The following is a 55,265-nucleotide window of genomic DNA, read 5'->3' as shown; positions in this document are numbered from 1 at the left end:
GCGGTCCGTCTCGACCGCCTCACCCGCCACCGGACCCCGTGCTATCTCGCCCGGCGCAGCCGCCGCCCCGTCCACAGCACCGCCCGCCGCAGGTGCGCCCGCCGGAGACACCCCCGCCGCCCCCGACCCACCGGCCTCGAGGCCGGCCGCAGGCACCGCCTCCCGATCCACCGGCGGCAGGGCCAGCGACAGCGCCGCCAGCGTCGCGGCGCTCATCAGCGTGCCATGCGCGAGACCGCGAAAAAATCCCATCGTCCGCCCTTCGCCTGCCCTGTCCGTCCAGCCGGCCTGACCGCGGCCCGTCAACCGGACCCGTCGCCTGCCCCAAGCGCTTGGCGGACCGACCCCGCGCCCCGGACGGGGGGCAGGGTTGACCCTGTGCGCCGCTTGAGAGCATCTATAGCCCACCGCAATCCGCGGGCCACCCCCCTTCGCGGGGCGGCGACGCCCCGCCCCTGCCACGAGCCCGCCATGACCGCCCCGGCCCCAGAACAGGCCCCCGAACCGGCCCCCGCACAGGCCCCATCATCGGTCCCATCATCGGCCGCGACCGTCCGCCGCCAGCCCCTCGCCCCGGCCCCCGGCCCGGACGCCCGGACGGACGGGATGGCCCCTCCGTCGATCCTCATGATCGACAACTACGACAGCTTCACCTGGAACCTCGTGCACTACCTCGGCGAGGCCGGCGCCACGGTCGAGGTCATCCGCAACGACGCCCTGACCGTGGCCGAGGCGCTGGCCCGCCGCCCCGCGGGCATCCTGATCTCGCCCGGCCCCAAGGCCCCGGCGCAGGCCGGGATCATCGTCCCGCTGATCCGCGCCGCCGCCGACGCAGGCGTGCCGGTGATGGGCGTCTGCCTTGGCCACCAGGCGATCGGCGAGGCGTTCGGCGGCCGCGTCGTCCGCGCCGCGCGGATCGTGCACGGCAAGGTCGACGCCATCAGCCACGACGGCACCGGCCTCTTCGCCGGGCTGCCCTCGCCGCTCAGGGCCACGCGCTATCACTCGCTGACGCTCGAGCCCGAAACCCTGCCCGAGGCGCTGCGCGTCACCGCGACGGCCGCCGACGGCACCATCATGGGCGTCGCGCACCGCACGCTGCCGGTCGAGGGGGTGCAGTTCCATCCCGAAAGCATCCGCTCCGAGCACGGCCACGCGATGATCGCCAACTGGCTGCGCCGCTGCGGCAACGGGGCCGGCGCGCCGCTCAAGGAGACTGCATGACCGAGACGACCGACATCCGCCCGCTGATCGGCCTCGCCGCGTCCCGCCCCCTGACGGGCGAGGAGGCCGAGGCGGCCTTTGGCGCGCTCTTCGACGGCAAGGCCACCCCGGCGCAGATCGGCGGGCTCTTGATGGCGATGCGGGTGCGCGGCGAGACGGTGGACGAGATCGCCGCCGCCGCTCGCGCCATGCGCGCCCGGATGCACCGGGTGCGGGCGCCCGAGGGGGCGATGGACATCGTCGGCACCGGCGGCGACGGCAAGGGCACGCTCAACATCTCGACTGCGACGGCCTTCGTGGTGGCGGGCGCGGGGGTTGCGGTCGCCAAGCACGGCAACCGCAACCTCAGCTCGAAATCCGGCAGCGCGGACGCGCTGACGCATCTCGGGCTCGACGTGATGGGCGGCCCGGCCAGGGCGCAGGAGGCGCTGGACGCGGCCGGCATCTGCTTCATGATGGCGCCGATGCACCACCCGGCGATGCGCCACGTCGGTCCCGCGCGGACCGAGCTCGGCACCCGGACGGTGTTCAACATCCTCGGGCCGCTGACCAACCCGGCCGGCGTGCGCCGCCAGCTCACCGGGGCGTTCTCGGCCGACTGGCTGCGCCCGATGGCCGAGACGCTGCGCGACCTCGGCTCGGACGCGGTGTGGCTGGTCCACGGCGGCGACGGCACCGACGAGCTGGCGATCTCGGCCCCCTCGCGGGTGGCGGCGCTCAAGGACGGCACGGTGACCGAGTTCGAGGTGGCACCCGAGGACGCGGGCCTGCCCGTCCACCCGTTCGAGGAGATCGTCGGCGGCACCCCGGCCGAGAATGCCGCGGCGCTCAAGGCGCTGCTCGACGGCGCGCCCGGTGCCTACCGCGACGCGGTGCTGCTCAACGCAGCAGCGGCACTGCTGGTCGCGGGCCGGGCCGCCGACCTGCGCGAGGGGGCCGCGATGGCGCGCGAGGCGATCGACTCGGGCGCCGCGCGCGACCGGCTGGCGCGCCTCGCCGCCGTCACCGGCGCGCCGCCGGCCGAGGGCTGAACCCATGACCCGCGCCGAGGTCAACGCGCTCTGCGCCGCGCACCCCGGCGCCGGGGTCAGCGAGCCCTTCGGCGAGGGCCACGAGGTCTGGAAGGTCTGCGGCAAGATCTTCGCCATCGTCGGGACATCGACCGGGGCGGTGTCGGTCAAGACCGACGGGATCGAGACCGCCGAGCTGCTGATCGAGGCCGGCGTCGCCACCCGCGCGCCCTATCTGCACCGCAGCTGGGTGGCCCTGCCGCTTGACGCCGACCCGGACGAGCTGCGCCACCGCGTCGAGGCCAGCTACCGGCTGATCCGCGCGAGCCTGCCGCGCCGCGTGCAGGCCGAGCTGCCGCCGCTCTGACGATGCCGGCCGTCGCTCTGCCGGTCCGGGTGCTGCAAGCCCTGGCTCTGACCGCGGCGGCTCTGCCGGCCAAGGTTCGGGCCGCGTCGGCTCTGCTGGGGAAGGTTCTTCCCGCGTCGGCTCTGCCTGCAGCGGCTCTTCCTGCCCCCGCTCCGCTCGCTCCGGCTCTGCCCGCCTCAGCGCTGCCCGCATCGGCCGTCTTGCCCGTGTTTCACCCGCCTTTGCCCATCGACGCCATGCCCCTTCCAGCCGCGCCCGTCCCGCAGCCCACCACCGCCCCCGGGCGCGTCTCACCCGGCCTGCACTGACGATGCCCACCCCGCCCGCCGCCTGGGCCCACCTGCCGTTCTTCGCCGACCCATGGCCCGCGATCCGCGCCCGCCTCGCGGCCGCCCCCTACCTGCCCGGCCCCGACCGCCTCTTCGCCGCGCTCGAGGCCGTGGCTCCGGCCGAGGTGCGGGTGGTGATCCTCGGGCAGGACCCCTACCCCACGCCGGGCCACGCGAACGGCCTCGCCTTTTCGGTCAATCCCGGCGTCCGCCCGCCGCGCTCGCTGGCCAACATCTTCGCCGAGCTCGCCGCCGACACCGGGCAGGCGCCGCCCTCGGGCGACCTCACCAGCTGGGCGCGCCAGGGGGTGCTGCTTCTGAACACCGCGCTCAGCGTGGCGCCGGGCGCGGCGGGCAGCCATGCGCGCTGGGGCTGGGGGGCGCTCGCGCGACAGGCGGTGGCCGCGGCGCAGGCGGAACGGCCGCTCGCGTTCGTGCTCTGGGGCGCCCACGCGCAAACGGCGCTGGCCGGCCTGCCGCGGCCCATCGACCTGACCCTCGCCAGCGCCCACCCCTCGCCGCTTTCGGCGCCGCGCGGGTTCTTCGGCTCGCGCCCCTTCTCGCGCGTCAACGCCTGGCTGACCGCCCGCGGCGAGCCTCCCATCGACTGGTCGGCGGGCGCCTGAGCGCCCTTCCGTCCCCCGCCCGGCGCGGCTAGGGTGCCGGCATGGATATTCTCGACCGCATCAAGACCTACAAGCTCGACGAAATCGCCGCCGCCCGCGCCGCCCGCCCGCTGGCCGAGGTCGAGGCCGCCGCCCGCGCCGCCCCCCCGGTGCGGGGCTTCGCCGCAGCGCTCGACCGCGCCGCCGCCACCGGCCCGGCGCTGATCGCCGAGATCAAGAAGGCCAGCCCCTCCAAGGGCCTGATCCGCCCCGACTTCGACCCGCCCGCGCTCGCCCGCGCCTATGAGGCCGGGGGCGCCGACTGCCTGTCGGTGCTGACCGACGCGCCGTCCTTTCAGGGGGCGCCCGAGTTCCTCACCGCCGCCCGCGCGGCCTGCAGCCTGCCGGTGCTGCGCAAGGATTTCCTCTACGACCCCTATCAGGTCGCCGAGGCCCGCGCCTGGGGCGTCGACTGCATCCTGATCATCATGGCCTCGGTCGATGACACGCTGGCGGCCGAGCTCGAGGACGCCGCCCGGCACTGGGGCATCGACGCGCTGATTGAGGTCCACGACGCCCCCGAGATGGAGCGGGCGCTGCGCCTGCGCTCGCCGCTCATCGGGGTGAACAACCGTAATCTTAAGACCTTCCACGTTGATCTTGAGACGACGCTTCAACTCGCGCCGATGCTGCCACCCGACCGGCAACTGGTTTGCGAAAGCGGCCTCTTCACCCACGCCGACCTCGCCCGGATGATGGAGGCCGGCATCAGCCGCTTCCTCATCGGAGAAAGCCTGATGCGGCAGGACGACGTGACCGCCGCGACCCGCGCGATCCTCGGGGGCGACGCATGACGCTGACCCATTTCGACGCCGCGGGACAAGCGCACATGGTCGACGTCTCGGGCAAGGCCCCCACCCAGCGCGAGGCGGTGGCCGAGGCCGCCGTGGTCATGGCCCCCGAAACGCTGGCGCTGGCCACCGGCGGCGCCGCCAAGGGCGACGTGCTGGGCGTCGCGCGCCTCGCCGGGATCATGGGCGCCAAGCGCACCGCCGAGCTGATCCCGCTCTGCCATCCGCTGCCGCTCGACAAGGTGGCGGTCGAGCTGGTGCCCGACCCCGCCCTGCCCGGGGTGCGGATCACCGCGACCGCGCGCACCACCGGCCGCACCGGCGTCGAAATGGAGGCGCTGACCGCCGCCACCGTCGCCGCGCTGACCGTCTATGATATGCTCAAGGCGGCGCAGAAGGACATGCGGATCGAGGGGGTGCGGCTGCTCTCGAAGACCGGCGGCAAGTCGGGCAGCTTCCGCGCGCCCGGCACCGGCCCCGAGGCCGCGCCGTGAGCCTGCTGACGGTCGAGGACGCGCTGGCGCTGGTGCTGGGCCTCGCCCCCGCGCCGCAGGCCGAGGACGTGGACCTGAGCGACGCCGCGGGCCGGGTGCTGCTCTCTGACGCGGTCGCGCGGATCACCCAGCCGCCGTTCGATTCCGCCGCGATGGACGGCTATGCCCTGCGCGCCGCCGACCTGCCCGGCCCGCTGCCGGTGGTGGGCGAGGCCGCCGCCGGGCGCGCCCTCGCCGCCCCGCTCGCGCCCGGCACCGCGGCGCGGATCTTCACCGGGGCGCCGGTGCCCGAGGGCGCCGACCTCGTGGTGATGCAGGAACACGCCCGGCGCGAGGCCGACCGCGTCACCATCGCCTCGGCCCCCGGCCACGACAACATCCGCCGCCGCGGCAGCGACTTCGCCGAGGGCGACCGCCTCGCCGCCGGGCGGCGGCTGTCGGCCGCCGACATCGGCCTCTTGGCCGCGATGAACGTCCCGCGCGTGACCGTCGGGCGCGCCCCGGTCGTCGCGGTCCTCGCGGGCGGCGACGAGCTGGTGCGTCCCGGCGAGGCCCCCGGCCCCGGCCAGATCGTCAGCTCGAACGACCTCGCCATCGCGGCGCTGGTGGCGGCGGCGGGCGGGGTGCCCCGCATCCTGCCGCTGGCCCGCGACAGCGAGGCCTCGCTGCGCGCAGGCTTCGCTGCCGCGGAGGGGTCGGACCTGCTGGTGACCATCGGCGGGGCCTCGGTGGGCGACCACGACCTGATCGGCCGCGTCGCCGCCGATCGGGGGATGGCGCGCGCCTTCCACCGCATCGCCATGCGGCCCGGCAAGCCGCTGATGGCCGGCCGGCTGGACGAGATGGCGCTGCTCGGCCTGCCCGGCAACCCGGTCTCGGCCATCGTCACCGCGATCCTGTTCCTGCAGCCGCTGGTGCGGCGGATGCAGGGCGACGCCACGCCCGCGCCGCCCCTGCGCCACGGCCGGCTGGGCCGCGCGCTCGGGCCCGAGGGAGACCGCCAGCACTATCTGCGCGCGACGCTCTCGGACGGTCCCGACGGGGTGATCGTGACGCCGTTCCCCGACCAGGATTCGGCCCGGCTGTCGCTCATGGCCGAGGCGCAGGCGCTGCTGGTCCGCGCGCCCGGCGATCCGGCCCGCGAGGCGGGCGCCCCGGTCGCCTATATTCCGCTGCCGCGTTAACCGATCCTTCATGCGAATCGGCTTATCCGTTGACCTGAAAGGTGAACGGGTCTAGAACATTGGATGAACACGGCAGCCGAATGCGGGGGACGGGCCGACCATGCTGACGAGAAAACAGATCGAGCTGCTCGACTTCATCCAGACGCGGATGGCCCGCGACGGGGTGCCGCCGTCGTTCGATGAAATGAAACTGGCGCTGGACCTGCGCTCGAAATCGGGGATCCACCGGCTCGTGACTGCCCTCGAGGAACGCGGCTTCATCCGCCGCCTGCCCCATCGCGCCCGCGCGCTGGAAATCGTCCGCCTGCCCGACGCGCTGCTGCGCGACGAGGGTGAGGGCGCCCAGGGCGCCACGCCCGGCTTTGCCCCGCGGGTGATCGACGGCGACCGCCGCGCGAGCGTCGGCCGCCCGCGCGGGGCCATGGACATCGTCGACAGCCCTGCGGTCGAGCTGCCGGTGATGGGCCGCATCGCCGCCGGTGTCCCGATCGAGGCGATCTCGGAAGTCTCGCACCACATTGCCGTCCCCGGCTCGATGCTGACCGGGCGCGAGCATCACTACGCGCTCGAGGTGCGCGGCGATTCGATGATCGAGGCGGGGATCAACGACGGCGACGTGGTGGTGATCCGCGAGCAGGACACGGCCGAGAACGGCGACATCGTCGTGGCACTGGTCGAGGGCGCCGAGGCGACGCTCAAGCGCTATCGCCGCAAGGGCGGGATGATCGCGCTCGAGGCGGCCAACCCGGCCTATGAGACGCGGATGCTGCCCGAGGACAAGGTGAAGGTGCAGGGCCGGCTGGTGGGATTGATCCGCAGCTATTGAGGCGGATTCATTTGGCGGCGCGCGGCTGTTTGGACGCGGGCGCTACCTGACCGTGAGCAGGCGAAGCAGGGGCGTTTGCTAGGTTAGGCGGCGACACCCTGCCGCTTGCCGGCCACTTTCACAATTGAGAGTTCGGCCTCGCTCGGCATGCGTTCTGAAGTACATCAGCGCAGCGGCGGGGAGCCGCGATCGGGCGAGATGCCGCTCAGCTCGAGGAACTCAGGCGGTGCCCGGCCCAGCAGCTCCTCGGCCAGATCGCGGCCCATCGCCACGCCATCCGCGGACGAGCCCTCGCGCGTGCCGGTGATCGAGATCGACCCGTCCGGCAGCAGGATCTCGCCCCGCAGCATCAGCCGGTCGCCGTCGAGTTCGGCAAGCCCCGCGATGGGGGTCTCACACGACCCGTCGAGCCGGCGCAGAAAGGCGCGCTCGGCCTCGACCCGCAGCGTCGTCGACTGGTCCGAGATCGCCGCCAGCAGCGCCCCGGCCCGTGCGTCGTCCGCCCGCCGCTCGACGCCGATGGCGCCCTGCGCCACGGCGGGCAGCATCTCCTCGGGCGAGATGCGGCTTTTCACCACGTCCAGCATCCCCAGCCGGGTCAGCCCCGCCATGGCGAGAAACGTCGCCTCGGCCACCCCTTCTGCGAGCTTGCGCATCCGCGTCTGGACGTTGCCCCGGAACTCGACCAGCGTCAGATCGGGACGCCGGTGCGCCAGCTGCGCGCGCCGCCGCAGGCTCGACGAGCCGACGACTGTCCCCGCCGGCAGCGCCGAAATCGTATCCCACCGCGCGCTCACGAACGCGTCGCGCACATCCTCGCGCGGCAGGTAGCAGTCGATCACCAGCCCGTCCGGCTGCAGCACCGGCATGTCCTTCATCGAGTGCACCGCGATGTCGATCCGCGCGTCGAGCAGCGCGTCCTCGATCTCGCGGGTGAAGAGCCCCTTGCCGCCGATCTCGCGCAGCGGCCGGTCGAGCACCCGGTCGCCTGTCGTCTTGATGACGACGATGTCAAAGGCGTCCGCGGGCAAGCCATGCGCCGCGGCCAGCCGGTCACGCGTTTCATGGGCCTGGGCCAGCGCAAGCGCCGAGCCGCGGGTGCCGATCCTCAACGGCGCATCGGGAGTGGGATGGTCGATCATGGCCGCGGGTTACCCCCGCCCGGCGCGGTTGACAACCGCCGAGGTGCGGGGCGGGGGGTGGAGAGTGGACTGAGGGAAACTAAGATCCTAAGAACTCTGCTCTCGCCGACCAAGCGTGGCCACTGGCGTCAGTGGGCCCGCAGACCGCCCAAGTGGCGGCGGATGAAATGTTGCAATCGTTGCGCCGGGTTGCTGCGGGTTACCGCATGTCTATCTGTTGCTTGCGTTATCCACTGCGCGGTTGAACAGTTTTGGGGGTGAGTTAAGCCAAATGAACGACAATAACTGAATTCCCCAGTGTGCAGCCGCTTACACCGGCGGGAAAACGGTCTGCCGAACTGAAAGCTGCCTGACGATTGCTCTTATTAGCCGCAGCCAATCGGTGGAGTAGCATAAGCGCCTTGCAAGCGACGGTTCGTGCAGCACCCGAACCGATTAGGTGAGCCGGCTTCGGGTTCATGAACTAGAGCCAGCGAGTGTCCGCAACGGGCGGCGACAAACAGAGGTTCTTTGACGGTTTCACCGCCAGGTCGTTAGACCGAGAGGAAAGGACAGCGGCGGACGGACACCACGTTCTAGCGACACGATAACGGGCCCGCCCGACTGCGGACGGCTCCCGCTCTTCACGTTTGCAGGGTTTACCGACGCTGCGTCAGCAGCAGCGTGCAATCGCCCATCGAACTCACCACCGCGAGTGAAGTGGCCGGGCGTCGATACTGCTCAGATGTTCTGTTGAACGACTCCGGCAAGCCCCCCCAATCCAACAACACCGGGCACTCACCGCTCTTTGCCCACTGGCGGATCGACCCCGTCCCCCTCACCCCGCGCAGATCTGCTGCAACTGCACCCACTCGCCCCCGCTCATCAGCGGCTCGGGCGGCGCGGTGGTGCGGAAGGGGTCGGCCTCGATCAGGGTGAGGACCGTCTCGCCGCTCGGGTCCAGCGAGCGGGCGTAGGGCTGGCTGGGTACGCCGGCGGTCTCCAGCCGGGACAGCAGCGCCTCGTCATCGGGGCGAGGCGCGGGGGCGAGGAGGCGCGCTGCGCCCTGCCCGGCGACGGCCGTCTCGGGCAAAGCGCCAGTGACCAGCATCTCGACGGCCGCCCGTAGCCCGGCGGCGTGGATGACCTCGCCGAGCGGATCGGACACCCCTGCAGCGACGTCGGCGGCGAGGACGTGGCCGGCCGCGACCTCGGGCCCCGGCGCGCCGGCGATCATGTCGTCGCCGATCACCACGATCCGTCCCGGCAGAGCGCGGGCGCCGCGCAGGGTGGCGGGCAGCACGACGATCCGCCCGCCCGGGCCGAGCAGCCGCGCCGACAGCCGGTCGAGCACGGCCGCGCCGGCCGCCCGGTCGCAGGGCTGACCGGCCGTCCGGCTCATGTCGGACAGAAGCTCCATCCCGACCGCGGTGCGTTGGGCCGGCGGCGCGATCCGGGCAGCGTGGGCCATGACGGCGCCGGGCAGCCAGATGACCGCCGCCAGCGCCAGCGCCCCGAGGGTGGACCAGATCAATGCGCCGCGCAGCCGTCCGGGGCGTGGGCGGCTGGCGAGGATCGCGGTGTGGACGCGCTCGATGGCCTCGACCATCAGCCGGTCGTCGATCTCGACCACCTCGTCCTGCGCGGCGTCTCCGGGGGCGAAGATGGCGGGCATCTGGCCGGGATTGAGGCGTGTGACGGCGGGCAGCGACCAGTGCGACAGCGGCTCTTCCGAGCGCGGATCGCGCAGGATCAGCGAGGCGTCGCCGAAGGAGACGACGATGTCGCGCAGCCGGGCGCCGGGCGCGGCCCTCCAGACACCCGGCGCCTCGAGCCGCTCGAACTGGGTCAGTGCGGTCACGTTGCGGGCACGCCCCTGCTGCAGATTGACTGGGACGATTGTGGCGATCCTGATCGTCGCGTCCAGTCCCCGCGCGAACGGGGGACTGCGGCAGACCGCATGGGAGTTGCGGCAAGCCTCGACGACGCAGCGACCTCACCGCCGCGCGTAGGCATCGCGGAAGCCGGCGCGGCGGACGCGGTCGAGGGCGCGCACCACGGCCTCGCGGCCGGTCAGCGGGCCGACCATGATGAGCTGCGTCTGTCCCTGCAGCGAACGCGCGACGGGAAGGCCGAGGTCAGAGACACGGCGCGCGGTACGGGCTGCGTTCCCAGCGTCGCGGAAGGCGCCGATCTGGACGTAGCGCGCGCCGGGGGGAATCATCGGCTCGGTCCCCTGCCGCGCCGCGGTCGTCGTGCGTCGTTCGGTGGCCGCGCGGGCGGATGTCGGGGTGGGTTGGCGGGGCGCTTTCGGCGTCGCGACGGACCGGGTCGGGCTGGCACCTCGCGCGGCCAGAGAGGGCGCAGGGGCGGCGGTGGCAATCCTCGCCCGGCTTGGTGCGGGCACCTCGGGGCGGGTTTGCGGCGACAGGCTGACCGACGCAGGGCCGCAGAAGCCGAGCGCGGTGGCGCCGCCGAGGCCGGGCTGCGGGGTGGCGTCGGCACCCGTGAGGGCGCAGAGCCGTGCGTGTCGGAGCGATGGGTCGGGCACGGTCGCGACGCTCGCCTCGCGCACGAGGGCCGAGAGGCCGAGGGGGTCGGCGGGCTTGGCGGGGCCGGGGGAGGGCGCCACCACGGGGCCGCCGTTTTCGGGCGAGCCTTTCGGATCGGTCGCCACGGTGGCGGCCGGGGGTTGGTTGTCCACGGCCGCCACGCTCGGCGCATCGCCCGCCGCCGATGACGCCAGCGGGTGCGGCGCGGCGGGCGGGGTCACCAGTTCGCCCTCGATGAGGTTGGGGACGATGGTTTCCGTCAAGACGCGCTCGATCCGCTGGGCGCGGGGCTCCTCGGGTGGCGCGAAGAGCGTCGGAGGGCGGTCAGGATCGGTGCGGCGGGCCGAGAGCGTGGGCGGATAGCCGCAGATCGCCGAGCCGTCGCGGGCGATGCGCGCGGCCCAGCCCCCACCGGCCCGCACGAAGACGCAGCCTTGCGAATCAATGTATTGCGCCGCGGTGAAGCCGGGGGGCGGGACTTCGGCGGGGGCGCGGTCGGCGAGCTCCTCGGGCGGGATGTCGGGGCTGCGCAGCGGGCCTTCGGGCACGGTCACGACCCGCTCGGCCGCGGGTTCGGCGGCGGCGTGTTCGCCCGCGGCGGGCGCGGCGTCGTGGGCGCCGCCGGCTGCGTGGACGGGCGGGGGCAGCGCCAGCAGGGCCACTGCGGCGAGGACCGCCAGGGCGGAAAAACCGGTGATGCGCATCGCCACTCCCACAGCCGAATCGCCGTTCGGGCAGGATTACGCGCGGCGCGCTAAGGCCGGGTTAACGCAGCCCTATTTCGTGCCGAACATCCGGTCGCCGGCGTCGCCCAGGCCCGGCACGATGTAGCCGTGATCGTCGAGCCGCTCGTCCAGCGCGGCGGTCACGATGGGCACGTCGGGATGCGCCTCGGCCATCCGCGCCACCCCTTCGGGCGACGCCAGAAGGCACAAGAATCTAAGGTTTTTAGCACCTTGCGCCTTGAGCAGGTCGATGGCGGCGACCGACGAGTTGCCGGTCGCCAGCATCGGGTCCACGACGATCACCATGCGTGCGTCGAGCGCGTTCGGCACCTTGGAATAATACTGCACCGGCTGCAGCGTCTCAGGGTCGCGGTAAAGGCCGATGAAGCCCACGCGGGCGGCGGGAATCAGTTCCAGAATCCCGTCCATCAGCCCGTTCCCGGCCCGCAGGATCGAGATGAGCGCCAGTTTTTTCCCTTCCAGCAGAGGGGCTTGCATGGTGCAGAGGGGCGTCTCGATGGTGGTCGTCGTCAGTTCCAGCTCGCGCGTCACCTCGTAGGCGAGCAGCAGCGAGATCTCGCGCAGCAGGCGGCGGAAGCTGGCGGTCGAGGTCGCCTTGTCGCGCATCAGCGTCAGCTTGTGCTGGACCAGCGGGTGGGTGACGACGGTGAGATGTTGGGTGCTCATGGGGGCCTCGGCAGCGGTGTGAAAACGGTCTGATGTTCGTGCAAGGTTCATGCAGCGTTCATGCACAGTTCATGCGAACGATCGGGTCATGGCGCGGGAAGCCGCTGGCGCAGCCGGGCGCGGGTCGCCGCGTCGCAGAAGGCCGCGTCGAGCGCCCAGTGATTCATCCGCGCGAACTCGGCCTCGCCCCAGCCGAAGGCCCCGGCGAGGCGGTCGTATTCGCGCGTGAGCGTGGTGTCGAAGAACGGCGGGTCGTCGGTCGAGACCGTGACCCGGCAGCCCGCGTCGGCGAGCCGGGCGATGGGGTGGGACGGCCAGTCGGGGTAGAGCCCGAGGGCGATGTTCGAGCCGGGGCAGACTTCGAGCGTCACCCCCTGCTCGGCGAGGTCGCGGACGAGCGCGGCATCCTCGATGGCGCGGACGCCGTGGCCGAGGCGGGTGACGCCGAGGCTGAGGGCGTCGCGCACCGACTGGGGGCCGCGCCATTCGCCGGCGTGGCAGGTGAGGCCGAGCCCGGCCTCGCGGGCGCAGTCGAAGCTCCAGGCGAAATCCTGCGGCTGGCCCGCGGTCTCGGCGCCGGCGAGGCCGAAGCCGGCGATCCAGCCCTGCCCGCCCTCGCCCGCCGTCTCGGCGGCGCAGCGGGCGGAGGCGCGGGCGCGGTCGGGGCCGAGGTGGCGGATGGGGGTGACGATGCCGCGGCTGGAGATGCCCTGGGCGTCGAACGCCGCGGCGACCTCGGACCAGGCGGCGACGTGCTCGCGCCAGGCGGTCAAGTCGCCGCCGCCGCAGAACGCGGGCGAGACGAAGAGCTCGGCGTAGATCGCGCCCTGCTCGGCGCAGTTTTCCAGCACCACGGCGAGCAGGCGGGCGTAGTCCTCGGGGCCGTCGAGGACGGCGGTGGCGGCCTCGTAGACGCGCAGGAAGTCGGCGAAGTCGGTCCAGCGGTAGCGGCCGTCGGGGGCGAAGATCGGGCCGAGATCGCGGCGCTTTTCGGCGGCGAGGCTGCGGATCAGTGCGGGGGGTGCGGCGCCCTCGAGGTGGAGGTGCAGTTCGATCTTGGGGATCATGGCAGCACGTTGCGGCCATGCGCGGGGGCGGGGATGCCGAGATGGGCCGCGACCGTGGCGCCGACGTCGGCATAGGCGATGAGGCCCGCGGCGTGGGGCGGCGTGCCCCAGCCGAGGACCGGCACGCGCTCGCGGGTGTGGTCGGTGCCGGCCCAGGTCGGGTCGTTGCCGTGGTCGGCGGTGAAGATCGCGAGATCCCCCGGCCCCAGCGTGGCGAGGAAGCGCGCGGCCACGCCGTCGAACCATTCCAGCGCCGCGCCGTAGCCCGCCACGTCGCGGCGGTGGCCGTAGAGGCTGTCGAACTCGACGAAATTGGCGAAGGTCAGGCTGCCGGGTTCGGCCTCGCGCCCCAAGCGGATCAGGTGCTCGGCGAGGTCGGCGTCGGACTTGCCCTTGTGCAGCCGCGTGATGCCGCGGTGGCTGAAGATGTCGCCGATCTTGCCGATGGCGTGGGTGGTGCGGCCCGCGCCCTGGGCCAGATCAAGGATCGTGTCGGCGGGGGGTGCGATGGCGAAGTCGCGCCGGTTCGGGGTGCGGTGGAAGGCGCCCTCGGCCCCGGTGAAGGGGCGGGCGATGACCCGGCCCACGCGCATCGCGTGGACGCTGGGGGCGAGTGCCTCGCAGAGGGTGATGAGGCGGTCGAGGCCGAACGCCTCTTCATGCGCGGCGATCTGCACGACGCTGTCCACCGAGGTGTAGGCGATGGGCCAGCCCGTGCGGAGGTGCTCGGCCCCGAGCCGGTCGATGATCTCGGTCCCCGAGGCGTGGCAGTCGCCCAGGATCCCCTCGGTCCCGGCCAGCCGGGCGATGCGGGCCGAGAGGTCGGGCGGGAAGGCGGGGTGCGTGTCGGGGAAGCTGTGCCAGTCCCACGGCACCGGCACGCCGGCCAGTTCCCAGTGGCCCGAGGGGGTGTCCTTGCCCGAGGAGGTCTCGGTCGCCGCGGCCCAGAGGCCCTGCGGGGCGGGGCCGTCCCAGGGCTGGCCGTTGGCGAGCGCAAGCGCGGCGCGCAGGCCGAGCGCGTCAAGCGTCGGCGTGGCGAGGCCACGGTCGCGGATGATGTGGCCCACGGTGTTGGCGCCGGTGTCGGGGACGCCGCCCGAGGCGAAGCGGTGGGCGTCGGGGGCGCCGCCGATGCCGACGCTGTCGAGGACGATGAGGAAGGCGCGGGTCATGCGGGGTCTCGTGCGTCGGGTTGGGGGGATTTGCCCCCGCCGGCCGTGGGCCGGCCCCCCCAGGATATCTGGGGGCAGGAAAGAAGCGGGGCTTGCCGCGCCCGGTGGGCGGGGGGCGCGGTCATGTCAGGCGCTCGCGGATCAGCGGGCCGGGGTCGGTCGGGGGGCCGAGCGTGTAGGCCGTCTGGACGGCGGCGATGGTGGCCCGCGCGGCGGCCTCGGTCGCGGTGTGGACGCGGCCGAGGCGCGGGGCGGGCTCGCCCAGGCGGGCGAGGTCGGTCAGGCCCACGGCCGGGTCGATGGGGGCGCCGGCGCGGATGCGGCCGCCGCCCAGCGCGAGGACGGCGTGGCCGAGCGCGGTCGCGTCGATGCGGGCGACATGGGTGCCCGCGTCGCATGGGGTGGGGATGTCGCGGATGACCGGGGCGGTGGGCAGCGGGGCCGCGAAGATGTCGGCGGGGCCGCCCTGCGCTGCGACCATGCGGGCGAAGCGCTCGGCCGCTTCGCCCGAGGCGAGGGCCTGCGCCACGCGGGCCTCGGCGTCGGGGATGCCGCCGACGCGCAGGCACTCGGCGGCGAGCGCCAGCGAGAGGTCGCGCAGCGGCTCCTCGCCGGGCTCGCCGCGCAGGACGGTGAGGGCGGCGGCGACCTCGACCGCGTTGCCGGCGGCGCGGGCGAGCGGCTGGTCCATGTCGGTGATGAGCGCCACCGTGGGGCAGCCGGCGGCGGTGGACGTGTCGACCAGCGCGCGGGCGAGGTCGCGGGCGGCTGCTGGGTCGGTGAGGAAGGCGCCCGAGCCGGACTTGACGTCGAGCACCAGCCCGTCGAGCCCGGCCGCCAGTTTCTTCGACAGGATCGAGGGGGTGATGAGGTCGATGGTCTCGACCGCTGCGGCCTCGTCGCGGATGGCGTAGAGGCGGCGGTCGGCGGGGGCGAGGTCGGCCGAGGCCGCGACGATGGCGCAGCCCACGTCCGCGACGATGCGGCGGAAGGCGGCCTCGTCGAGGTCGGTGCGGAAGCCGGGGATCGCCTCGAGCTTGTCGAGCGTGCCGCCGGTGTGGCCGAGGCCGCGGCCCGAGACCATCGGGACATAGGCGCCGCAGGCGGCGACGAGGGGGGCCACGATCAGCGAGGTCACGTCGCCGATGCCGCCGGTCGAGTGCTTGTCGACCGCCGGGCCGGGCAAGTCCCAGGCCAGCACCCGGCCGGAGTCGCGCATCGCCCGGGTGAGCGCCGCGCGGCCCTCGGGGCCGAGGCCGCGGGTCAGGACGGCCATGGCGAAGGCCCCGGCCTGCGCGTCGCTGACGCTGCAATCGGCGAGGCCGCGGGCGATTCGCGCCGCGCCCGCCGCGTCGAGGCCGCGCCCGTCGCGCACCGCGGCGATGATCGGGCGCGGGTCGAACATCAGGCGCGGTCCATGTGGCTGGCCGCGAACCGGCCGGGCAGCAGCTCGCCCACGGTGGTGGCGAGCGTCTCGCCGTCGAGCGTGGCGAGCAGCACCGGCGTGCCCTCGCGCGCGAACTCGGCCAGCTTCTGACGGCAGCCGCCGCAGGGGGGCGTCGGGTGGGGGCTGTCGGCGATCACGCAGATTTCGGTGATCTCGGTCTCACCCCCCGCCACCATCGCGGCGATGGCGCCGGCCTCGGCGCAGGTGCCCTCGGGGTAGGCGACGTTCTCGACGTTGCAGCCGGCGTAGATGCGGCCCGAGGGCGCGCGCAGCGCGGCGCCGACCTTGAAGCCGGAATAGGGGGCGTAGGCGGTCTCGCGCACCCGGCGGGCGGCGTCGATGAGGGACATGGGCGGGACTCCTTTGGCCGTTGGGGGGCATCATCCCCCTGCCCTGCCCGAGGTGCAAGCGGCGGGTTTCGACTGGCGGAAAGCGCGGGACGGGCGGGTTGTGACGCCACGTCGGCAGGGATAGGACGGCGGAAAGGACCAACCGGGCGGGGATGCGATGGACGAGCGGCGGCAGGACACGGCACGGCAGGCGGCGCTGAACTATCACGAGCTGCCGAAGCCCGGAAAGCTCGAGATCCGGGCGACGAAGCCGCTGGCCAACGGCCGCGACCTGAGCCTCGCCTATTCGCCCGGCGTGGCCGAGGCCTGCCTCGAGATCAAGGCCGATCCCGCCACCGCGGCGCGCTATACGGCGCGGGCGAACCTCGTCGCGGTGGTGTCGAACGGGACGGCGGTGCTGGGGCTCGGCAACATCGGCGCCGCGGCCGCGAAGCCCGTGATGGAGGGCAAGGCGGTCCTCTTCAAGAAATTCGCCAACATCGACTGCTTCGACCTCGAGGTGAACGAGCCCGACCCCGAGAAGCTCGCCGCCATCGTCCGCGCGCTCGAGCCGACCTTCGGGGCGATCAACCTCGAGGACATCAAGGCGCCCGAGTGCTTCATCGTCGAGAAGCTGTGCCGCGAGACGATGAACATCCCGGTGTTCCACGACGACCAGCATGGCACCGCCATCGTCGTGGGCGCCGCCGCCACCAACGCGCTGCGGGTGACGGGGCGGGGGTTCGAGGACATCAAGGTCGTCTCGACCGGCGGCGGGGCGGCGGGGATCGCCTGTCTCAACATGCTGCTGAAGCTGGGCGTGCGGCGCGAGAACGTCTGGCTCGCCGACATCCACGGGGTGGTCTACGAGGGCCGCACCGAGGACATGACCCCGCAGAAGGCGGCCTATGCGCAGCCGACCGACCTGCGGACGCTGGGCGAGGTGATCGACGGCGCGGACCTGTTCCTCGGCCTGTCGGGACCGGGGGTGCTGAAGCCCGAGATGGTGGCGCGGATGGCGCCGCGGCCGATCGTCTTCGCGCTCGCCAACCCCACGCCCGAGATCCTGCCCGACGAGGTGCGCGCGGTCTCGCCCGACGCGGTGATCGCCACCGGGCGCAGCGACTATCCGAACCAGGTCAACAACGTCCTGTGCTTCCCGTTCATCTTCCGCGGCGCGCTGGACGTGGGCGCGACCGAGATCAACGACGCGATGCAGCTCGCCTGCATCGAGGGGATCGCGGCGCTGGCCCGCGCCACCACCTCGGCGGAAGCCGCGGCGGCCTATCGCGGCGAGCGGCTGACCTTCGGCCCCGACTATCTGATCCCGAAGCCCTTCGACCCGCGGCTGATGGGCGTCGTCGCCACCGCCGTCGCCCGCGCGGCGATGGAGACCGGCGTCGCCACCCGGCCCCTGCCCGACATCCACGCCTACAAGCGGGCGCTCGACGGGTCGGTGTTCCGCTCGGCGATGATCATGCGGCCGGTGTTCGAGGCCTCGAAACAGGCCACCCGCCGCATCGTCTATGCCGAGGGCGAGGACGAGCGGGTGCTGCGCGCCGCCAACGCGATCCTTGAGGAAGGCGACGACGTGCCGATCCTGATCGGCCGCCCCGAGGTGATCGCGCGCCGCGCCGAGCGCGCCGGGCTGCCGATCCGCCCCGAGGTCGATTTCGAGATCGTCAACCCCGAGAGCGACGCCCGCTACCGCGACTATTGGGAGACGTATCACGGGCTGATGGCCCGGCGCGGGGTGACCCCCGACATCGCGCGGGCGATCATGCGCACCAACACCACCGCCATCGGCGGGATCATGGTCCACCGCGGCGAGGCCGACAGCCTGATCTGCGGCTGCTTCGGGCAGTATTCGTGGCACCTGAAATACGTCCGCGAGATCCTCGCCCGTGGCGGGCTGCACCCGGTCGGTGCGCTGTCGATGCTGATCCAGGATCAGGGGGCGCTGTTCGTGGCCGACACGCAGGTGCACCACGACCCGACCCCGGAAGAGGTCTACGAGACCGTCGTCGGCTGCGCCCGCCATGTCCGCCGCTTCGGCCTGACGCCGCGGATCGCGCTCTGCAGCCATTCGCAGTTCGGCAACCTCGACACCCCCTCGGGGCGCAAGATGCGGGACGCGATGGACCTGCTGGCGAGCCGCGAGGCGGATTTCATCTATGACGGCGAGATGCACGTGGATGCGGCGCTCGACCCCGCGGTGCGGGCGCGGCTGCTGCCGTCGTCGCGGCTGGGGGACGAGGCGGCGAACGTGCTGGTCTTCGCCGGCACCGACGCGGCCTCGGCGGTTAGGAACGTGCTGAAGACCCGCGCCGGCGGGCTCGAGGTCGGGCCGATCCTGATGGGGATGGGGAACAAGGCGCATATCGTGACGCCCTCGATCACGGCGCGAGGGCTGCTGAACATCTCGGCGCTGGCGGGGACTCCGGTGGCGCATTACGGGTGAGGCCCCGGGGGGCGGGGATTGTCCCGCCCTCGGTTGCCGGCCAGCGTCTCGTTGCCTTGCGTGGCTGGTCCCCGGGCGGCCCGGCTTGGCGCTGACTGGGACGGTCGTTAGGCGAGCGGATCGCCTTCCGGTTCCGGCTTCGGCGGCGGCCCTGTTGCCGGCGCGTATCGTGGCACAGGCGGCGAGACACCGCGCCTCCGCCGATGCCTGCACCACCGCGCGCGAGGCGCTCCGAGGGGCAGACGAGGGTCGCCACCCGCGCCCTTCCAAGGCTCTTCCCACCGCCTGACGGCAACAGCCACCGGCGTCGCCGACCCTCGCCCTCCCCCGCCCCCCCGGCACGAGGGCAGCGGCAATCCGCCGCCCTTGCGCACGTCCCCAGAAATATTCTTGTTAGAATTCTGCCGCAGTTGGTCGCGGCACGAGACCGGGGGGAGTGAGTCATATGGGTTATCAGGACGTCTATTCTGCGTGGAAGAACGACCCCGAGGCGTTCTGGATGCAGGCCGCGCAGGGAATCGACTGGATCAAGCCGCCGTCGAAGGCGCTCTTCGATGACCGCGCGCCGCTTTACGAATGGTTCGCGGACGGGGTGCTGAACGCCTGCTGGAACGCGGTCGACCGCCACGTCGAGGCGGGGCGCGGCGACCAGCTGGCCATCATCCACGACAGCCCGATCACCCATTCCTACCGCGGCATCACCTACAAGGACCTGCAGACCCGCGTGGCGAGCCTTGCCGGGGCGCTGCGCGCCAAGGGGATCGAGAAGGGCGACCGGGTCATCATCTACATGCCGATGGTGCCCGAGGCACTCGAGGCGATGCTGGCCTGCTCGCGCCTCGGCGCCACCCATTCGGTGGTGTTCGGGGGCTTTGCAGCGCACGAGCTGGCGGTGCGGATCGACGACTGCACCCCCAAGGCGATCATCGCGGCCTCCTGCGGGCTCGAGCCGGGGCGGGTGGTGCACTACAAGCCGCTGCTCGACCGGGCCATCGACGAGGCCACCCACAAGCCCGAGTTCTGCGTGATCTTCCAGCGCGAGCAGGAGGTGGCCGAGCTGATCGAGGGCCGCGACGTGGCCTGGCACAGCTTCCAGTTCGGAGTCGAGCCGGCCGAGTGCGTGCCGGTCGAGGGCAACCACCCGCACTACATCCTCTACACCTCGGGGACGACTGGCCAGCCCAAGGGCGTCGTGCGCCACACCGCCGGGCATTGCGTGGCGCTGAACTGGACGATGAAGAACATCTACGGGATCGACCCGGGAGAGGTGTTCTGGGCCGCGTCCGACGTGGGCTGGGTCGTCGGCCACAGCTACATCTGCTACGGCCCGCTGCTGCGCGGGGCCACGACCATCGTGTTCGAGGGCAAGCCCGTGGGCACCCCCGATCCGGGGATCTTCGGGCGCATCATCCAGAACCACAAGGTCAAGACCTTCTTCACCGCCCCCACCGCGATCCGCGCCGTCAAGCGCGAGGACCCGGAGTGCACCTTCATCAAGGACTACAGCCTCAAGTCGCTCAAGGCGGTGTTCCTGGCCGGTGAGCGCGCCGACCCCGAAACGGTGAAATGGGTCGAGGAGCATCTGGCCGTCCCGGTGATCGACCACTGGTGGCAGACCGAGACCGGCTGGGCGATCGCCGCGAACCCCTTCGGGATCGAGACGCTGCCGGTCAAGCACGGCAGCCCCTCGGTGCCGATGCCGGGCTACGAGGTGGCGATCCTCGACGAGGCCGGCCATCCCGTGCCCCCCGGCACGCTGGGCGCGGTGGCCGTCAAGCTGCCGCTGCCGCCCGGCACGCTGCCGACGCTGTGGAACGCCGAAGAGCGGTTCCGCAAATCCTACCTCACCACCTTCCCCGGCTATTACGAGACCGGCGACGCGGGGATGCTGGACGAGGACGGCTACCTCTACATCATGGCCCGCACCGATGACGTGATCAACGTGGCCGGACACCGGCTTTCCACCGGCGCGATGGAGGAGGTGCTGTCCTCGCACCCCGCGGTCGCGGAATGCGCGGTGATCGGGGTGGCCGACAGCCTCAAGGGGCAGATGCCGCTCGGGTTCCTAGTGCTCAAGAAGGGCATGGAGGGCGAGGCCGACAAGGTCCGCAAGGACGTGGTCAAGATGGTCCGCGACCGGATCGGGCCTGTGGCCGCGTTCAAGGAATCGATCGTCGTGGACCGGCTGCCGAAGACCCGCTCGGGCAAATTCCTGCGCGCGACGATGGTGAAGATCGCCGACGGCGAGACGTTCAAGATGCCGGCGACGATCGAGGACCCGGCGGTGCTCGACGAGATCCGCTCGGCGCTGGAAGGCGCGGGACTGGCGCAGGCCTGATCGGGCGCCGCGGCGAAGCTTCGGGTGTCGGCGCGGCTTGATGGGCCGCGCCGGGGTCGGGACGTCTTTCCTCGTGCGGCCGGCAGGGTGGCAAGCTTCGACGGCGATTGGGCTAGGAAGAAGCTGTCCGTGTGACCCGGCGCGGGGTCTCGTCGGGCCCGGCTGACGTGTAACCCGCGCTGAAGGGCGTCACTGACACCCCTTCCCCGAACCCCGCCCCTGCCCCGCCTTGCCACCCTGCCCCTCCCGGCCTACCGAGGCGGGGAGCGGGCCGGGGAGAGGCGCCATGACCACACCGACATCATGGCGGTAGCCACCACCACCGCCGTCGTCGCCGCGCTGGCGCCGGCCGGGCTGCTCATCGCGCTCGGCTGGGGGCTGCGGCGGCGGGGGCTGATGCCCGAAGGGTTCTGGGGCCCGGCGGAGTGGCTCAGCTACTACGTGCTGCTGCCCGCGCTCTTCGTCCACGGGCTCGCCACCGCCGACATGAGCGGGGTGCCGGTGGCGCGGATCTTCGCGGTGCTGGTCGGCGCGGTGGTGCTGACCGCGGCGCTGGTGGTCGCGGGGCGACGGCTCGTGGCGGTCGATGACGCCGGCTTCACCTCGGTCTTCCAGGGCGCGGTCCGGTTCAACAACTACGTCGGCGTGATGCTCGCCACCGGGCTTTACGGGGCCGAGGGCACCGCCCTCGCCGCCGTCGCCAACGCCGCCATCGTGCCGACCGTCAACGTGCTGTCGGTGCTGGTCTTCGCGCGCTACGGCGGCGCGCGACGGGGACTGGGGCGGGGACTGGGTTTGGTGCTGCGGCAGGTGGCGACGAACCCGCTCGTCCTCGCCTGCGCGGTCGGCGGGGCGCTGCAGGCCACCGGGCTCGGGCTGCCGCCGGGGATCGACGGCACGCTGCGGGCGCTGGGACAGGCGGCGCTGCCCATGGGGCTGATGTGCGTCGGCGCGGCGCTGCAGCTGGGCACGCTGAGCCGTGACCTCGGGCCGACGCTCGCCGCCTCGGCGGTGAAGTTCGTGCTGCTGCCGGCGATCACCGTCGCGGCCTGCCTCGCCGCCGGTCTGGGCGGTCCGGCGGCGCTGGTGGCGGTGCTGTTTCACAGCCTGCCCACCGCTTCGTCGAGCTATATCCTGTCGCGGCAACTGGGCGGGGACGCGCGGCTGATGGCCTCGATCATCGCGCTGCAGACGCTGCTGGCGGGGCTCGCGATCCCGCTGTCCGCGGCGCTGGCGGCCGCCGTGCTGCCGGCCTGAACCGCGGGCCGGCGCGGGCGATGGACGGCGCCGGGCGCGCGTGGCAGAGCTTGCGCTACAGCTGCCCCCTGCCCGTCCGATAGGTCGCCGATGTCCCTCATCCTGTCCTGCGTCGTCGATCGGGCCCCGAAGTTCCTGACCCAGGCGGAGACGCTTCTCACCTCGCTCAGGGCGGCGGGCTTCGTCGCGGATGCCGAGAACCGCATCCTCGTCCACGTGGTGGACCAGCCTGCCGACGATCCACGCTTCGACCCGCTGCGCCGGCTCGGGGCCGAGATCCGCCCGGTCGCCGCCTTCGGTGAGGGGCCGGCGGCGTGGTCGAACAAGTTGCGCCAGCTCGAGACGCCCGAGATCCGGGCGGCCCGCCGGGTAATCCTCTGCGATGCCGACCTGCTGGTGCTGGCCGATCCGCGCGGGTTCTTCGACGAGGCCCCGGTGCGGGCCAAGATCGTGGACCGCGCGAACCCGCCCGCGCCGCTGCTCGCCCAACTGTGGGCGGCCGCGGGCCGCGCCCTGCCGCCGCTCGTCGCCCCCGCCTTCAACGACGACGAGCGGACCCATCCGCTGAACTGCAACGGCGGGCTCTACCTCCTCCAGCACGGCGCGGCGGACGCGCTGGCCGAGGCGTGGCCGCGCTGGACGCGCTGGTGCCTCGCGCAGGCCGGGCTGCTCGGCCGCTTCACCCTGCACGCCGACCAGCTGGGCTTCGTGCTGGCGATGGAGGAGCTGGGCCTCGGCTTCTCGCCGCTGGGGATCGCGCACAACCTGACCACCAACCTGCCGGTTGAGGCCTATGCCGGGCGGGCGCCGGTCGCCCCGCAGATCATCCACTACCACGACCGCGTGACTGAGGACGGGCTGCCGAGGGCGATCGGGGTGGACTGGATCGACGCCCCGCTCACGGCCGCGACGGCGCGGCTGCGGGCCGCGGGCGGGGGCACGGCGAACCCGCATGACATCGGCCCCGGCGCGCTGGCCTGGGGGCTGGCCGCGACGCCGACGCCAGAGCTGCTCACGGCGCTGGTGGCGCTGAGCCGCGACCGGCTGGGGTTCTTTCCGGCGACCGTGATCCGCACGCTGGAATACCCGTGGGTGGCGGCACGGCTGCGCCACACCGGCGGCGCGCGGGTGCTCGAGGTCGGGTCGGGCGTCTCGGTGCTGCCGCTGTGGCTGGCCGGGATCGGCGCCTGCGTGACGACCTGCGACCCGCATCCGCTGCACCGCGACCCCGCCGACCGCAGCCGCTGGACCGAGTGGGGGTTTCTCGACTACGGCGCGCTCGACCCCCGCATCACCTCGATCAACGCGCCGGTCGAGGCGCTGGAGGGCGCGGCCCCCTTCGACGCCGCCTGCTCGGTCAGCGTGGTCGAGCATCTGCCGGCCGAGGTGCGGCGCGCGGCCATCGCCCGGATCGCGGCGCTGCTGCGGCCCGGCGGCCTGCTGGTCCTGACCGTCGATCTCGTGCCGGGCAGCGACGCGCTGTGGCCGCTGTCCGAGGGGCGGGTGGTGGACCCCGACGCGCCGCACGGGACGCGCGGCGACCTCGAGGCCGAGCTGGTGGCAGCGGGGTTCGATCTGCGCGAGGTCACGCTGCGGCGCGCGATCCCGGGCAGCCGCACCGATCTTGCGCTGATCGAGGCGGTGCGGGGCTGACCCCCGCGCCCCGGGTCAGCCGATGTCGGCCCAGAGCCGCTGCATCAGCGGCAGGAAGTCGGGGAAACTGGTGGCGATCGGGCCGCCGTCATCGACGGTGATCGGCGCGTCGCTGACGAGGCCGAGGACGAGGAAGCTCATCGCGATGCGGTGGTCGAGGTGGGTGGCGACCGTCGCCCCGCCCGGCACCGCGCCCATGCCGTGGACGGTCAGGCTGTCGGCGGTATCCTCGACCCTGACGCCGTTGGCGCGCAGGCCGTCGGCCATCGCGGCGATGCGGTCGCTCTCCTTGACCCGCAGCTCGGCCACGCCGTGCATGACCGTGGTGCCCTCGGCCCGCGCGGCGAGCGCGGCGAGGATCGGGAACTCGTCGATCATGCTCGCCGCCCGCTCGGCCGGCACGGCGACGCCGCGCAGCGGGCCGTGGCGGACGGTCAGGTCGGCGACCGGCTCGCCCCCCTCGAGGCGGTCGTCGGACCAGGTCAGGTCGGCGCCCATCTCGGCCAGGGTGACGTAGAACCCGTCGCGGGTCGGGTTGCGGCTGACCCCCGGCACTGTGATCTCGGACCCCGGCACCAGAAGCGCGGCGGCGACGGGAAAGGCCGCCGAGGACGGGTCGCGCGGCACGGCGACGGGCTGGGCCACAAGCTCGGGGCGCCCGGTCAGGGTGATGACCTGGCCCTCGTCCGTGACCTCGGTGGTGATCTGCGCGCCGAATCCCGCGAGCATCCGCTCGGTGTGGTCGCGGGTCGGCTCGGCCTCGATTACCACGGTCTCGCCGGGGGCGTTCAGCCCGGCGAGCAGCACCGCCGACTTGATCTGGGCGCTGGCGACGGGGGTGGCGTAGCGCACCGGCAGCGCCTCGGCTGCGCCGCGGATGGTGACGGGCAGCAGCCCGCCCTCACGCGCGGTGATCTCGGCCCCGAACAGCGCCAGCGGGTCGGTGATGCGGCGCATCGGGCGGCGCGAGAGGCTCGCGTCGCCGGTGAAGGTCGCGGTGATCGGGGTGGTGGCCATCGCCCCCATGATGAGCCGCACCCCGGTCCCCGAGTTGCCGCAGTCGATCACGCCCGCAGGCTCGGCAAAGCCGCCGACGCCGACGCCGTGGACGACCCACTCGCCCTCGCCCACCCGCGTCACCTCGGCCCCGAAGGCGCGCATGGCGCTGGCGGTGTCGAGCACGTCCTGCCCTTCCAGCAGGCCGGTGATCCGCGTCTCGCCCACCGCCAGCGCGCCGAGGATCAGCGCCCGGTGGCTCACCGACTTGTCGCCGGGCACGAGCGCCGCGCCGGTCAGCGGGCCGCCGCGGCGGGCGGTGAGCGGGTGGGGATCGGCGGAATGGGACATGAGCGGCCTCCTGACGTTGGCCGACAGCGTTACCGTGCCGGCGGGGGCAATGCCACGCCCCTTCTTTCTTGCCCAAATATCCCCGCCGGAGGCACGCCGCGGAAGCGGCGTCCCCTTGGGGCGTTCGCGTCAGCGGCGGAAGGTCGCGTAATGCGGCACCCGCCCCTCGCGCAGGGCCTTCTGCTCGTAGCGGGTCGAGTGCCAATCGTCCCACGCCCCGGGGCCGTCCGAGACGAGGGTGAAGCCGGCCTTCTGAACCTCCTCGAGGGTCTGGCGCATGTAGTCGGGGATGTCGGTCGCCACGCGGAACTCGGCGCCGGGCGCCATGACGCGGTAGAGCGGCACGAGGTGCTCGGGTGTCACGAAGCGGCGGCGGTGGTGGCGGGCCTTGGGCCAGGGGTCGGGATAGTTGAGGAACGCCCGCGCCACGGACGCGTCGGGCAGCACGTCCATCAGGTCGCGGGCATCGCCCGGGTGGACCGAGACGTTGGTGACGCCGGCCGCGCGGATCTTGCCCAGCAGCATGGCGACGCCGTTGATGAAGGGCTCGCAGCCGATGATCCCGATTTCGGGGTAGCGCGCGGCCATCGCCACCATGTGCTCGCCGCCGCCGAAGCCGACCTCGAGCCAGACCGGCCGCTCATCGCCGAAGATCGAGGCGGGGTCGATGGGGGTGCGGGCGGGGTTCTCGTCCAGGGTGATGCCGCGCGGGCGCAGCGTGCCGAGGTCGTCGGCGAGGTAGCCCTTCTGGCTCTGCCGCAGGGTCTTGCCGTGCCGGCGGCCGTAGAAGTTGCGGTGCGGGGGGGTCGGGTCGAAGTCGCTCATGGCCGGGTCCTCATGGCCAGGTCGCGCGTGGCCGGATCGTTGGTCCGGGGCGATGCCGCGCCGCGGGCGCGAGGTCAAGCGCGATGCAGGCGGGGTAAGGCGCCGTGGGGGTGGTCGTGGCCGTGGTCGTGGGGGTGATCGTGGTCGTGATCGTGGGGGTCGGCCCCGGTCCCCGCCTCGGCGCAGCCGGTGGCGGCGGTCTCGGTTTCGATGGTGGCATGGTGGACGCCGTGGGCGGCGAGCACCCGGCGGGCGGCGACCCGGGCGGCGAAAGGGTCGGTGTCGGGCGCGAGCACGAGGTGCATCTCGGCCGAGACGCGGCGCTCGTCGATCTGCCACAGGTGCAGGTGGTGCAGCCCCTCGACTCCCGGCAGCGCCAGGAGGCCGGCGCGCAGCGCCGCGTCGTCCACGCCCTCGGGCGCGCCCAACAGCAGCATCCGCAGCACGCCGCCGATCTCGCCGCGGATGTGCCACAGGATCACCACCGAAATCAGCAGCGTCAGGATCGGGTCGGCGAGCCGCCAGCCGAAGGCGAGGATCAGCGCGCCGCCGACCAGCACCGCGACCGACACCGCCGCATCGGCGAGGTTGTGCAGCCAGGCGGCGCGGATGTTGACGCTTTCGCGCGCCAGCCGCGCGGTCAGCCAGGCGGTGCCGAGGTCCACGACCAGCGCCAGCCCCGCCAGCGCCATCACCACCCCGCCCGCGACCGGCGGCGGGTCGGCCAGGCGGCCCGCGGCCTCGACCATCAGCCAGACCGACACCGCGATCAGCGCGAGGTAATTGACGAAGGCCGCGACGATCTCGGCCCGGCCCCAGCCGAAGGTCATCGACCGGCTCGCGGGCCGGGCGGCGAGGCGGCGGGCGCCGAAGGCCAGCACCAGCGCCAGCGCGTCCGAGAGGTTGTGCACCCCGTCCGCCACGAGCGCGACCGAATCGGCGACGAGGCCGCCGCCGATCCGGGCCGCGGTGAGCACGAGGTTGATGACCACCGCCCAGAGGAGCGCCCGGTCGCCAAGGCCCTCGGCGCCGTGGGCGTGCCCGTGCGTGCCGTGGCCGTGGGCGCCGTGCCGGTGATGGGCGTGGTCATGCGGCATTGGATCGGCCCTCGTGCGGCAGGCCGCAGCGCGACCCGCGCGATGTCGGAGGGAGCGCGCGGGGCGCCCTCGCGCCCGCTTGGGTCCCGCGCAGGGACGCCGCCCGGCTCAATGCGCCTCGGCCCAGGTCGCGCCGGCGCCGGCGTCCACCACCAGCGGTACGGTCAGGTGGACGGCAGGGGCGGCGGCGCCCTCCATCACCTCGCGCGCGACGGCGATGAGGGGCTCGACGGCGCCCTCGTCGGCCTCGAACACCAGCTCGTCGTGGACCTGCAGCAGCATCCGCGCAGGCAGCCCCTCGATCGCGGCGGGCATCCGGATCATCGCCCGGCGGATGATGTCGGCGGCCGTCCCCTGGATCGGCGCGTTGATCGCCGCCCGCCGCGCGCCTGCCGCCGCGGGCCCCGACGAGGAGATGCCGGGCGTGTGGATGCGCCGCCCAAAGAGCGTGCGCACGAAGCCCTGCGCCTTCGCCTGCCGGGTGGTTGCGTCCATGTAGGCGCGGATCTCGGGGAAGCGCTCGAAATAGGTGTCGATGAAGGCCTGCGCCTCGGCCCGCGGAATCCGCAGGTTGCGGGCGAGGCCGAAGCCCGAGATGCCGTAGATCACGCCGAAGTTGATCGCCTTGGCCTGCCGGCGGATCATCGGGTCCATCCCCTCGACCGGGACGCCGAACATCTGGCTGGCGGTCATGGCGTGGATGTCGATGCCCTCGGCGAAGGCCTGTTTCAGCGCCGGGATGTCGGCGATATGGGCGAGGATGCGCAGCTCGATCTGGGAATAGTCGAGCGAGACCAGCCGCTTGCCCGCGGGCGCGAGGAACGCCTCGCGGATGCGGCGGCCCTCGTCGGTGCGCACGGGGATGTTCTGCAGGTTCGGATCGGTCGAGGCGAGCCGCCCGGTCGAGGCCCCGGCGATGGAATACGAGGTGTGGACCCGCCCCGTCTCGGGGTTTACATAGGTCGGCAGCGCGTCGGTATAGGTCGATTTCAGCTTCGAGAGCGCCCGCCAGTCGAGGATGCGGGCGGGCAGCTCGTGTCCCTCGGCCGCCATGTCCTCGAGCACGTCAGCCGAGGTCGAGAGCGCCCCGGACTTGCCCGCCTTGGTCCCGGTCAGCCCCATCTGGCCGAACAGGATCTCGCCCAGCTGCTTGGGCGAGCCGAGGTTGAACTTGCCCCCGGCGAGCCCGTAGGCCTCGTCCTCGAGCGCCGCCATCTTCTGCGCGAAGGCCCCCGACATCCGCCGCAGATGGGCGGCGTCGATCTCGACCCCCGCCATCTCCATCCCCGCCAGCACCTCGATCATCGGGCGTTCCAGCGTCTCATAGACCGTCGTCACCCCCGCCGCGGGCAGTTGCGGGCGGAAATGCTGCCAGAGCCGCCAGGTGATCTCGGCGTCCTCGGCGGCGTAGCGGGTGGCCGCGTCGATCGGCACCTGGGCAAAGCTGATCTGCGACTTGCCCGAGCCGATCAGCTCCTTGATCGGCTGGCAGCGGTGGCCGATGTAGGTGTCGGCCAGCTCGTCCATGCCGTGATTGTGCAGCGCGGCGTTGAGCGCATAGCTCATCAGCATGGTGTCATCGACCGGCGCCATGCGGATGCCGTGGCGGGCGAGGATCTTCCAGTCGTACTTGGCGTTGTGCAGGATCTTCAGCACCGCCTGATCCTCGAGCATCGGCTTGAGAAGTGCGAGCGCCCGGTCCATCGGGATCTGCCCCGCGGCGCGGCTGCCGCGGCCGAAGAGGTCCGCGGCGCCCTCGACATGGCCGAGCGGCACATAGGCCGCGAGCCCTACGTCCGGGCAGAGCGAGATCCCCACCAGCTCGGCCTGCATCTCGTCGAGGCTGGTCGTCTCGGTGTCGAGCGCCACCGCCCCCTTCTGCCGGATCGCGGCGATCCAGCGGGCCAGCGTCTCCTCGTCGGTGATGGTGACGTAGTCGGCGCAGTTGACCGGCGGAAACTCGGGCGCGGCAGGCGACGCCTGCTCGGGCGGCGGGGCGACCGGCTCGGGCGCCTCGGCCTTGAAGCGCTCGGCCACCCGGTTGGTCAGGGTGCGGAACTCCATCCGGTTGAGGAACTCCATCAGCGTCGCGGGGTCGGGGTCGGTGACCTCGAGCGTCGCCATGGCGAAGTCGATGGGGGTCTCGCAGTCGAGCTGCACGAGGCGCTTGGAGACCCTGATCTGCTCGGCATGGTCGATCAGCGTCTGGCGGCGCTTGGGCTGCTTGATCTCTTCCGCGCGGGCCAGCAGCGTCTCGAGGTCGCCATACTCGCCGATCAGCTGGGCGGCGGTCTTGATGCCGATGCCGGGCGCGCCGGGGACGTTGTCGATGCTGTCGCCGGCCAGCGCCTGCACGTCCACCACGCGCTCGGGGTAGACGCCGAACTTGGCGAACACCTCGTCGCGGCCGATGCGCTGGTTCTTGATCGGGTCGAGCATCTCGACGCCGTCGCCGACGAGTTGCATCAGGTCCTTGTCCGAGGAGATGATCGTGACCCGGCCGCCCAGCGCGCGCGCCTGGCAGGCGAGGGTGGCGATGATGTCGTCGGCCTCGAAATCCGCGATCTCGATGCAGGCGACGTTGAAGGCGCGGGTCGCCTCGCGTGTCAGCGGGAACTGGGGCTTCAGCTCGTCCGGCGGCTCGGGGCGGTTGGCCTTGTAGTCGCTGTAGATCTCGTTGCGGAAGGTCTTGGACGAATGGTCGAAGATCACCGCCGCATGGGTGGGGGCGTCGGCGCCGCGGGCCTCCTCGATGTATTTCCACAGCATGTTCGAGAACCCCGCCACCGCGCCGATGGGCAGGCCGTCGGACTTGCGGGTCAGCGGCGGCAGGGCGTGGTAGGCGCGGAAGATGAAGGCCGAGCCGTCGATGAGATGCAGGTGGCTGCCCTTGCCGAAGCCCGCGTCATTGGTACCGGAGGCGTCGTTCATCGCGGGGAGTCCTTGGGCAGAGGGGGAGAGCTGGTGTGGGGTCGTTCTGCCACGCGCCGGGCGGGGGCGCAAACGTCGCGGGGGGTGGGGCTCAGCCGCGGGCGGCGCGCCAGCCGGCAGCCTCGGCTTCGGCCGGTGAGCAGAACCAGCGCTCGCCGACGGCCGGGTCGATGGCGGTCCGGTCGTACCAGCGCCCGCCGGGCAGGTGGTAGATGCGGCCGCCGGTCGAGATGTTGCCCTTGATCGTGCAGTCGCCCGGGCCCTCGGCGGGCGGTGCGGCATGGGTCGTGCGGGCGAGGCGGTAGAGCGCGGGCTCTTCGGCCTCGCCGGCCCACTGGCCGCGGCGGGCGGCGCGGGCCGCGTTTTCGTCGGGCAGATAGTCGGTGGCGTAGCGCAGATAGGCGCGGGCCATGCCGGCCGCGACCATCGCCTGGCCCAGATCGCGCCCCCGCGCCGCGCAGCGCAGCGCGCGACGATGCGCTCGTGCCGGTCCATGTCCAGCGGCTCGCACGTCACCCGCGCCCGCCCGACCAGCGCGCCCAGCGCCTCGGTCGCCCGCACGCCGCAGGGATAGGCGTCGCCTGCGGCGTCGGCGCAGCTCTGGCCACGTTCCGGCGCGTCGATCCCGTGCAAGCGGATGATCGCCTCGCCCCCCGGCGTGGCGAGACCCAGCGTGTCGCCGTCGATGATCCGGGCGGTGCCGGTCAGCGGACCGGCGAGGGCCGGAGTGGCGAGCAGAAAGAGGAGCGAACAGACCCTTAACATTCCGTTAAGTTAAGGGTTCGTTTACCGTTTGTTCAAGGTGGGGGTGGCGGGGTGGATCGCTCAAATGCCCGGGAATCGCGCGGGAGAAGCGGCTTGGGTAGTTGGGCAAGAAAGAAGCCCCCCTGCGTTCTTTCTGGCTCAGTTACCCATCCGGGCTCGCCCGTCACCGCAGCGCGTCGTCCAGCCAGCGGCGCACCATGCCGTGCGCGTCGTCGGGGCTCGGGCCGCGGGCGTCTACCACGGCGCGCAGATAGACGCCGTCGATCAGCGCGCCGAGCGTCTCGGCCAGGCGCGGGGCGTCGGCACCTGCGCGGGGGCGCAGGGCGTGGGTGAGGTTGGTCCGCAGCCGGCGGTGATAGATCGCCAGCAGACGCGCGGCCTCGGGCTCGGTCACGGCGAGGGGGTAGAAGTTCAGCCAGGCGGCGATGGTGTCGTGGTCGAAGTGATCGGCCGAGAGGCTCGCGGCGACGATCGCCTCGGCCCGGGCGTCGGGCGGCGCCTCGGCGAGTGCGGCGCGGACCTTGGCGCCATAGGTCGCCAAAATGTGACGCATGGCTGCGGTCAGCATCTGGGTCTTCGAGCCGAAGTAGTGGTGGGCGAGCGCGGGCGACATTCCCGCTTCGCGGGCGATGGCGGCGACCGTCACGTCACCGGTGCCGGATCGGCCGACTGCGGCAATGGCCGCATCGACGAGCGCCGCCTTCCGGCTGGCCACGGCCCCGATTTTGGGCATAACTGGCCCCTCGGCAGAATCACTCCGCGCCGAGTGGATACCGCGTCCTTGATTGACTCGTCAATCAATAAAAACGCGGCCCGCCCGGCCAAGACGAAAAGGACCAACAGGCGATGACCCTCCGTTCCACCTTCCTCGTGCTGGCCGCCGCGGCGCTGCCGCTTGCCGCCCAGCCCCTCGCCGCCCAGACCCCCGCCGCCCCGGCCCCGGCCGCCGCCCCCGAACCGGCCTCCTGCAAGGCCGTGCGCTTCTCTGACGTGGGCTGGACCGACATCACCGCGACGACGGCGCTGGCCACGACGGTACTGAGCGCGCTCGGCTATCAGCCCGAGGTCAAGGTGCTGTCCGTGCCGGTCACCTTCTCGGCGCTCTCCACCGACGATCTCGACGTGTTCCTCGGCTACTGGCACCCGTCGATGGAGGCGGATCTGAAGCCCTACACCGACAGCAAGACCGTCGACACGGTCCGCACCAACCTGACCGGGGCCAAGTACACGCTCGCCACCAACAAGGCCGGCGCCGATCTGGGGATCACCGACTTCGCCGCGATCGCCGCCCACAAGGACCAGCTCGCCGGCAAGATCTATGGGATCGAGCCGGGCAACGACGGCAACCGCCTGCTGCTCGACATGGTGGCGCAGGACAAGTTCGGGCTCGGCACCTTCGAGATCGTGGAAAGCTCGGAGCAGGGGATGCTGGCGCAGGTCGCCCGCGCCGATGCAGCCGGTGAGCCGGTGGTGTTCCTCGGGTGGGAGCCGCATCCGATGAACACCCAGTTCGCCCTGACCTACCTCGCCGGCGGCGACGACATCTTCGGGCCCAACCTCGGCGGCGCCAAGGTGCGGACCACGACCCGCGCGGGCTACGTCACCGAGTGCCCGAACGTGGGCCGGTTCCTCCAGAACCTCGAGTTCACGCTCGAGATGGAGAACGAGATCATGGGCGCGATCCTGAACGACGCCGCCGAGCCTGCCAAGGCCGCCGAGACCTGGCTGCGCGCCCACCCCGACACCGCCAAGGCGTGGGTCGCGGGGGTCACCACCGCCGACGGCGGCGACGCGGTTGCGGCGCTGTCGGACAAGCTCGGGGACTGATCCATGCTCGAGCCGCTGACCGCCCTTCTGACGGACCACAAGCTGCCGGTCGGGCGGTCGGCGAAGCTCGGGTTCGACTGGCTCAAGGCCCATGCGAGCCCGCTGTTCGACGCGGTGGCGCTGGCGCTCGACCGGCTGATCGCCGGCATCCAGACGATCCTCGAGCTGCCGCATCCGCTGGTCTTCACCGCGATCGCGGTGGCGCTGGCCTGGGGGCTGCGACGCAGCTGGCGGACCTGTCTGTGGGTCGCGGTGGGGTTCCTGTTCATCCTCAACCAGGGCTACTGGGACGCCACCATGCAGTCGCTGACGCTGGTGCTGTCGGCCTGCGTCGTCTGCATGGCGGTCGGCGTGCCGGCGGGGATCGCGCTGGCGCACCGGCCGCGGCTCTACCGCTATGTCCAGCCGCTGCTGGACCTGATGCAGACGCTGCCGACCTTCGTCTATCTGATCCCGGCGATCGTGTTCTTCGGCATCGGCATGGTGCCGGGGCTGATCGCCACGGTCATCTTCGTCCTGCCCGCGCCGATCCGGCTGACCTGGCTCGGCGTCTCGACCACCCCGCCCGCGCTGGTCGAGGCGGCGCGCGCCTTCGGCGCCACCCCCCGCCAGCTTCTGTGGAAGGTCGAGCTGCCCAGCGCCCTGCCGCAGATCATGGCCGGGTTGAACCAGACGATCATGCTGTCGTTGTCCATGGTGGTCATCGCGGCGCTGGTCGGCGCCTCGGGGCTGGGGGTGCCGGTGGTGCGGGCCCTGAACAGCGTCAACACGGCGCTGGGTTTCGAATCCGGCTTCGTGATCGTCGTGGTGGCGATCATCCTCGACCGGATGTTCGCCATGCGGAGGAAACGCCCGTGATGCAGAGACAGACGCTCGACGCCGCGACGGCCATCCCGCCTGCCCCCCTGCCCGCCCGCGCCCAGGCGCTGCGGCCGGGCGCGCGGCCCGCGGGCCCCGCCCCGCGCCCTGCGGCCGCGCCGGTGGCGGTGGCCTTCGACAAGGTGTCGATCATGTTCGGCGACCGCCCGGCCAGCGCCCTGCCGCTGGCCGACGCCGGGCGCGACCGGAACGAAATCCGGGATGCGACCGGTCAGGTGCTGGGCGTCCACGACTGCTCGCTCGAGGTGGCCGAGGGCGAGATCCTCGTCCTCATGGGCCTGTCGGGGTCGGGCAAGTCGACTCTGCTGCGGGCGGTCAACGGGCTCACCCCCGTGGTGCGCGGCGACTGCCGGGTGCGGATGGGCCATGAGCTCGTCAGCGTCACCCACGCCGACCGCGAGACGCTGCGCGAGCTGCGGCTGCGCCATGTCGCGATGGTGTTCCAGCAGTTCGGCCTGCTGCCGTGGCGCACGGTGCGCGAGAACGTCGGGCTGGGGCTCGAGTTGGCCGGCCAGTCGCGCCGCCAGCGCCGGGCGCGGGTGGACGAAGAGCTTGAGACGGTGGGCCTTGCCGACTGGGCCGAGCGGCGGGTGGGCGATCTCTCGGGCGGGATGCAACAGCGCGTAGGCCTCGCCCGCGCGTTCGCCACCAGCGCCCCGATCCTGCTGATGGACGAGCCGTTCTCGGCCCTCGACCCGCTGATCCGCACGCGGTTGCAGGATGACCTGCTGGAGCTTCAGGCGCGGACCCGGCGGACGATCCTGTTCGTCAGCCACGACCTCGACGAGGCGTTCAAGCTCGGCAACCGGATCACGCTGATGGAGGGGGGGCGGATCGTCCAGACCGGCACCGCGCGGCAGATCATCAATGCCCCGGCGAGCGACTATGTGGCCGATTTCGTGGCCCACATGGACCCGCTGGTGGTGCTGACTGCGGCCGATCTGGTCGAGCCGGGCGAGGCGCCGGGCGTGCCCCTGCCCGCGACGATGCCGGTGCGCGAGGTGATGGCGGCGCTGGCGAAGCTGCCCGCGGGGGCCGAGGGGCTGCCGGTCGCGGGCGGCGGGCGGGTGACCTGCACCGGCGTGCTGGCGCGGCTGTCGGCGCCGCGCGGCTGAGGGGGGCTAGCCGCCGAGGATCAGCGTCGCGGCGATGGCCCACATCACCAGCGCCACGGCCGCGTCAAGCACCCGCCACGCGGCCGGCCGGGCAAAGACCGGCGCGAGCAGCCGCGCGCCGTAGCCCAGCGAGAAGAAGAACAGCACCGACCCGGTCATCGCCCCCGCCGCGAACGCCATGCGGTCGGGCGACTGGGCGCTGACCGCGCCGAGCAGCACCACCGTGTCGAGCCAGACGTGCGGGTTGAGCCAGGTCAGCGCCGCGATGGTGGCGAGCGTTGCCGCGAGCGAGGGCGGCACGGCCCCCTCGGGCGCCAGCGCCTCGCCGCCCCGCCACGCGGCCCGCGCCGAGCGCAGCCCGTACCAGATCAGGAACGCGGCCCCGCCCCAACGCATCGCCGACAGGAACCACGGCGCCCGCGACGCCAGCGCCCCCGCCCCCGCCACCCCGGCCGCGATCAGCGCCGCGTCCGAGAGCGCGCAGAACAGGCAGACCGCGAACACGTGCCGGCGCAGCAGCCCCTGCTTGAGGACAAAGGCGTTCTGCGCCCCGATCGCCACGATCAGGGACAGCCCCGTGCCCAGCCCTGCGGCAAACGACCCCGCCGCGGCCTCTTGAAATGCCATTGAAACTGTCCCTTCCGCCGCCTTAGCTGGCCCGGAGGAAGGATGTCCCATGAAGCCCAAGATCCTGTCCACCCTGCCCGGCTATCGCGGCGCGGATTTCCTGGCCGATGCGGTGGCGGGCGTCACCGTGGCGATGGTGGCGATCCCGCTGAGCCTCGCCATTGCGATTGCCTCGGGGGTGCCGCCGGGGGTGGGGCTGGTCACGGCCATCGTCGGCGGGTTCCTGATCTCGGCCCTCGGCGGCAGCCGGGTGCAGATCGGCGGGCCGACCGGGGCCTTCATCGTCGTGGTCGCGGGGGTGGTCGCGGCGCACGGGCAGGACGGGCTGATCCTCGCCACGCTGATGGCGGGCGTGGTCCTCGTCATCGCCGGGGCGCTGCGGGCCGGGCGGCTGATCGCGCTGGTGCCCGAGCCGGTGATCGACGGCTTCACCATCGGCATCGGCATCATCATCGCGGCAAGCCAGCTGCCCGACGCGCTGGGGCTGCACCTCGCCCATGTCCCGGCCGAGTTCCTGCCCAAGCTCGGCGCGATCTGGGCCGCGCGGGGTCAGATCGACCCGGCGGCGCTGGGGGTCACGGTCGGGACGATGGCGCTGATCGTGCTGCTGCGGCGCGCCTTTCCGCGGTTTCCGGGGCTGATCGTGGCGGTCGGCGCGACCTCGGCGCTGGCGCTTGCGCTGGGGCTCGGGGTGGACAGCATCGGCTCGCGCTTCGGCGCCCTGCCCGACCGGCTGCCGATGCCGGCGCTGCCCGAGATGAGCTACGGCCGGGTGGTCGAGCTGCTGCCCTCGGCGCTGATCATTGCGTTCCTCGCCGGGATCGAGTCGCTGCTGTCGGCGCTGGTCGCGGACCGGATGATCGGCGGCCGCCACCGCCCGAACGCCGAGCTGATGGCGCAGGGCTGGGCCAACATCGGCTCGGCGCTGATGGGCGGCCTGCCCGCGACCGGGGCGATCGCGCGCACGGCCACCAACGTCAAGGCCGGGGGCCGGACGCCGGTCGCGGGGCTGGTGCACGCGCTGGTGATCCTCGTCGTGATGATGGTCGCCGCGCCGCTGGCCGGCGCGCTCGCCATGCCGGCGCTGGCGGGGCTCTTGCTGCTCACCGCCTGGAACATGACCGAGCCAGCGAAATGGCGGCACCGGCTGGCGCTGCGGCGGGGCGACCAGGGGCTGTTGCTGCTGACGCTGGGGCTGACGGTGCTGGCCGATCTGACCATCGCCATCGGCGTGGGCGTCGGGGCGGGCCTCGCGCTGCGGCTGGCGCGGCGCGACGTGCCCTCGGACTGGACGCCGCCCGCGCATTGAGCGGTGGCGGCGCGCCCGCCCGGACGGGCAGGCGCGGCCGCGAAGGTCAGTCGAGCTGCGCCGCGACCGCCTCGGTCAGGTCGAAGTTGGCGGTGACGGTCTGCACGTCGTCGTCATCCTCGAGCGTGTCGATCAGCTTCATCAGCTTCTGCGCGTGGTCCAGATCGCCGACCTCGGTCGGGGCCTGCGGCTTCCAGATCAGCTTGGCGGTCTCGGATTCGCCAAGGCTCGCCTCGAGCGCCGCCGCGACCTCGTTCAGGTCGGTGTCGGCGCAGTAGATCCAGTGGCCCTCGTCGTCGGATTCGACGTCCTCGGCCCCGGCCTCGAGCGCCGCCATCATCACCGTGTCGGCGTCGCCGGCGCTCGCGGGATACATGATCTCGCCCACCCGGTCGAACATGAAGCTGACCGAGCCGGTCTGGCCGAGGTCGCCGCCGTTCTTGGTGAAATACGACCGCACGTTCGAGGCGGTGCGGTTGCGGTTGTCGGTCATCGCCTCGACGATGATGGCGATGCCGTTCGGGCCGTAGCCCTCGTAGCGGATTTCCTCGTAGTTCTCGGCGTCACCGCCCTGCGATTTCTTGATCGCGCGGTCGATCACGTCCTTGGGCATCGAGTTCGACTTGGCCTCTTTCACCGCCAACCGCAGGCGCGGGTTCTTGTCGGGGTCCGGGTCGCCCATCTTCGCCGCGACGGTGATTTCCTTCGAGAGCCGCGAGAAGAGCTTGGCGCGCAGCTTGTCCTGCTTGCCCTTGCGGTGCTGGATGTTGGCCCATTTGGAATGGCCTGCCATGGGGTGCGTCCTTTGTGCGGCGGCGCCGCCCTGCGGGGCGCCGGAAGGGGGATGCGGCGGGGCTGCGACGGCCCGGCCACAGCCTTGGGCGGGCGCCGCCGGGCCAGCCCCCCGGGTGCAGCGGGTTCTAGTCGCCGCCGCCCTGCCCCGCAAGCGGGGCGGCAGCGGTGATGGGGTGTCGCCAAAGGGTCGGATCGGCCAGGAACGGCGCGTCCGCCGGCGGCCGAGCCAGCCCCGCTTTACCGCCCCCGGCGGATTGATATCATGCGCCACCGCCTTTCTGGAGCCATCAGCAATGCCCCCGACGCACCCACTCCCTTCCTCCCAGGAGGCGGTCAGTTTCCTTGACTTCATCCGTGCGGCCAAGCGCATGATGTGGAACAGTGGGGCGCGCGAGCGCGCGGAACGGCAGGGTGTTTCGATCACCCCGGCACGGTTCTACAACGACATCCCGACCATCGAGGAGCTTCGCAACGGCTTCGAGACCCGCGAGCCCGAACCCTATCTCATGGAATTCTTCGACCCGGCGGCGCAGGCGCGGGTGCTCGATGCGATGATGCCCTATGCGTCAGAGTTCGACCCGCCGCAGGAGCCGTCGGACGACGGGCTGCGCTTCGGCTGGCGGAACGGCATGTTCTCGAACCTCGACGCGATGAGCTACTACTGCCTGCTGCGCCATTTCGCGCCGGCGCAGGTGCTCGAGATCGGGTCGGGCAATTCGACCCGCGTGGCGCTTGAGGCGCTGCGGCGCAACGGCGCCGGCAACATCGTCTCAATCGAGCCGTTCCCCTCGGACGCGCTGAAGGCGATGCCGATCACCCTCCACCCGGGTTTCGCGCAGGATTTCGGGCCGGATTTCTTCAACGACCAGCTGGCGGACGGCGACGTGCTGTTCATCGACAGCACGCACACGGTCAAGGCGAGTTCGGACTGCTGCCACCTCTACCTGCGCATCCTGCCGAAGCTGCGTCGTGACGTGGTCGTGCATGTTCACGACATCAACCTGCCCCGCGGAATCAATGTCCGCAACGCAATCGAGAAGCACATCTACTGGACCGAACAGTATCTGCTGGCAGCGCTGTTGTGTGACAATCCCAAGGCCGAGTTCCTGATGGGCTCGGTGTTTGCCAACATCCGCGCGAGGAAAACCGTCGAGCGGATGATGGCGGGCAAGGCGCCGACCGGCGGTGGCAGCTTCTGGTTCCGCTGGCACGGGGCACGCGGCGCCCGCCCCTGATCCAGCCGTTGCGGGCTAGCCTCGCTGCGCGGCGTCGAGCACGAACAGACGGATGGCGGTGGCGAGCCCCACCTCGGGCGGGCGGCCCGCGTCGATCAGCGCGATCAGCCCGGCCCTCGTGGTGCCCTGCGCCGCCGCCACCGCACCGAGACCGCGCCAGAACGCATCCTCGAGGCTGACGCTGGTCCGGTGCCCCTCGATGGCGACCGACCGCTTCAGCGGCGCGGTCATCGGCGGCAGGGCGAGCGGGTCAGCGGTCATCCGCATCCCCCTCGGGCGCAATCCGGTGCTGGTCGAGCGTGCGGCTGGCGCGGTCCTGCCGGGCGGCGTCCGCGTCGCGTTCGGCCTTGGGCCGGCCGAAGCGGGCGGCGTTGGCGTCGGCCTGGCGCCGGGCGTCGGCCCGCGCCTGCGCCTTGCGATAGCGGTTGAGGTTGGTGATCTCGGCCATGCGTCCCCGCGGTGTGCGCCCGACCGGCGCGCGCGCAGCATAGCCAGTTTCGCGGCGCCGGTCACGCGCCGGGCGAAAGCGGGTTGCGGGCGGCGGCTGTTTCCGTAATGTTATATTATTACATCAACTGGAGACCGATCCATGCCCCACCCCTCCCCTCGCCTGCACGCGCGCCTCGGCGCCCTGGCGCTCGTCGCGGCGCTGAGCGGCGTCGCGCTGTCCCCGCTCGCGGCGGTTGCCGAAAGCAAGCCGGCGCACAGCCACGATCACGCCCATGACCACGCCAAGGATCCCGCTGCGGCCAAGATCTATGCCGGCCACTTCGACGACGCGCAGATCAAGGCGCGGACGCTCGCCGACTGGGCGGGGGAATGGCAGTCGGTGCATCCGCTGCTGGCGGACGGGACGCTCGACCCGGTGATGGCCGACAAGGCGGCGCATGGTGACAAGACGGCCGAGGGGTACCGCGCCTATTACGACACCGGCTACAAGACCGACGTGGACCGGCTGACCATCGACGGCGACCGCGTGACCTTCCACCGCAAGGGCGGCGACGTAACCGGCGTCTATGCCGACGACGGGCACGAGACGCTGACCTACGCCAAGGGCAACCGCGGGGTCCGCTACAGCTTCCGCAAGACCGGCGGCGATGCGGCGGCGCCGGGGTTCATCCAGTTCAGCGACCACAGGATCGCGCCCGAGGCGGCGGACCACTTCCACCTCTACTGGGGCGACGACCGCGCCACGGTGCTGGCCGAGCTGACCAACTGGCCCACCTACTACCCGGCCGCGATGACCCCGGCCGAGATCGTCGAGGCGATGCTCGCCCACTGACCGCGCGCAGGGCGCCCCTTCCGCCGGGCGCCCTGCCCCCGCCTGCGCCGCCGCGTCGCGGCTTGGCCCGCGGCCCTGCGCGCCTAGATTGACGCCGTGACCACGGGGACGCAGGACGGGACGCATGAAAGAACCCACGCAGGACCGCCGACGGCCGGGCCGGGCCCGCCGGCTCGTCGCCCTGCTCGGGGCGGCGCTCGTGCTGCTGGTGGTGCTGGCCGGCACCAACACGCTGCGCAACAAGGCCGGCATCGCCATCACCGACGACACGCCGGCCGAGCGCCGGGCGCTGCTCGAACCCTTCTGGCGGATGGTCGGGACCGACGCCGCCCCCTCACCCCCGGTCGAGGGCGCCGCGGCGCTGCTCATGTCCGGCTGCGACGGCCCACACGACAACATGGACTATTGGGGCGCGGTGCTGGCCGGCGCCGGGCGCCCGGCGCTGGTGGTGGACAGCCACGGCCCGCGCGGGCTGGACGAGTTCGACCTCTGGCGGCTGGTCTGCGCCGGGCAGGTCCTGCCGGGGGCCGAGCGGGCAGGCGACGTCGCCGTGGCGCTGGCCGCGACGCGCGCCTCGCAGGTCACGCTGCTCGGCGCCTCGCACGGCGGCTGGACAGTGATGGAGCTCATGGCGCAGCTTGCCACCGGGGACGCGCCACACGGTCTGACGGCGTGGCCGGCCCCGCCCGCCGACCTCGCGCGGCGGATCGACCGGGTGGTGCTGCTCTATCCCTATTGCGGGGCGCTGAACGGCGCCGAGGCCGGCGACTGGTCGGCGGCGCCGCCGATCCTGATGGTGCTGGGCAGCGAGGACCGGGTCATCAGCACCCCCGACTGCACGGCGATGGCCGAGGCGCTGCGCCGCCGCGGCGCCGACATCCGGGTGATCGAGCTGCCGGGGATCGACCACGGCTTCGATCAGGCGGAACGCTCGGCCCTGTCGCCGCTCAAGCTGGTACCCGAAGCGCGCGAGGCGACCCGCCGCGCGGTGCTCGGGTTCCTTGATGCGGGCAACCCGCGCTGAGGCAGCCCGTCAGGCCCCCGCGACCTCAACCTGCTCGCCCAGCGTGTCCTTGAGCCACAGCTCCTGCACCGCGACCAGCACCGTGAGCGCCAGTGGCACGGCCAGCAGCACGCCGATCACCCCGAACAGCGTCCCGAACACCGCGAGCGAGAAGATCACCACCACCGCGGGCACCTGCACCGTCCATTGCTGGACGCGCGGGACGAGGACGAGGCTCTCGATCTCCTGGATGGCGATGGCGGCGGCGAGGGTCCAGAGGATCGTCTCGAGCCCGACCGGCACCGCGGTCAGCACCGCGATGGCCCCGGCGAGGAACGGGCCGAGCATGGGGACGAAGTTCAGCACCCCCGCGATGACCGCGAGCGCCGTCGCCGAGGGCAGCCCGATCAGCGAGTAGGCGGCAAAGGACATCGCCCCGACCGCGACCATCACGATCAGCTGGCCGACGAACCAGCCGCTCAGCGCATGGGCGATCGAGTCCATCGCCTTGCCGACCCCGGCCCGCTGGGCCGCCGGGAACAGCAGCAGCGTCCCGCGCCGGTAGAGCGCCGGGTCGAGCGCGAAGAACACCCCCGCGCCGATCACCAACAGAAGCTCGATGACCGACGAAAAGGCGTTGATGCCATAGCGCGCCACGTTGCCCACCATGCCGGGGTCGATCAGGTCGGGCGCGAGCTGGTCTACCATCTTTCCCGGGTCGAGCTCGATCGGCATCCCCAGCGTCCCCGCCACCGCGTCGATGGTGTCGGGCAGCGCGCCCAGCACGGCGGCGATCTGCTGGTAGAGCTGGCCCCAGACCAGCCAGATGAAGAGGCCCATCAGCCCGATGGTGCCCAGCGCGGCGATCACCACCGCCCATGTGTAGCGCAGGCCCGTCCACCCCGCGAGGCGCCGCCCGGCGGCCGAGATCAGCACGCCGACCAGCACCGCGGCGAAGATCAGGACGGCGACATAGGACAGCCGCCACAGCAGCAGCGCCGCGGCGCCGAGCGCGATCGCGATGAGGGTGCGGCGGGCGAAATCCCAGTCGGTGAAGCGGTCGGTCATGGCGCAGCGCCCCTTTTCGTGAGGACCCGCACCATCTGTCGCGGCCCGTGCGGGAGAATGGGCCAAGCCAGTGGGCGCGGCAAGCTGCGAGGGCGGTGGACGATGGCTTTGGTGGCGTACTAGGCAGGTCCGAAGGCGGGCAATGATGGGAGCGGTGACCGATCACCGGCGTTGGCGAATGCGGTATTCAACGCGCCCTGATCGTCGTGTGGCGGAGGAAGTGCGCTTCCGACCGGACCGTCTCCTGTGACCCCTAAGGAAGCTCCGGCAGGCTAACGTGTCCTACGGACTTCTAGGGAACATTTCGCAGTTTGACGCCGGTCCACCGGGCAATTCGCTGCTGCGCACAATGTCCGAGGGACGTAGCCCGCAACGCGAAAATCCCCGCAACACACTGACTTGAATACGTTTTCTTTCTACGCATTCGTTGTCGTGCGACCACGGTGGTCGCTCGAAAGGAAACGAAAATGCGAGAAATGTGCCTCAGTCAAATCGAACTGGCTGCCCGATGGAGAATTAGCCCAAGGACACTCGAGCGGTGGCGGTGGATTGGCGATGGGCCGCGCTTCATGAAGCTAGGCAGGCGGGTGATCTATCGCGTCGAAGATGTGTTGGCGTTCGAACAGCAAGAGCTGCGCGATTTGGAGGAGATTAAGGCTGGGCGCTGAAACCGGCGCGCACATCGTCAGCCAAGCCCTGCGTGGCGACTAGTTCTGACCTGCGCAGGGAAGTTGCGTGCGCCGAATAGCCTGCAGTTCGCCACCACGCAGCATTCCGCCCCTCCAGCCCAAGCCATAACCTCCATCCACATCTGCAGATAGAACCGCGTTCGAAAACAATCACTTTACGCGCAATTCCGATTGCCCGCTTTCCTCCCCTCAGTTAGCGTCATCGAGAGCACAGAAAATGGGCCCGCATAGTTTGCGGGTCCACCGATCTGGCCCGGAGGTGATTTTGGAGAGCGACCGGTCGGAACTTCGCTGGGGCGTCGAGCAGCGCCTCGAGTTCATCGAGTTCCGCCTGTTCTGGGAGGGGCATGTGAACCGCAGTGATCTGATGGACCAGTTCGGGGTCTCGGTGAACCAGGCGTCCACCGACCTGAACCGCTACATCGGCTTTGCGCCGGACAACATGGTCTACGACAAGAGTGCGCGAACCTATGTACGAGGCTCCGAGTTCAAGCCGCAGTTTCTCGAGCCTGACGCGAGTCGCTATCTTGCACAGCTGCGATCGGTCGCTGACGGGATCCTCGACCGCGAGGACGCCTGGATCGCCAATCTCCCGCCCTACGCGGCCGCCCCTACGCCAGTTCGTGGGGTCAATCCGGCAACGCTTCGTTCGGTCGTTGGCGCAATCTGCCGGTCCGAGGCGATTGAAGTAAAGTACCAGTCCCTGTCCAGCCCCGAGCCGCGCTGGCGCTGGATCGCCCCCCATGCCATCGCGTTTGACGGTTTCCGGTGGCACACTCGGGCGTTCTGCCAAACCGACAATAGCTTCAAGGACTTCCTATTGTCGCGGATGCTCGAGATCCGAGGCTCGGGCGAAAGCGACAAATCGGCCGGCGACGATCACGACTGGCTTGCCGAGGTTACGCTGGAAGTCGGGCCCCACCCCGACCTCTCGGAAACACAAGCGAGGGTTATTGCGCTCGATTATGGCATGCGCGGCGGCAAGGCGAAGATCAAGGTGAGACGTGCGCTCCTCTACTATGCGCTTAAGCGCCTCGGTCTAGATACCGCCCCCGAAGCGCGCACGCCCCAAGACCAGCAGATCGTGCTGATCAATTGCGACGAGATCTTCAGTGGCATTCGAGCAGCTGGCGCTCCGGAGGGTTCGAAATGAAGCCTTCTTCGGACATCGCCTCCAGTTGCCAGAAGCCAGCAAGTTCATTTGAGGAGAGCCAGATTGGGTAAACAAGCGGCATTCAAGACCAACCCGGTCACCCTGGAGGAGCTTCTCCGTCAGTGTGGGAACGGCAAGATTCAGTTGCCGGATTTCCAGCGCAGCTGGGTGTGGGACGAGGAACGGATCAAGGGGCTGATCGCCTCGATCTCGCAGGCGTTTCCCGTCGGCGCCTTGATGACGCTCGAGGTGAAGCCTGGAGGGGATGGGCCTGCCGTCGAACCTTCTCTGCCCTTTAACACGTTGATTCATTAGTGCGAATTCCAGGCGATCTCCTTCAGATTGTGCTTTGACGTCGATGGGCCCCGCTTCCACAACGAATGACGCGCAAGCGCGAGAGTTCCCCGGCTTCGACCTCCTTCCCCTCGCGGGACGGTGGCGTTACGGCTCTCGGGCGAGGTCTTGAAGTAGCGGAAGGGCGATCGCTGAGTCATGGCGACCGGCTACGGGGCTAGTTGCACCCGTGGCAACCGGGTTCCTTTTACAGGTCCGCAGGCAGCCTTCCGCCGATTTGTGCGTCTTCGGCTCTTGTCGGCTGACCGGAAGGACGTGGGTGGTTGCGAGGCGAGCGCCTCCCAACTAAGCGGACACGCGGACGGCGGGCAAGGCCGCGTCAACGTGGGACGACGACATTTGACCCTTCGACCAATCCGAGGACTACGCACGCTTGTGGGTTGCGTCCTTCCGGAGCGAAGATTGTTCATCCGGTCCGGCGACCATGTCCGGTTCGTTCGCCTGAGCCCCGGAAGGCAGGCCCTCGCCTGGGCTGGTGGAGCGTTTCTGGTGGCGTGGTGCCTGACGGTCACGTCAGTCCTGATCATGAACTCCATCGACTTCCTAACCATGCGCGAGCAGGCCAAGCGAGAGCAGGCGCTCTTTGAGGACCGCGCTCTCGCACTCGGCGGGGAGCGCGACCAGCAGGCGATGGAAGCACTCGCGGCCCAAGAGCGGTTTGCAGCCGCCACGGTGCAGATGTCGTCGATGCAGAGCGACCTGCTTGCGCTCGAGACCCGCCGCCGCGAGATGGAGAGCGAGTTGCAGGCGGCCCAGGCCACTCTGCGCCGTACGATGGACGCGCGCGCTGCCGCAGTGTCTGCGTCGCAGGACCCGAGATCTGAGGAACTCGCCGCCACACTCGACCTACTGACCCTCGCCCTGACCGAAACGGTGGTCGAGCGTGATCAGGCCGCCACCAAGGCCAAGGAGGCCGTTCTTCTTGCCGGCGAGCTGGAGTTCGATCTGCGGCTGAGAAAATCCGAGAGTAATCGAATCCTGCTGCAGATCGAGGAGGCTCTGATCGCCTCGGTGGAGCCGCTCGACGAGGTGCTCCGTGAGGCCGGACTGGACTCTGAGGCGGTACTCGCATCCGCTGGCGATGGTCACTCAGCCCCGAAGGAAGCCTTGGTTCCCCTTGCGGTCTCCACGAGGGGAATAGCCTCGCTGGATGACGAGACCGTGCGCGCGAACCGCATTCTCGAGCGGCTCGACGAGCTCAGCCACTATCGCTTGGCCCTTGAATCGCTGCCGCTCGCCATGCCGGTCCAGGACGCCTTCCGGTACACCTCGCCCTTTGGCCGGCGCTGGGGGCAAATGCACAAAGGGGTCGACATGGCAGGGCCTGTCGGCACCCCCGTCTACGCCACGGCCGACGGGGTCGTCACCTTCGCCGGCTGGCAGAACGGCTACGGGCGGATCATCATCGTTCGCCACCCCTTCGGTCTGGAGACCCGCTACCCGCACCTCAACGCCATCCGCGTCGAGGTGGGCCAGGAAGTTGCGCGCGGCGAGCGGGTCGGCGACATGGGTAACTCGGGCCGCTCCACGGGATCCCACCTCCACTACGAGGTGCGCGTGAACGGTGAAGCGGTCGATCCGATGGGCTACATTCGCGCCGGCCGGGACCTCCTCTGAGCGCGCCCGCGCGCGCCGGTAGCCGGGCTCTTGCTACGTCAGTGAGGCGAAGGGGCGTCGAACTGCACGTAGAGGTGCTCGACGATCTCGAACTGAAGGTCATGGAACTTGCTTGGGCCCGGTTCGCGGCATGACGCGGGAACTGCACTGCCTGCAGTACGGCGAGCCCGAAATCCAGTACGAGATTGTCCGCCGCCCGAGGAAGACACTGGAGATCGCTGGTGAGCCTGCTGCGACAACGTCGATCCGATCATGACCGAAGGTCATGCGCTCGTCCGCCGGCCGCCGTGCGATCTTGCGCGCGCGAAGGCGCTGAGGGCGAGGCTGCCCGAGAGGATTCGGCAGACAATCTGGGCGCCGGTCAAGCGCGTTGGCCCAGATAAGCAATGGTGACCCGCCGGTCGCGGGACGCGGGGCTGATATGGGCGTGGCCGTGATCGTGAGGCATCGTCTTCTCTCTCAGGTCTCGGCGTCACCTTGATGGACCGCCTTGTGGTGCTCGCCATGCGCGTCGCGCAGGATTCCGATGCCGCCCCAAGCGGCGACGCCGGCGACGGCGATACCGACCACCAGATCGGGCCAATTGCTGCCCAGCCACCAGACGAGACCGCCTGCGACGAGAATTCCGCCGTTTGAAATGAAGTCGTTGATACTGAAGGTGTTGGCCGCTCTGACATTCACGTCCGGATCCTCGAGTCGACCAAGAAGCCGGATGCAGACGCCATTCACGACCGCGGCAATGAGCGCCATGGAAATCATGAGCGGGCCGAGCGGCTCGGAACCGGTGTAGTAGCGACGAACAGCATCGATCAGGATGCCAACCGCCAGAATCAGCAGCAGGCCCCCCGACAAGTTCGCGGCCCAACGCTTCCATTTGTCCGAACGAGACAGCGCGAAAAGGCTGATGGCGTAGACGAAGCTGTCGGAGGTGTTGTCCAGACCGTTGGCGATCAGCGCACTGGAGTCGCCCAGTGCGCCGGTCGCGAAGAAGCCGAACGCAATGGCAACATTCAGCAGCAGAACCGTCCAGAGCGTACGGCGCTGACGTTCATCCGGATCCTTTGACAGTTTTCTGGACATCAGGTTCGCCTCCGTTCGTACTGGCCGGCGGATCAAGGCGGCTCCATCCACCCTGCAGGCGCAAACCACTCGATCCTCGCCGGAAAAGGGTAGCCCTTTGCCCAAGAATCGGTCGAGAGACAGTTTTGGTTCCTCTGGTCCCCAGAAGTTCGAGGGCGGCGCGTGGATTTATGCCCAGCGCTGCGCGGGCCGGGCGGGTTCACGGCAGCGCCCGCAAGGCAGACGCGGCCGCCTGTCACGTCCGGGCGATCGGGTCGCTCGGCCAGCCACGTCCAGAGGATCGACGCCACGATGCAGACGCTTCGGAGTCGATCTGCGCCAGGAACCGGCCGAAGGCGATCAGGCTCGCCACGCCCGGCCCGAGCGAAGCCGCGGAGGCGCCGAGGCGCCACAATGGCGAAACAGCCCGCGATCTCGCGCCAAAGCCGCGGCGGCATAGATCGTCAAGGTCGGCAGCGCCGTCATTCAGCCGCCGCCGTCGGCACGTCGTGGTCATGTGCGCAGTGGGAATGGTCGCTCAGCGACTCGATTACGCGGCAGTCGGCGATGGTCCCTTGTGCGCATTGCCGGATCATCCGCTCCAGCTCGGCTTCCAGCGCCGTCAGCTGCGCGATCCGGGCCTTCACCGCAGCGAGTTGCTCCTTCGCGATGATGTCGGCGGCTGCGCAGGATTGGTCGGGCTGGTCGGAGAGGCTCAGAAGGTCGCGGATGGCGTCCAGCGGAAACCCGAGTTCGCGCGCGTGGCGAATGAAAGCCAGCCGATCCTGCGCGGACTTTCCGTATAGACGCTGGTTGCCGGCGCTGCGCTCCGGCTCGGGCAGGAGGCCGATCTGCTCGTAGTAGCGGATGGTCGGCACCTTCACCCCGGCCGCCTCACCCAGTTTTCCGATGGTGAGCATCAGATTCCCTCTTGAAGCTACAGTAGCTAGAGACATTAAGTTCCCGATTCGATGAAGGCAACTGCCCGATCGGGGCGAAGGAAAGACGATGACGGGAACCGACGTGGAAACAGCGACGGCCTGCGACTGGACCGTTTCGGGCATGGATTGCGGCTCCTGCGCGACCAAGATCAAGGATGCGGTCGGGCGCCTCCCCGGCGTCAGCGGCGTGGAGGTCGGCATCATGTCCGAGCGTCTGCGCCTGACCCTGGACGAGGCGCAGACCGGCCGCGACAAGGTTGAAAAGACGGTCCGGGCCCTTGGATACGGCATCGCACCACGCGCCGCGGCGGCCAAGAACGAGTTTGTGATGCCCGGCGGCCCGAAGGCCGGCACGGCCGCGACACGAGACGAAAGCGGCCACGGCAGCCCCAGCCATGTCCATGACGACCCGGCAGACCGCGGCAAGCGCTGGTATCAGACGGGCAAGGGCAAGCTCGTCATCTTTACCGCTCTCCTACTGGCGGTGGCCTGGGGCATAGAGTTGCTGGCGCCTCAGTTCGGCAAGTGGGCCTTTGTCGCCGCCTGCCTGATCGGCGTGGCACCGGTGGCGCAACGCGCCTTTGCCGCCCTGCGGCTGGGCCAACCGTTCACCATCGAAAGCCTGATGACCGTGGCTGCCATCGGCGCCCTTTTCATCGACGCGGCCGAGGAGGCGGCACTGGTCGTGTTCCTGTTCGCGGTCGGCGAGGTTCTGGAAGGTGTCGCGGCGGGCAAGGCCCGGGACGGCATTCGGGCTCTGGCCAATCTGGTGCCGAAGACCGCATTTCTTGAACTGAATGGCGTCACGAAAGAGGTTCCGGCCGCCAGCCTGCGGGTCGGGCAGTTCGTGCTCGTCCGCCCCGGCGACCGCGTCCCGGCGGATGGCGAGATCGCCAAGGGCACATCCGGCATCGACGAAAGCCCGGTCACCGGCGAGAGCATGCCGAAAACGCGGGGGCCGGGCGATCCGGTCTTTGCCGGGTCGATCAACACCGAGGCCGTGCTGCGCGTAATGGTCACGAAGGCGGCCGAGGACAACACCATCGCCCGCATCATCCGTCTGGTCGAAGAAGCCGAGGAGGCCCGCGCGCCGACCGAACGCTTCATCGACCGCTTCAGCCGCTGGTACATGCCCGCCATCGTCACCGTGGCGGCGCTGGTCGTGCTGGTGCCGCCGCTGGCCTTCGCTCAGCCTTGGGATACCTGGATTTATCGTGGCCTTGCGCTTCTGCTGATCGGCTGCCCCTGCGCGCTGGTCATCTCGGTTCCGGCCTCAATCGCCTCGGCGCTATCCACCGGCGCGCGGCGCGGCTTGCTGATGAAGGGTGGCGCGGTGATCGAGGCGGCCTCGAAGGTCAGCCGCATCGCCTTCGACAAGACCGGCACCCTGACCCACGGGCGGCCGATGGTTACCGATATCGTGACCTTCGGCGCCACCACCGAGGCCGAGCTTCTGGCCGTGGCGGCGGGCGTCGAGACCGGATCCAGCCATCCGCTGGCCATCGCCATCCTGAACAAGGCCACGGAAGCGGGCGTTGCAGCCCTGCCGTCGCGCGATGCCAGGGCGCTGATGGGCAAGGGCGTGATCGCGACAGTCGGGGACGCAGCGGCCTGGGTGACCTCCCCCCGCCATGCGATGGAGAACGGCGGCCTCGACGATCCTGGCCTGCGCCAGGCCACCGTCTTCGAAGAAGAGGGCAAGACCGCCGTTGCGGTGTTCCGTGAAAAGACCCCGCTCGGCCTGATCGCCATGCGCGACGAACCCCGCAAGGACGCGGCCGAGGCGGTCCGGCAGCTCAAGGACATGGGTGTCGCCCCGGTCATCCTGACCGGAGACAATCCGCGCACGGCCGCTGCCATTGCCGGGGGCCTCGGCATGGAGTTCCAGGCCGACATGATGCCCGAGGACAAGCTCACGGCGATCCGCGACATGAGCGAGCACGGTGGCGTGATGATGATCGGCGACGGGATCAACGACGCCCCCGCGCTGAAACAGGCGGATGTCGGCGTGGCTATGGGGTCAGGAACCGACGTGGCCTTGGAAACCGCCGATGCGGCGATCCTTCGCGACCGGGTGATCGATATCCCGGCGATGATCCGGCTCGCCCGTGCGGCAATGGCCAACGTCCGGCAGAACGTGGCGATCGCGCTCGGCCTCAAGGCGGTGTTTCTGGTGACGACCATCCTCGGGATCACCGGGCTCTGGATTGCCATCCTCGCCGATACCGGCGCAACGGTGCTGGTCACGCTCAATGCGCTGCGGCTTCTCGCTTTCAAGCCCGAACGCGAGGCATGACGCATGATCTCCGGCTTTGGCTGGGCCGTCCTGGTCCTGATCTTCGGCTATCTGGCGCTGTTCCTCTGGGGCATCGCCATCGCGGCAGATGCATCTGGCCGCTCTGTCTGGCTTTTCGGGCGGGCGTCCGGACGCGACCGCTGGGCGGCCTTCGGCTTTCGTGCGGCCTTCGTCGTCGCCTTGTTCGGGCCACTCTTCTGGCTGGCCTGGCCGATCCTGCACAAGGCCGACCCGCTCTGGACCGAGGGAGAGGTGGCTGCGCTTGGTGCGGTTGGCGTGTTCCTCGCCGGGGTCGGCGCGATGGTGGCTTTTGCCGCGCAGATGTCGATGGGCACATCGTGGCGCGTCGGGGTCGCAAGCGATGCCACGGGCGATCTCGTCTCGGGCGGGCTTTACCGGTTCAGCCGCAATCCGACCTTCCTCGGGCAGTTCGCGCTGCTTGCGGGCGTCGGCTTCGCAATCGCTTCACTCCCGACGATCCTTGCGCCGCTGCTCTTCCTCGGATCGGCCTCCTTGCAGATCCGGTCCGAGGAAGCTGTCCTGCGCCAGTCCCTTGGCGCGGAGTATGAGCGCTACGCGGCTTCAGTCCCGCGCTGGATCGGCTTGCGCCGCAGGAGCGTCAAATGAGCACCCGGCTGATCGTTGCCCTGATCGGTATCACCACGCTGGCCGATCAACTGACGAAGGCGGCGGCGCTGGCGCTGCTCTCTCGCGACGAGACGGTTCCCGTTCTTCCCGGCTTCAGCCTGACGCTCGGCTTCAACGAGGGATCGAGCTTCGGCATGCTGTCGGACGTAATGGCGGGCAAGCCACTGCTGATGGCGGCCCTGACAGGATTTCTGACCCTGATCTTCGCCGTCATGGCAGTCCGGGCGCCGCGCCCGTTCGAGCGGGCCGGTCTTGCGCTGGTCGTTGGCGGTGCGCTTGGCAACATCATCGACCGGCTGCGGCAGGGCGCCGTGACCGACTTCCTCGACCTCTATTGGCGCGACTGGCATTGGCCCACGTTCAACGTCGCGGATATTGCCATCACGCTTGGCGCGGTGTGCATCCTCGCAGCCTCTCTTCCCGCACGCCGTCGCAAGGAGCCTGTTCTTGACCAACACTGACGTACAGAGCCTGTCCCACGACGACTTGCACCTTACGGCCGCATTCCTGATCGCGCTGGCGGCAACACTTGGCGCGCTCTTCATCGGCGAGGTGCTGGGACAGACGCCCTGCACGCTCTGCTGGTATCAGCGCATCGCCATGTTCCCGCTGGTGCCGATCCTTGGCCTGTCGCTGTGGCGAAGCGACGGCATGGCCCGCCCATACGCCCTGCCGCTGGCGCTGGCGGGTCTGGCGCTGGCCGCCTGGCGTTCCGGGCTTTACATGGGGCTAATCCCGCAGGACATCGCACCCTGCACCAAGGATGGCCCGTCCTGCTCTGGTCCGGCGCAGATCATTCTGGGCCTGCCTATTCCCTACCTGTCGCTGGCAGCCTTTGCCGCGATCCTTGCCTGTCTCATCTTGCCCAAAGGAAACCGCATATGAACCGCCGCACTCTCTTGATCGGGGCTCCGGCTCTTGGGCTTGTCGCATTCGGCGGCGGTGCGTCCATCCTGAACCGCCAGCGTCAGGCCGAGGCCGAAGCGCTCGCTGCCGCCACCCCCGCGGTGGATCCATCCCTTCTGATCCGCGCCCATTCCCCCAGCTTCGGCCCCGAGGATGCTCCGGTTACCTTGGTCGAGTTCTTCGACCCCTCCTGCGAAGCCTGCCGAGCCTATCATCCGGTGGTGCAGGAAATCCGGCGGCAGTTCCCGAAGCAGGTCCGGGTCGTGCTGCGCTACACGGTGTTCCACGAAGGCTCGGACGAAGCGGTGCGCATCCTCGAAACCGCGCGGATGCAGGACAAGCTCGAACCGGTGCTTGATGCGCTGCTGGAGCGGCAACCCCAGTGGGCAGTGCATGGCATGCCGAGACTGGACGTGGCCTGGCAGGTCGCGGGAGCTGCTGGCCTCGACCTCGAGCGGGCCGAAAGCGACAGGCTGTTTCCGGGGATCACCGGCATCCTCAATCAGGACATGGCCGATGTTGAAGCCCTCGGCGTCGGCCAGACGCCGACGTTCTTTCTGAACGGCACGCGACTGGAAAACTTCAGCGCGGAAAGCCTTGTCGCCGCTGTGCGATCTGCCGTGGAGAATGCCTGAACGGAAGGCTCAGGAACGGTCGGCAAAGGCCGCGAACAAGGCGAGCGTTCGCTCGCTCACGTGATGCTCGATCCCTTCGGCATCGCGCTCGGCTGTCTCGGGATCAAGACCAAGACTGAGCAGGAACCGCAACACGATCTCGTGCCGCTGTTGGCATTCCCGGGCCAGCGCCCGGCCCTCTTCCGTCAGAAAGACCGAGCGGTACTTGGCGCGGGTGATCAGGCCGTCCCGGGCCAGACGGCCGAGTGTCTTGGCGACGGTGGGCGCCGTGACACCCATCTTGGTCGCGATATCGACCGGCCGTGCCTCGCCGTGTTCGTGGATCAGTTCCGCGATCAGTTCGACGTAGTCTTCCGCCAATTCGTTGCGCCGCGCCTCTCGCACCCCTTGGAACGCCTCCGCGCGTGGGTCGGCGGGGCGCGCCTCGGGCTCGAGAGCTTCTGCTTCAGTGTGGTCATCAGCCATCATCCTTCCAGTCTCGCACGAACCGGATTGACACGTAAAGCCACAGGGATGATTATTAGCCTTGTCTAACTTGTCGCGCCGAGGCTTTGGCGTGCTGCCCACAGGGAAAGCCTTCCCCATGACTGCCAATGTCCGGAAGCAAGCGCGCGATGCGCCGTCCGAATTGGAGGCGTCCCGGTCCATCGCTCCGCCTGACGGCAACGCAGGGTCGGTTGACACGTCCCGACGCGCGTTGCTGGTCGGTGGACTGGCCGCCGCGAGTGGCGCCGCCATCATAGCGGGTGTCGCGCGGTCCCAGGCCGCGCCAGACCCGATGGCGGGCCACGACATGTCCGCCATGCCGACCGACCCCTATGCAGCACCCATGCCCGGCATGGCGCATGGCAACATGACAACGGTCGGTGTGGTCGATCACGACCGGAACGGCTTCGACCCGACAACCATGCTGACGGAGTGGGAAACGGGCCTGACCGATCTTTTGCCCGATGGCCGAACGCTGCGCACCTTCGAAGTCGCTGCCATCGACCGGGAGATCGAGATCGCGCCCGGCATCTTCTTTCCGGCCTGGACCTTCAATGACCGCGTGCCCGGACCGGCACTGAGGGCGAAGGAAGGCGAGCGGTTGCGGATCATCTTCCGCAACTATGGATCGCACCCGCATTCGATGCACTTCCACGGCATCCATTCGGCGCGAATGGACGGCGTTCCTGGTGCCGGTTTGATTGGTCCCGGCGAAGAGTTCATCTACGAGTTCGACGCCAAGCCGTTCGGATGCCACCTCTATCATTGCCACGCCCTGCCGCTGAAGCGGCACATTCACAAGGGCATGTATGGCCTGTTCGTGATTGACCCCGATCCCGCCCGGCACCCCGAGAATGCGGCCGTGGCAGCCTCGCGCGTGCTCGGCAGCCCCGAGAATGCTCGATGGCAGGAACTGGCGATGGTGATGAACGCCTTCGACACCAACTTCGACGGAGCAAACGAGATTTACGCGGTCAACACCGTGGGCCAGGCCTACATGAACGCGCCGATCCGCATCGACAAGTCGCGGCCTGTGCGCATCTATCTGGTGAACGTGACCGAGTTCGACCCGATCAACTCGTTGCACCTGCATGCGAATTTCTTTGACTACTACGATACCGGCACCACCCTGACGCCGACGCTGCGCACGGTCGATCTGATCATGCAGTGTCAGGCGCAGCGCGGGATCCTCGAGTTCAGCTTCGCCGAGCACGAGGACGGCATGTACATGTTCCACGCCCACCAGTCCGAATTCACCGAGCTTGGTTGGGTCGGGATGTTCGACGTTCGGGGGCCAGAAGCATGAGCGACCAGAGCCAACCCACCCGCCCCGCAATGATCCGGCTGCTGCTTCTGTTTGTGCCGCTGGCGGTCATGCTTGGCGCCTTCGTCTGGATCGCGTCGCTCGATCCCCTCCGCAGTTTCAACAATGGCGCGCCTCCGGTCGAGGCGCTGACGGTGGAGCGGACGATTCTGGACGAGACCGGCATCCAGATTCTGGTGCGCGCGGGCGGTTCAGAGGCCATGCAGATTGCGCAGGTTGCCGTCGACGATGCCTATTGGACGTTCACGCAGGCCCCTCCGGGGGCCGTCGCGCGTGGCACTGCCGTCTGGGTTCGCATCCCTTACCCATGGGTGCTGGGTGAGGCGCATCGTGTGGCGCTGCTGTCCAACACCGGCACGGCGTTTGAACATGAAATCGCCGTAGCCGTGCCGACGCCGAAGGCCACGGCGGGCCAGCTGCGCATTCAGGCGCTGGTCGGGGCGATTGTCGGCCTGTTGCCCGTGGCGCTCGGCCTGATGTTCTATCCGGCGATGCGCGGTGTCGGGCGGACCGGGATGAACTTCCTGCTCGCGCTGACCGTCGGGCTGCTGGCCTTCCTGCTCATCGACATGACCTTAGAGGCGCTGGAGCTTTCAGCCGGAGCCGCCGCATTGTTCCAAGGCTCGGCCATGGTCTGGCTGACGGCCTTGGCATGCTTTCTGCTGCTGATGGCGATCGGACGCTGGCGCGGCCAACCGGAGGGTCTGGCGCTCGCCTTCTACATCGCCCTCGGGATCGGGTTGCACAACTTTGGCGAGGGGCTGGCGATCGGGGGCGCCTTTGCCGCCGGATCGGCGGGGCTTGGCACGTTCCTCGTCCTCGGCTTTGCGCTGCACAATGTGACTGAGGGGATCGGCATTGCAGCGCCGATGCTGCGGATTCGACCGCCGCTCTGGACCTTCGCAGCCCTGACGCTTCTGGCTGGCGGCCCGGCCGTGCTGGGAATGTGGACGGGCAGTCTGGCCTATGCGCCGCAATGGTCGGCCTTGGCGCTGGCGGTCGGGGCCGGTGCGATCCTGCAGGTCATGGTCGAGGTCAGCGCCTACCTGATGCGTCAGAACAGCGACCGGCAAGCGGCACTGTTTTCCCCCGCCGTTCTTGGCGGATTTCTTGGCGGGCTCGCCTTCATGTACGCGACGGCGGCGCTGATCAAGGTGTGACCCGGACCATTCCCCGGCGTCGGATCATGGCGAGATCCGGCACACCGGCTTTTGCCGGGCGCAATCCGCGCGCTTGTCGCTGACACAATCGTCGCCGTGAACATGAGCTTTCTGCGCAGCGTTCTGCTCCTGACCTGCCACGGGCTTTTTCCTCCATCTGTGACTAGAGTCCGGCCCAACGAGAGGACGGACG

The 55,265-nt window shown here is 70.6% G+C and carries 53 protein-coding genes and 1 pseudogene (1 of these 54 running past the window's edge); 30 read left to right on the top strand and 24 right to left on the bottom strand.

The window, feature by feature from the left end:
* On the bottom strand, positions 1–252 hold part of the coding region annotated (locus ACFHYO_RS13465) for a hypothetical protein (protein WP_394321050.1) (this coding region is incomplete at its 3' end). The annotated region extends 310 nt beyond the left edge of the window; 252 of 562 annotated nt are visible.
* 354 nt (positions 253–606) lie between these two features.
* On the opposite strand from ACFHYO_RS13465, the gene ACFHYO_RS13460 reads away from it, so the two are divergent.
* From ACFHYO_RS13460 to lexA, 8 genes are all read left to right on the top strand, one after another.
* Positions 607–1,224 carry an anthranilate synthase component II gene (locus ACFHYO_RS13460; protein WP_394321048.1) on the top strand — a complete coding sequence of 206 codons (618 nt, stop codon included), beginning with the start codon at positions 607–609 and terminating at the stop codon, positions 1,222–1,224.
* Positions 1,221–2,255: an anthranilate phosphoribosyltransferase gene (gene trpD, locus ACFHYO_RS13455; RefSeq protein ID WP_394321046.1), complete on the top strand. Its 1,035-nt coding sequence runs from the start codon at positions 1,221–1,223 to the stop codon at positions 2,253–2,255. Before ACFHYO_RS13460 ends, trpD begins: the two co-directional genes overlap by 4 nt.
* Positions 2,256–2,259: 4 nt before the next feature.
* On the top strand, positions 2,260–2,601 hold the full coding sequence (locus ACFHYO_RS13450; RefSeq protein ID WP_394321044.1) for an MmcQ/YjbR family DNA-binding protein: 342 nt from the start codon (positions 2,260–2,262) through the stop codon (positions 2,599–2,601).
* 310 nt (positions 2,602–2,911) lie between these two features.
* On the top strand, positions 2,912–3,556 hold the full coding sequence (locus ACFHYO_RS13445; protein WP_394321042.1) for a uracil-DNA glycosylase: 645 nt from the start codon (positions 2,912–2,914) through the stop codon (positions 3,554–3,556).
* Positions 3,557–3,597: 41 nt separating this feature from the next.
* Positions 3,598–4,389 (top strand): indole-3-glycerol phosphate synthase TrpC, encoded by a 792-nt coding sequence (trpC, locus tag ACFHYO_RS13440; protein WP_394321040.1) that lies wholly within the window; start codon positions 3,598–3,600, stop codon positions 4,387–4,389.
* Positions 4,386–4,880, top strand: coding sequence for a cyclic pyranopterin monophosphate synthase MoaC (gene moaC, locus ACFHYO_RS13435; protein ID WP_394321038.1), 495 nt, complete (start codon positions 4,386–4,388; stop codon positions 4,878–4,880). The genes trpC and moaC overlap by 4 nt, the downstream gene beginning before the upstream one ends.
* A complete protein-coding gene (locus tag ACFHYO_RS13430) occupies positions 4,877–6,064 on the top strand; it encodes a molybdopterin molybdotransferase MoeA (RefSeq protein ID WP_394321036.1) in 1,188 nt (395 codons plus the stop codon). The genes moaC and ACFHYO_RS13430 overlap by 4 nt, the downstream gene beginning before the upstream one ends.
* 100 nt (positions 6,065–6,164) lie before the next feature.
* Positions 6,165–6,890: a transcriptional repressor LexA gene (gene lexA / locus ACFHYO_RS13425; protein ID WP_394321034.1), complete on the top strand. Its 726-nt coding sequence runs from the start codon at positions 6,165–6,167 to the stop codon at positions 6,888–6,890.
* 164 nt (positions 6,891–7,054) lie between these two features.
* Here lexA and hemC read toward each other — a convergent pair whose 3' ends face one another.
* The 8 genes from hemC to ACFHYO_RS13385 all read right to left on the bottom strand — a co-directional run bounded on the left by hemC (position 7,055) and on the right by ACFHYO_RS13385 (position 16,011).
* Entirely contained in the window at positions 7,055–8,032 is a 978-nt protein-coding gene (gene hemC / locus ACFHYO_RS13420) for a hydroxymethylbilane synthase (RefSeq protein WP_394321032.1), read from the bottom strand.
* Between the two features lie 817 nt (positions 8,033–8,849).
* Positions 8,850–9,872, bottom strand: coding sequence for a hypothetical protein (locus ACFHYO_RS13415; protein ID WP_394321030.1), 1,023 nt, complete (start codon positions 9,870–9,872; stop codon positions 8,850–8,852).
* Between the two features lie 135 nt (positions 9,873–10,007).
* A complete protein-coding gene (locus tag ACFHYO_RS13410) occupies positions 10,008–11,267 on the bottom strand; it encodes an SPOR domain-containing protein (protein ID WP_394321029.1) in 1,260 nt (419 codons plus the stop codon).
* Between the two features lie 72 nt (positions 11,268–11,339).
* Positions 11,340–11,975 (bottom strand): uracil phosphoribosyltransferase, encoded by a 636-nt coding sequence (gene upp, locus ACFHYO_RS13405; protein WP_036705582.1) that lies wholly within the window; start codon positions 11,973–11,975, stop codon positions 11,340–11,342.
* An 86-nt stretch (positions 11,976–12,061) separates the two neighbouring features.
* Positions 12,062–13,042, bottom strand: a complete 981-nt coding sequence (locus ACFHYO_RS13400; protein ID WP_394321027.1) for an adenosine deaminase — start codon at positions 13,040–13,042, stop codon at positions 12,062–12,064.
* Positions 13,039–14,214, bottom strand: a complete 1,176-nt coding sequence (locus ACFHYO_RS13395) for a phosphopentomutase (protein WP_394321025.1) — start codon at positions 14,212–14,214, stop codon at positions 13,039–13,041. Before ACFHYO_RS13395 ends, ACFHYO_RS13400 begins: the two co-directional genes overlap by 4 nt.
* A 121-nt stretch (positions 14,215–14,335) precedes the next feature.
* Positions 14,336–15,619 (bottom strand): thymidine phosphorylase, encoded by a 1,284-nt coding sequence (locus ACFHYO_RS13390; protein ID WP_394321023.1) that lies wholly within the window; start codon positions 15,617–15,619, stop codon positions 14,336–14,338.
* A complete protein-coding gene (locus ACFHYO_RS13385) occupies positions 15,619–16,011 on the bottom strand; it encodes a cytidine deaminase (protein ID WP_394321021.1) in 393 nt (130 codons plus the stop codon). The genes ACFHYO_RS13390 and ACFHYO_RS13385 overlap by 1 nt, the downstream gene beginning before the upstream one ends.
* A gap of 157 nt (positions 16,012–16,168) precedes the next feature.
* Here ACFHYO_RS13385 and ACFHYO_RS13380 point away from each other — a divergent pair, with 157 nt between their 5' ends.
* The 4 genes from ACFHYO_RS13380 (at position 16,169) to ACFHYO_RS13365 (ending at position 23,699) form a co-directional block, all read left to right on the top strand.
* Positions 16,169–18,451, top strand: coding sequence for an NADP-dependent malic enzyme (locus ACFHYO_RS13380; protein ID WP_394321019.1), 2,283 nt, complete (start codon positions 16,169–16,171; stop codon positions 18,449–18,451).
* A 445-nt stretch (positions 18,452–18,896) separates the two neighbouring features.
* On the top strand, positions 18,897–20,789 hold the full coding sequence (locus ACFHYO_RS13375) for a propionyl-CoA synthetase (RefSeq protein WP_394321017.1): 1,893 nt from the start codon (positions 18,897–18,899) through the stop codon (positions 20,787–20,789).
* A gap of 303 nt (positions 20,790–21,092) precedes the next feature.
* The gene (locus ACFHYO_RS13370; RefSeq protein ID WP_394321015.1) at positions 21,093–22,046 is read left to right on the top strand and encodes an AEC family transporter; all 954 of its coding nucleotides are present in this window, start codon (positions 21,093–21,095) and stop codon (positions 22,044–22,046) included.
* 90 nt (positions 22,047–22,136) lie between these two features.
* Positions 22,137–23,699, top strand: a complete 1,563-nt coding sequence (locus tag ACFHYO_RS13365; protein WP_394321013.1) for an SAM-dependent methyltransferase — start codon at positions 22,137–22,139, stop codon at positions 23,697–23,699.
* Positions 23,700–23,714: 15 nt separating this feature from the next.
* On the opposite strand, the gene aroA is transcribed toward ACFHYO_RS13365, so the two are convergent.
* From aroA to betI, 6 genes are all read right to left on the bottom strand, one after another.
* A complete protein-coding gene (aroA, locus tag ACFHYO_RS13360) occupies positions 23,715–25,046 on the bottom strand; it encodes a 3-phosphoshikimate 1-carboxyvinyltransferase (RefSeq protein WP_394321011.1) in 1,332 nt (443 codons plus the stop codon).
* 129 nt (positions 25,047–25,175) lie between these two features.
* Entirely contained in the window at positions 25,176–25,871 is a 696-nt protein-coding gene (gene trmB / locus ACFHYO_RS13355; protein ID WP_036710755.1) for a tRNA (guanine(46)-N(7))-methyltransferase TrmB, read from the bottom strand.
* 74 nt (positions 25,872–25,945) lie between these two features.
* On the bottom strand, positions 25,946–26,968 hold the full coding sequence (locus ACFHYO_RS13350; protein WP_394321009.1) for a cation diffusion facilitator family transporter: 1,023 nt from the start codon (positions 26,966–26,968) through the stop codon (positions 25,946–25,948).
* Positions 26,969–27,076: 108 nt separating this feature from the next.
* Positions 27,077–29,899 carry a DNA polymerase I gene (gene polA, locus ACFHYO_RS13345; RefSeq protein ID WP_394321007.1) on the bottom strand — a complete coding sequence of 941 codons (2,823 nt, stop codon included), beginning with the start codon at positions 29,897–29,899 and terminating at the stop codon, positions 27,077–27,079.
* 91 nt (positions 29,900–29,990) lie between these two features.
* Positions 29,991–30,311, bottom strand: a complete 321-nt coding sequence (locus ACFHYO_RS13340; RefSeq protein ID WP_394321005.1) for a sunset domain-containing protein — start codon at positions 30,309–30,311, stop codon at positions 29,991–29,993.
* 516 nt (positions 30,312–30,827) lie between these two features.
* Positions 30,828–31,397: a transcriptional regulator BetI gene (gene betI / locus ACFHYO_RS13335; RefSeq protein WP_394321003.1), complete on the bottom strand. Its 570-nt coding sequence runs from the start codon at positions 31,395–31,397 to the stop codon at positions 30,828–30,830.
* A 113-nt stretch (positions 31,398–31,510) separates the two neighbouring features.
* Here betI and choX point away from each other — a divergent pair, with 113 nt between their 5' ends.
* The 3 genes from choX (at position 31,511) to ACFHYO_RS13320 (ending at position 34,485) form a co-directional block, all read left to right on the top strand.
* Complete coding sequence (gene choX, locus ACFHYO_RS13330) at positions 31,511–32,491, top strand: choline ABC transporter substrate-binding protein (RefSeq protein WP_394321001.1); 981 nt, start codon at positions 31,511–31,513, stop codon at positions 32,489–32,491.
* Positions 32,492–32,494: 3 nt separating this feature from the next.
* A complete protein-coding gene (gene choW / locus ACFHYO_RS13325; protein WP_036710883.1) occupies positions 32,495–33,349 on the top strand; it encodes a choline ABC transporter permease subunit in 855 nt (284 codons plus the stop codon).
* Between the two features lie 152 nt (positions 33,350–33,501).
* Positions 33,502–34,485 (top strand): quaternary amine ABC transporter ATP-binding protein, encoded by a 984-nt coding sequence (locus ACFHYO_RS13320; protein WP_394321053.1) that lies wholly within the window; start codon positions 33,502–33,504, stop codon positions 34,483–34,485.
* Positions 34,486–34,491: 6 nt separating this feature from the next.
* Here ACFHYO_RS13320 and ACFHYO_RS13315 read toward each other — a convergent pair whose 3' ends face one another.
* Positions 34,492–35,112 carry a LysE/ArgO family amino acid transporter gene (locus ACFHYO_RS13315; protein ID WP_394320999.1) on the bottom strand — a complete coding sequence of 207 codons (621 nt, stop codon included), beginning with the start codon at positions 35,110–35,112 and terminating at the stop codon, positions 34,492–34,494.
* Positions 35,113–35,161: 49 nt separating this feature from the next.
* Here ACFHYO_RS13315 and ACFHYO_RS13310 point away from each other — a divergent pair, with 49 nt between their 5' ends.
* Positions 35,162–36,421, top strand: coding sequence for a SulP family inorganic anion transporter (locus ACFHYO_RS13310; RefSeq protein ID WP_394320997.1), 1,260 nt, complete (start codon positions 35,162–35,164; stop codon positions 36,419–36,421).
* 46 nt (positions 36,422–36,467) lie between these two features.
* Here the strand turns inward: ACFHYO_RS13310 and ACFHYO_RS13305 are convergent, their stop codons facing one another.
* On the bottom strand, positions 36,468–37,214 hold the full coding sequence (locus ACFHYO_RS13305; RefSeq protein WP_168782226.1) for a YebC/PmpR family DNA-binding transcriptional regulator: 747 nt from the start codon (positions 37,212–37,214) through the stop codon (positions 36,468–36,470).
* Between the two features lie 370 nt (positions 37,215–37,584).
* On the opposite strand from ACFHYO_RS13305, the gene ACFHYO_RS13300 reads away from it, so the two are divergent.
* Positions 37,585–38,451, top strand: coding sequence for a class I SAM-dependent methyltransferase (locus ACFHYO_RS13300; RefSeq protein ID WP_394320995.1), 867 nt, complete (start codon positions 37,585–37,587; stop codon positions 38,449–38,451).
* A 15-nt stretch (positions 38,452–38,466) separates the two neighbouring features.
* Here ACFHYO_RS13300 and ACFHYO_RS13295 read toward each other — a convergent pair whose 3' ends face one another.
* Entirely contained in the window at positions 38,467–38,712 is a 246-nt protein-coding gene (locus ACFHYO_RS13295) for a ribbon-helix-helix domain-containing protein (protein WP_081962728.1), read from the bottom strand.
* Complete coding sequence (locus ACFHYO_RS13290) at positions 38,702–38,899, bottom strand: DUF4169 family protein (protein WP_043130350.1); 198 nt, start codon at positions 38,897–38,899, stop codon at positions 38,702–38,704. Before ACFHYO_RS13290 ends, ACFHYO_RS13295 begins: the two co-directional genes overlap by 11 nt.
* A gap of 141 nt (positions 38,900–39,040) precedes the next feature.
* On the opposite strand from ACFHYO_RS13290, the gene ACFHYO_RS13285 reads away from it, so the two are divergent.
* Entirely contained in the window at positions 39,041–39,733 is a 693-nt protein-coding gene (locus tag ACFHYO_RS13285; protein ID WP_394320993.1) for a ZinT family metal-binding protein, read from the top strand.
* A gap of 124 nt (positions 39,734–39,857) precedes the next feature.
* Positions 39,858–40,757, top strand: coding sequence for a dienelactone hydrolase family protein (locus tag ACFHYO_RS13280; RefSeq protein ID WP_394320991.1), 900 nt, complete (start codon positions 39,858–39,860; stop codon positions 40,755–40,757).
* 9 nt (positions 40,758–40,766) lie between these two features.
* Here ACFHYO_RS13280 and ACFHYO_RS13275 read toward each other — a convergent pair whose 3' ends face one another.
* Complete coding sequence (locus ACFHYO_RS13275; protein WP_394320989.1) at positions 40,767–41,804, bottom strand: AI-2E family transporter; 1,038 nt, start codon at positions 41,802–41,804, stop codon at positions 40,767–40,769.
* A 467-nt stretch (positions 41,805–42,271) separates the two neighbouring features.
* Here ACFHYO_RS13275 and ACFHYO_RS13270 point away from each other — a divergent pair, with 467 nt between their 5' ends.
* The 4 genes from ACFHYO_RS13270 (at position 42,272) to ACFHYO_RS13255 (ending at position 45,617) form a co-directional block, all read left to right on the top strand.
* Positions 42,272–42,472 carry a helix-turn-helix transcriptional regulator gene (locus tag ACFHYO_RS13270; protein ID WP_394320987.1) on the top strand — a complete coding sequence of 67 codons (201 nt, stop codon included), beginning with the start codon at positions 42,272–42,274 and terminating at the stop codon, positions 42,470–42,472.
* Positions 42,473–42,758: 286 nt separating this feature from the next.
* Positions 42,759–43,646: a BrxR family helix-turn-helix transcriptional regulator gene (locus ACFHYO_RS13265; protein WP_394320985.1), complete on the top strand. Its 888-nt coding sequence runs from the start codon at positions 42,759–42,761 to the stop codon at positions 43,644–43,646.
* A gap of 63 nt (positions 43,647–43,709) precedes the next feature.
* The gene (locus ACFHYO_RS13260) at positions 43,710–43,961 is read left to right on the top strand and encodes a GmrSD restriction endonuclease domain-containing protein (protein WP_394320983.1); all 252 of its coding nucleotides are present in this window, start codon (positions 43,710–43,712) and stop codon (positions 43,959–43,961) included.
* A gap of 363 nt (positions 43,962–44,324) precedes the next feature.
* The gene (locus tag ACFHYO_RS13255) at positions 44,325–45,617 is read left to right on the top strand and encodes a DUF5930 domain-containing protein (RefSeq protein ID WP_394321052.1); all 1,293 of its coding nucleotides are present in this window, start codon (positions 44,325–44,327) and stop codon (positions 45,615–45,617) included.
* A 228-nt stretch (positions 45,618–45,845) separates the two neighbouring features.
* Here the strand turns inward: ACFHYO_RS13255 and ACFHYO_RS13250 are convergent.
* The 3 genes and pseudogenes from ACFHYO_RS13250 to ACFHYO_RS13240 all read right to left on the bottom strand — a co-directional run.
* Positions 45,846–46,065: pseudogene (locus ACFHYO_RS13250) on the bottom strand (cation diffusion facilitator family transporter); the annotation flags it as partial.
* Between the two features lie 11 nt (positions 46,066–46,076).
* Positions 46,077–46,697, bottom strand: a complete 621-nt coding sequence (locus ACFHYO_RS13245) for a cation efflux transmembrane domain-containing protein (RefSeq protein WP_052042060.1) — start codon at positions 46,695–46,697, stop codon at positions 46,077–46,079.
* Between the two features lie 461 nt (positions 46,698–47,158).
* Entirely contained in the window at positions 47,159–47,596 is a 438-nt protein-coding gene (locus ACFHYO_RS13240; RefSeq protein ID WP_036700253.1) for a MerR family transcriptional regulator, read from the bottom strand.
* Between the two features lie 88 nt (positions 47,597–47,684).
* Between ACFHYO_RS13240 and ACFHYO_RS13235 the strand changes: the two genes are divergently transcribed.
* The 5 genes from ACFHYO_RS13235 to ACFHYO_RS13215 are packed head-to-tail and all read left to right on the top strand — an operon-like array spanning position 47,685 to position 52,102.
* Positions 47,685–49,913 carry a heavy metal translocating P-type ATPase gene (locus ACFHYO_RS13235; RefSeq protein WP_052042061.1) on the top strand — a complete coding sequence of 743 codons (2,229 nt, stop codon included), beginning with the start codon at positions 47,685–47,687 and terminating at the stop codon, positions 49,911–49,913.
* Positions 49,914–49,916: 3 nt separating this feature from the next.
* Positions 49,917–50,540 carry a methyltransferase family protein gene (locus ACFHYO_RS13230; protein WP_394320981.1) on the top strand — a complete coding sequence of 208 codons (624 nt, stop codon included), beginning with the start codon at positions 49,917–49,919 and terminating at the stop codon, positions 50,538–50,540.
* Entirely contained in the window at positions 50,537–51,022 is a 486-nt protein-coding gene (gene lspA / locus ACFHYO_RS13225) for a signal peptidase II (RefSeq protein WP_036700251.1), read from the top strand. Before ACFHYO_RS13230 ends, lspA begins: the two co-directional genes overlap by 4 nt.
* Entirely contained in the window at positions 51,009–51,446 is a 438-nt protein-coding gene (locus ACFHYO_RS13220) for a disulfide bond formation protein B (RefSeq protein ID WP_394320979.1), read from the top strand. Before lspA ends, ACFHYO_RS13220 begins: the two co-directional genes overlap by 14 nt.
* On the top strand, positions 51,443–52,102 hold the full coding sequence (locus ACFHYO_RS13215) for a DsbA family protein (protein ID WP_036708053.1): 660 nt from the start codon (positions 51,443–51,445) through the stop codon (positions 52,100–52,102). The genes ACFHYO_RS13220 and ACFHYO_RS13215 overlap by 4 nt, the downstream gene beginning before the upstream one ends.
* 9 nt (positions 52,103–52,111) lie before the next feature.
* Here the strand turns inward: ACFHYO_RS13215 and mntR are convergent, their stop codons facing one another.
* The gene (mntR, locus tag ACFHYO_RS13210; protein WP_036700249.1) at positions 52,112–52,567 is read right to left on the bottom strand and encodes a manganese-binding transcriptional regulator MntR; all 456 of its coding nucleotides are present in this window, start codon (positions 52,565–52,567) and stop codon (positions 52,112–52,114) included.
* A gap of 118 nt (positions 52,568–52,685) precedes the next feature.
* Between mntR and ACFHYO_RS13205 the strand changes: the two genes are divergently transcribed.
* Positions 52,686–53,894 (top strand): multicopper oxidase domain-containing protein, encoded by a 1,209-nt coding sequence (locus ACFHYO_RS13205; RefSeq protein WP_081962576.1) that lies wholly within the window; start codon positions 52,686–52,688, stop codon positions 53,892–53,894.
* Positions 53,891–55,072, top strand: coding sequence for a ZIP family metal transporter (locus ACFHYO_RS13200; protein WP_036708058.1), 1,182 nt, complete (start codon positions 53,891–53,893; stop codon positions 55,070–55,072). Before ACFHYO_RS13205 ends, ACFHYO_RS13200 begins: the two co-directional genes overlap by 4 nt.
* The last annotated feature ends 193 nt before the right edge of the window (positions 55,073–55,265 follow it).

Source organism: Paracoccus panacisoli (assembly GCF_042435015.1).
GTDB classification, from domain to species: domain Bacteria; phylum Pseudomonadota; class Alphaproteobacteria; order Rhodobacterales; family Rhodobacteraceae; genus Paracoccus; species Paracoccus panacisoli.
This window is presented reverse-complemented; position numbering and strand designations above follow the sequence as displayed.

What these genes read in the sequence shown, in the direction of transcription:
- moaC (WP_394321038.1), top strand. Translation starts at nt 4,386, where the DNA reads ATGACGCTGACCCATTTCGACGCCGCGGGACAAGCGCACATGGTCGAC.
- ACFHYO_RS13295 (WP_081962728.1), bottom strand. Translation starts at nt 38,712, where the DNA reads ATGACCGCTGACCCGCTCGCCCTGCCGCCGATGACCGCGCCGCTGAAG.
- ACFHYO_RS13285 (WP_394320993.1), top strand. Translation starts at nt 39,041, where the DNA reads ATGCCCCACCCCTCCCCTCGCCTGCACGCGCGCCTCGGCGCCCTGGCG.
- ACFHYO_RS13315 (WP_394320999.1), bottom strand. Translation starts at nt 35,112, where the DNA reads ATGGCATTTCAAGAGGCCGCGGCGGGGTCGTTTGCCGCAGGGCTGGGC.
- ACFHYO_RS13240 (WP_036700253.1), bottom strand. Translation starts at nt 47,596, where the DNA reads ATGCTCACCATCGGAAAACTGGGTGAGGCGGCCGGGGTGAAGGTGCCG.
- ACFHYO_RS13245 (WP_052042060.1), bottom strand. Translation starts at nt 46,697, where the DNA reads ATGTCCAGAAAACTGTCAAAGGATCCGGATGAACGTCAGCGCCGTACG.
- ACFHYO_RS13400 (WP_394321027.1), bottom strand. Translation starts at nt 13,042, where the DNA reads ATGATCCCCAAGATCGAACTGCACCTCCACCTCGAGGGCGCCGCACCC.
- ACFHYO_RS13340 (WP_394321005.1), bottom strand. Translation starts at nt 30,311, where the DNA reads ATGGCCCGCGCCTATCTGCGCTACGCCACCGACTATCTGCCCGACGAA.
- ACFHYO_RS13445 (WP_394321042.1), top strand. Translation starts at nt 2,912, where the DNA reads ATGCCCACCCCGCCCGCCGCCTGGGCCCACCTGCCGTTCTTCGCCGAC.
- ACFHYO_RS13235 (WP_052042061.1), top strand. Translation starts at nt 47,685, where the DNA reads ATGACGGGAACCGACGTGGAAACAGCGACGGCCTGCGACTGGACCGTT.
- polA (WP_394321007.1), bottom strand. Translation starts at nt 29,899, where the DNA reads ATGAACGACGCCTCCGGTACCAATGACGCGGGCTTCGGCAAGGGCAGC.
- trmB (WP_036710755.1), bottom strand. Translation starts at nt 25,871, where the DNA reads ATGAGCGACTTCGACCCGACCCCCCCGCACCGCAACTTCTACGGCCGC.
- trpC (WP_394321040.1), top strand. Translation starts at nt 3,598, where the DNA reads ATGGATATTCTCGACCGCATCAAGACCTACAAGCTCGACGAAATCGCC.
- ACFHYO_RS13280 (WP_394320991.1), top strand. Translation starts at nt 39,858, where the DNA reads ATGAAAGAACCCACGCAGGACCGCCGACGGCCGGGCCGGGCCCGCCGG.
- mntR (WP_036700249.1), bottom strand. Translation starts at nt 52,567, where the DNA reads ATGGCTGATGACCACACTGAAGCAGAAGCTCTCGAGCCCGAGGCGCGC.
- ACFHYO_RS13290 (WP_043130350.1), bottom strand. Translation starts at nt 38,899, where the DNA reads ATGGCCGAGATCACCAACCTCAACCGCTATCGCAAGGCGCAGGCGCGG.
- ACFHYO_RS13370 (WP_394321015.1), top strand. Translation starts at nt 21,093, where the DNA reads ATGGCGGTAGCCACCACCACCGCCGTCGTCGCCGCGCTGGCGCCGGCC.
- upp (WP_036705582.1), bottom strand. Translation starts at nt 11,975, where the DNA reads ATGAGCACCCAACATCTCACCGTCGTCACCCACCCGCTGGTCCAGCAC.
- hemC (WP_394321032.1), bottom strand. Translation starts at nt 8,032, where the DNA reads ATGATCGACCATCCCACTCCCGATGCGCCGTTGAGGATCGGCACCCGC.
- ACFHYO_RS13275 (WP_394320989.1), bottom strand. Translation starts at nt 41,804, where the DNA reads ATGACCGACCGCTTCACCGACTGGGATTTCGCCCGCCGCACCCTCATC.
- ACFHYO_RS13320 (WP_394321053.1), top strand. Translation starts at nt 33,502, where the DNA reads ATGTTCGGCGACCGCCCGGCCAGCGCCCTGCCGCTGGCCGACGCCGGG.
- ACFHYO_RS13270 (WP_394320987.1), top strand. Translation starts at nt 42,272, where the DNA reads ATGCGAGAAATGTGCCTCAGTCAAATCGAACTGGCTGCCCGATGGAGA.
- ACFHYO_RS13410 (WP_394321029.1), bottom strand. Translation starts at nt 11,267, where the DNA reads ATGCGCATCACCGGTTTTTCCGCCCTGGCGGTCCTCGCCGCAGTGGCC.
- lspA (WP_036700251.1), top strand. Translation starts at nt 50,537, where the DNA reads ATGAGCACCCGGCTGATCGTTGCCCTGATCGGTATCACCACGCTGGCC.
- ACFHYO_RS13365 (WP_394321013.1), top strand. Translation starts at nt 22,137, where the DNA reads ATGTCCCTCATCCTGTCCTGCGTCGTCGATCGGGCCCCGAAGTTCCTG.
- ACFHYO_RS13460 (WP_394321048.1), top strand. Translation starts at nt 607, where the DNA reads ATGGCCCCTCCGTCGATCCTCATGATCGACAACTACGACAGCTTCACC.
- ACFHYO_RS13395 (WP_394321025.1), bottom strand. Translation starts at nt 14,214, where the DNA reads ATGACCCGCGCCTTCCTCATCGTCCTCGACAGCGTCGGCATCGGCGGC.
- ACFHYO_RS13375 (WP_394321017.1), top strand. Translation starts at nt 18,897, where the DNA reads ATGGGTTATCAGGACGTCTATTCTGCGTGGAAGAACGACCCCGAGGCG.
- ACFHYO_RS13215 (WP_036708053.1), top strand. Translation starts at nt 51,443, where the DNA reads ATGAACCGCCGCACTCTCTTGATCGGGGCTCCGGCTCTTGGGCTTGTC.
- trpD (WP_394321046.1), top strand. Translation starts at nt 1,221, where the DNA reads ATGACCGAGACGACCGACATCCGCCCGCTGATCGGCCTCGCCGCGTCC.
- ACFHYO_RS13350 (WP_394321009.1), bottom strand. Translation starts at nt 26,968, where the DNA reads ATGCCGCATGACCACGCCCATCACCGGCACGGCGCCCACGGCCACGGC.
- ACFHYO_RS13230 (WP_394320981.1), top strand. Translation starts at nt 49,917, where the DNA reads ATGATCTCCGGCTTTGGCTGGGCCGTCCTGGTCCTGATCTTCGGCTAT.
- lexA (WP_394321034.1), top strand. Translation starts at nt 6,165, where the DNA reads ATGCTGACGAGAAAACAGATCGAGCTGCTCGACTTCATCCAGACGCGG.
- ACFHYO_RS13390 (WP_394321023.1), bottom strand. Translation starts at nt 15,619, where the DNA reads ATGTTCGACCCGCGCCCGATCATCGCCGCGGTGCGCGACGGGCGCGGC.
- ACFHYO_RS13200 (WP_036708058.1), top strand. Translation starts at nt 53,891, where the DNA reads ATGAGCGACCAGAGCCAACCCACCCGCCCCGCAATGATCCGGCTGCTG.
- ACFHYO_RS13385 (WP_394321021.1), bottom strand. Translation starts at nt 16,011, where the DNA reads ATGTCCCTCATCGACGCCGCCCGCCGGGTGCGCGAGACCGCCTACGCC.
- aroA (WP_394321011.1), bottom strand. Translation starts at nt 25,046, where the DNA reads ATGTCCCATTCCGCCGATCCCCACCCGCTCACCGCCCGCCGCGGCGGC.
- choW (WP_036710883.1), top strand. Translation starts at nt 32,495, where the DNA reads ATGCTCGAGCCGCTGACCGCCCTTCTGACGGACCACAAGCTGCCGGTC.
- ACFHYO_RS13380 (WP_394321019.1), top strand. Translation starts at nt 16,169, where the DNA reads ATGGACGAGCGGCGGCAGGACACGGCACGGCAGGCGGCGCTGAACTAT.
- ACFHYO_RS13450 (WP_394321044.1), top strand. Translation starts at nt 2,260, where the DNA reads ATGACCCGCGCCGAGGTCAACGCGCTCTGCGCCGCGCACCCCGGCGCC.
- ACFHYO_RS13305 (WP_168782226.1), bottom strand. Translation starts at nt 37,214, where the DNA reads ATGGCAGGCCATTCCAAATGGGCCAACATCCAGCACCGCAAGGGCAAG.
- ACFHYO_RS13205 (WP_081962576.1), top strand. Translation starts at nt 52,686, where the DNA reads ATGACTGCCAATGTCCGGAAGCAAGCGCGCGATGCGCCGTCCGAATTG.
- choX (WP_394321001.1), top strand. Translation starts at nt 31,511, where the DNA reads ATGACCCTCCGTTCCACCTTCCTCGTGCTGGCCGCCGCGGCGCTGCCG.
- ACFHYO_RS13310 (WP_394320997.1), top strand. Translation starts at nt 35,162, where the DNA reads ATGAAGCCCAAGATCCTGTCCACCCTGCCCGGCTATCGCGGCGCGGAT.
- betI (WP_394321003.1), bottom strand. Translation starts at nt 31,397, where the DNA reads ATGCCCAAAATCGGGGCCGTGGCCAGCCGGAAGGCGGCGCTCGTCGAT.
- ACFHYO_RS13300 (WP_394320995.1), top strand. Translation starts at nt 37,585, where the DNA reads ATGATGTGGAACAGTGGGGCGCGCGAGCGCGCGGAACGGCAGGGTGTT.